Genomic DNA, 57,005 nt, shown 5'->3' with positions numbered 1-57,005 from the left:
CAGTACCGTCAAACTCGCGAGCTCCGAGGGTTTCGCGCGCGATTTCCTGCCGACGGCTATCACCGCATTTCGGGAAAAGCATCCGGGGGTGCGGTTCCGGCTGGACGTCACCGGCCCGGCGGCGGCGACGCGGCAGGTGGCGGACGGCACGGTGGACCTGGCCGTCACCTATAGCCTCGGACCGGAAGGGGGAATCAAGGTCGAGTATTCGCAGCAGCAGCAGATCTACGCGCTGACGCCCGACGATCACCCCCTGGCGCACCGGGAGTACGTCGAGCTCGCGGACCTGCTGGAGTACCCGCTCGCCCTGATGGACGAGGGGACCACGATCCGGCAGCTCTTCGACGTCTGCGTGGCGCTGGAAGGGCTGAGCTTCGAGCCCGCGCTCGTCAGCAACTACTCGGGTGCGCTCCAGAGTTTCGCGCAGCTACGCGGTGGGGTCACCCTGGTCGGTCCGCTGACGGTGCGGCGGCGGCTCGCCGCCGACCGCCTGGCGATCGTTCCCATCCGCAACCCGGAACTGAGCCGCCGGAGCATGCAGATCCAGTCGATGGCGCGGCGCGCGCTGCCCGCGGCGGTGCGGGCCTTCCTCGCGCACCTGATCGAGCACATCGGTGATGACCTTCCCGCGTAGTCCCCTGACGACGGCGACGCGCCCTCGCGGAGAGAACGCCGTCGCGGATGTCGCCGGTGGCGGTGCGTGGTCGCCCGCATTCATTCCGGTCACCGCGCGTCCGCCGATCCGGGCAATTGATGGCGAATTCTTCGCCCGCTAAGCGGACACATTGCCCCATCGGGTCGTGATTCGCCACACAGTGCAGGAGGCCGCCACCACAGATATCTCCACAAGACGCACGCCACCATGACCCGCGGCGTCTGCCGCCCAGGTCAGATGCGGTGTGTGATGGGAGCTCACGTGTGAATATAGTGTCAATCGAATGGCTCGGCAGGCGAACTCATTGTGTGGACTTGGCGCGGTAATAGGCTGGTTCGCGCAATGAGTTGGATGATTGTCGCACCTGCCGCGTATCCCGTTGGTTCCGGATTCTCTCGATGATTGAGGATGCTGATGGTTCGTACTACGTCGTCACCCGGAGGCCCCTCGACCGGCCTTGCCGCGGCGTGGTCGGCTCCCGCTGGCCTGATGGCCGTGGCCACGGCAGTCATCGCGACGATCGCGCCGGCGGGCGGGAGGGCACCGGCCATCTGGTGCGGAGTCATCGCCACGGCGATCGTCGCGCTCGTCTCGGTCGAGGCGGCCCGCCGCGGCCGGGAAGCCGCCGCGCTGCGGGCCGAGCACGCCACGCGGGAAGCAGCCCTGCTCCAGGACTTGCGGCGGCAGGAGGCCGCGACGATCCGGCTGGCCGAGCAGCATCTGCCGGCGGCTGTCGCCCGGCTCCAGGAAGGTGAGTTCGCCGAGGACGTCCTGCTGTCCGTCTCCGCCCAGGACGAGGGGCTCAGCCCGCAGTCCCAGGCGGCGCACCAGGCACTGCTGCGGTCCGTCGTCGAGGCCGTGCAGGCGGAGGAGAGCATGCGTGACTCGGCGCAGCGCGGTGTGGTGAACATCGCGCGCCGGGTCCAGGCCATCGTGCACCAACAGGCGACGGACCTGCGGGAGATGGAAGACCGGCACGGTCAGGAACCGGCGTTCTTCGCCGACCTGCTCCGCCTCGACCACGGCACCGCCCTGATCGGCCGGCTGGCCGACAGCATCGCCGTGCTCGGCGGGGCGCGGCCGGGCCGCCAGTGGAGCAAGGCGGTGCCCCTCTACAGCGTGCTGCGTGGCGCCATGTCCCGGATCCTCGACTACCAGCGGGTGGAGCTGCACACCGTCGCCGAGGTCGCCGTCGTCGGTACCGCCGTCGAACCGCTCATCCACGCACTGGCGGAACTGCTGGACAACGCCAGCCGGTACTCGCCGCCCAAGACCCGCGTCCATCTGACGGCGGTGGAGGTGCACATGGGCATCGCCATCGAGGTCGAGGACGGCGGTGTCGGTCTCAGCGAGGAGGCGCGGTCGCGGGCCGAGAGGATGCTCAAGGAGGCACGGGCCGGCATCGACCTGAACGACCTGGGGGAGTCGCCGCGGTTGGGGCTCGCCGTGGTCGGCCGCCTCGCGCAGGCCTACGACTTCAAGGTGGCGCTCCCGCCGTCCGCCTACGGAGGCGTGCGCGCGGTGCTGACCGTGCCGAAGAGCCTGCTCACCACCGCACCCGCGACGGGGCGGGCGCACGGTATCGGCGCCTCGTCCGGGCCCCGGCCGGCGGACCGGCCGGCCGCCGCACAGGGCGCGCCCTCCCGGGCGGCCACCGAGGATTTCGCACCGCGCACCGCGTCCCCGGACGCGTACCCGGACGCCGGTACGGCAGTGGACCCGCACGAGGCCACGGACGCGGACCGGTCCGCCCCGGTGCGCGCGGACGACCGTACCGGGGAAGAGACGCCGGCCGAGGCCGAGCGGACGGCCAGCGGGCTGCCCCAGCGGCGCCGCCGTCGTCCGGCGACCGGGCGCGGTACGCGGACCACACCCCTGCCGGGACCGGCGCAGACGGCGCACGAGGAACCCGCGCCCGGCGTCTGGATGGCCGAATTGCAGAGCGGTCTCTCAGCCGACAAGCCCAGGGCAGCACCTTCCCGGGCCAACAGCGACACGTCAGACAAGGGTGAGTAACCGATGCAGCAGCGCGCGGACATGGACTGGATGCTCAAGGATCTCGCGGAGAGCGTCCCCCAGACTCGCCACATCGTGGTCCTGTCGTCGGATGGCCTGTGCATGGCCCGGTACGACACGGACATGGACACCGCGGACCGCATCGCCGCGGTCGGTTCGGGCCTCCAGAGCCTGTCCGTGGCCGTCGCCGCCGAGTTCCCGCACAGCGACGGGCGGATGCGGATGGTCGTCATCGAGATCAGCGGTGGCTTCATGTACCTGATGGCCGCGGGCGCCGGTGCCCATCTGGCGGTGCTCGCCGACGAGGGGGTGGACGCCGGACTGGTCGGCCAGTGCATGCGTGACCTCGTCGCCCGGATCGGCGCGCATCTCACCAGCCCGCCGCGGAGCGACGGGCACGTGCGGTGAGCGCATCCGACCGGGACTGGGACGAGGGCGGTCCCGAGCGGCTCTACGTCATCACCGGCGGCCGGGCGGAATCAACGGAGCAGGCCGACCTCGACCTGGTCACCCTGATCGTGTCCCGGGAGGAGCCGAAGGCGGGCATCCAGCCGGAGCTCGCCGCCATCCTCCGGGTGTGCCGGTCACCGGTGTCCGTCGCGGAAATCTCCGCTCATCTGACCCTGCCCACCAGTGTGATCAGCGTGCTCCTCGCTGATCTGCTGGCCGACGGACGGGTCGAGGCCCGCGCGCCCGCCTCGTCCTCGCGTCCCGACATCGCACTGATAGAGGCGGTTATCGATGGTCTCCAGAATCTCTGACACGGTCACGGAGCCCCGGCGCGAGGACCGGCTGCCGTCGTCGGCCTCCTCCGCGGTCAAGATCGTCATCGTGGGCGGTTTCGGCGTCGGAAAGACCACCTTCGTCCGCTCGGTGAGCGAGATCAGGCCGCTGACCACCGAGGAGACGATGACGCAGGCCGGCGCCGGGGTCGACGACATCGCCGGTGTGGAGCGCAAGACCGTGACCACCGTGGCGATGGACTTCGGCCGGATCACGCTCAACGACGAGCTGGTGCTGTATCTCTTCGGCACACCCGGCCAGCAGCGCTTCTGGTTCCTGTGGAACGGACTGTTCGAGGGTGCGCTGGGGGCCATCGTGCTCGTCGACACCCGGCGTCTGGAAGTCAGCTTCGACGTGATCGGGCGTCTGGAAGAGGCCGAGGTGCCCTTCGTGATCGCCGTCAATTCCTTCCCCGACGCGACCTCCTATCTCACCGAGGAGGTGCGCGGCGCACTCGACCTTCCGGAGAGCGTGCCGATCGTGGTGTGCGACGCACGCGAGCGACCGTCGAGCCGGGACGTGCTGCTTTCCCTGATGCGCTATCTGCGAACCTTCGCGACGACCTCGGAGTCCACGTGACCGCCAACACCCCCGAGCCCACGACCGACCGCCCGGCGACCCCGCCGCCCGGCTGCCCGGCCCACGGCATGACTCCGGACGCACTGCACCGCCTGTACGGCGCCGAGGCCCAGGCCGACCCGATGGGTGTGTACGAGAAGCTGCGGGCCGCGCACGGTCCCGTCGCCCCCGTACTCGTCCACGGCGACCTGCCCGCCTGGCTGGTCCTCGGGCATCGCGAGAACCTCGATGTGCTGCGCACCCCCACCGTCTTCTCCCGTGATTCACGGTACTGGCGGGACATGGCCGAGGGGCGGGTGACGGCCGACCATCCGCTGGCACCCATCACGGCCTGGCAGCCGCTGTGCGTCTTCGTCGACGGCGAGGAGCACGAGCGGCTGCGCGGCGCGGTCACCGACAGCCTGGGCCGCTTCGAGTCGCGCGGTATCCGGCGCCATGTCACCCGTTTCACCCACCAGCTCGTCGACGGGTTCGAGCACAGCGGACGGGCCGACCTGGTGAGCCAGTTCGCCGCCCAGCTTCCGCTGCGGGTCATGACACAGCTCTTCGGCATGCCGGACGAGTACGGTCCTGCCCTGGCCGCCGCCGTCCAGGACGCGCTCACCGGTACGGACACCGCGGCGGCGAGCAACGACTACATCACCCGGACCCTGCAACAACTAGTCGAGCGCAAGCGCGCCGACCCCCGTCACGACTTCCCCTCCAAGCTGATCGAGCACCCCTCCGGCCTCAGCGACGACGAGATCCGCGAACATCTGCGGCTCATCCTCACCGCCGCCAACGAGACCACCGTCAACCTGATCGCGAACGCCCTGCGGACGCTGCTCACCGACGACCGCTTCCGCGCGAACCTGGCCGGCGGGCACATGACGCTGCCGGACGCGATGGAGCAGGTGATGTGGGACGAGCCACCGATGATGACGCTCCTGGGGCGGTGGGCCACCAGCGACACCGTGCTCGCCGAACAGCCCATTGCGGCAGGGGACATGCTCCTGCTCGGTCTCGGCGCCGCGAACGTCGACCCGGCGATCCGCCCCGATCTGAACGCCTCCGTGCACGGCAACCGCTCCCATCTCGCCTTCAGCGGCGGCCCGCACGAATGCCCCGGCCAGCACATCGGCCGGGCCATCGCCGACACGGCCATCGACATCCTCCTCACCCGCTTGCCCGATCTCCGGCTGTCCGTCCCGAACGACGACCTGGAGTGGACCTCCTCGCTGATGTACCGCCACCTCAAGGGGCTGCCGGTCGAGTTCACTCCCAGCCACCAGGCGCCGCGGGCACCCGGTCTGACACCGCCGGCGGCGTTGCGTACCGAGCTCCCCACGGCAGCGCCCGAGACCAAGCCCGCCTTCTCGACCGCCCCTGCTCCCGCCGACCGGTCCTGGCTGTCCTGGTGGCGCGGCGTGAAGCGGTGGACGAAGGGCTGAGGCCCGGTCCGGGCTGTGGCCTTCGGCACGTCAAAGTTGTGTCTTCAACTGATGCTGTTGTGGGTAAGGATGCTCAGGAAGGCAGAAGGGCGTGTGTGGCGGGAATCCTCACCGGCCCCCGTACGGGAGGGTGTCGAGTTCCTTGACGGACCAACAGCACCCGGAGCACGTTTCCCACCGATTCAGGGCACGCAGTGCCGGTTCGGGTGAAGGGTTACGCCCGGCAGGGTGACGCACATCGGCGACGTTCCGGCATACCGGCTCCGCCGATGGACTGCTGGACCGCGCTGATTTCCCTCTGACGTCTGCCGTCTGACGTCTGCCGACTTCTCCGAACCACCGGCCCCGACCCGCAGGCCCCACGCGGCCGCCGGTCGGCTTCCCCTCGTGCCCTGACGCACCCCCATGCCTCGGGCCGGCCCTCTGTGGAGCAAAACCATGCACACGAACACGCCCACCGGCGAGAGCCGACAGAGCTCCGTTTCCGTCCCCCCACGGAGCGCCTCGCTTCCCGGTCTGCTGGCCCGGCAGACAGTGCGCGGACCCGACGCTCCGGCGGTCCAGGACGGCGGCAGAACGTATGCGTATCAGGAGCTCGACGACTGGTCACGGTCCCTGTCCCAGGCTCTCCTGAGCCGGGCCGTACGCCCCGGGGACGCCGTCGCGGTCCTCGGCACGCGCTCCTGGGAGGCGACGGTCGCCATGGTCGGCATCCTGCGGGCCGGCGCGGTGTGCGTCCCGGTGGACGCGCAGTACCCGTCGGCCCAAGCCGCGGAGATGCTCACCGACGCCGGTGTACGACTGGCCATCGCACTTCCCGGCCACGAGCCGGTGGCGGCGGCGGGCGACGAGCCGGTGGGCTGGGAGGAGTTCGACGCACTGGTGCGGACACGGCCCACCGGTACCCACGACCCGGACGTCCCGTCCCTCACGGAACGTTCGGCCGAGAACTGCGCCTACGTGCTCTTCACCTCCGGCACCACCGGACGCCCCAAGCCGGTGCTCTTCCCGCACCGCGCCGTGACCCGGCTGGCGGAGGGCGGCGCTCCCTGGTGCCCCGGCTCCGGGAAGCGCGTCCTCCAGACCTTCGGCCTCTCCTTCGACGGCTCCCTCTTCGAGATGTGGGCCACCCTGCTCAACGGCGGCTGCCTCGTCGTGGCGGGCAGGGACGTACTCCTGGACACGGAGGCGCTGGGCTCGCTGCTCCGCGCCGAACGCATCACGCACGCCTTCATGACCACCAGCCTGTTCCACCACTCGGTGCGGACCAACGCCGGGATCTTCGGCGCCCTGGACATGGTGCTGGTCGGCGGTGAGGCCATGGACCCGGGGCTGGTGGCGGCGGTGTGCGCGACGGGACGGCCGCGGCATCTGATCAACGGATACGGCCCGACCGAAGGCGGCATCATGGTGAGTGCCTACGACGTCGGCCACGTGGCGCCCGATGCCTCCTCGGTCCCGATCGGATGGCAGGTGGCCGCCAGCAGCTGCCACCTCCTGCGGGCCGACGGCAGCCCGGCAGGCCCCGGCGAGGAGGGCGAGATCTGCATCGGCGGGGAGGGGCTGGCCCTGGGCTACCTCAACCGGCCCGAGGAGACCGCCCGGGCCTTCGTCACGCTGCGTAACGACACCGGCGAGAGCGAGCGTCTCTACCGCAGCGGTGACCTGGGCCGCCGGGGCAGTGACGGGCTCCTGGAATTCCGCGGCCGGGTGGACCGGCAGGTCAAGGTCCGCGGCTTCCGCGTCGAACTCGACGCCGTGGAGGCCCTGTTGCGTACGCACCCCGGCGTGGCCGACGCCGCGGTGGTCGTCCGGGGGAACGACGGCATCGGCAAGGGGCTCACCGCGTTCGTCACGTCCGCGGACGCCACCCGGCCGGTGGGACCTGCGGAACTCCGTGCGCACCTGGCGAGCCGGCTGCCCACGCACGCGATACCCGCCCCCCTTCACCTGCTGGAACGTATGCCGCTCACCGGGAACGGCAAGACCGACTACGCGGTGCTGCGCGCCCGGGCCGCCGCCCCGGACCACGGCTCGGAGCCGCCGCGCGCCGGCCGGCCGGGCGACCCCGTCGCGGAGATCTGGACGGAGGTGCTCGGCACACCGGTGTCCGACAGCACGGACTTCTTCGCCGAGGGCGGCAACTCCCTCCTCGCGGCCCAGGCCGTCACCCGCACCATCGCCGCCCTCGGCCTGACCGCCGAGCACTTCGCGCCGCTGCTCCAGCGCCTGCTGGCGGCCCCGTCCCTGGCCGCGTACCGTGCGGCGACCGGCACCCTGCCGCCCGGGCCGGACGACCGGACACAGCCCGACTACGAAGCCGAGGCCCGCATCGAGCTGAACGTCGGCGCCGGTCCGGCCGCTGCCCCGCAGCCCACCCGGGCCCGTCACGTTCTGCTCACCGGGGCCACCGGATTCGTCGGCGCGTTCCTGCTCGAACGGCTGCTCCGGGACACCGACGCGACCATCCACTGCCCGGTGCGCGCCGCCGACGGCCCGCAGGCGATGCGGCGGATCCACGCCACGATGCAGCGGTTCGGTCTCCGTCTCGGCGAACCCGGGCGGGTCCGCCCGCTGCCGGCCGAACTCGGCCGCCCCGGGCTGGGCATGGCACCCGGTGTCCTCGACGGCCTGGCGGACGACGTCGACCTGATCGTGCACGCCGCCGCCCACGTCAACTTCCTCTACCCCTACCAGCAGTTGAGGGAGGCGAACGTGGAAGCCGTCCGCTCCCTGATCGACCTGGCAGCGGGGCGACGGATTCCCGTCCACTACGTCTCGACCACCGCGGTGCTCTCCGGAAGTGGCGCCGGGGGCGTCCGGCATGTCGACGAGAGCACCCCGCTCAGCCATCCCGAGCTCATCAGCATGGGGTACGCCGAGACCAAGTGGGTGGCCGAGCGCATGCTCGGCCACGCGGCGGAGGCGGGGCTGCCGGTCACCATCCACCGGCCCTACGAAATCACCGGCCACAGCCGCACCGGCGCCTGGAACACCTCCACCGCCATCTGCGCGGTCTTCGACGCCATCGCGCACATGGGGTCGGCCCCCGCGGTCCCGCTCCCCCTCGACCTCGTGCCCGTCGACACCGTCACCGACGCGATCGTCGGCATCGCCACCCGGCTCCCGCATCTCGGGGGAGTGGTCCACCTGACCAACCCCCGGCCGGCGCGGCTCGGCGACATGGTCGACCGCATGCGCGCCGCGGGATACGCCATCGAGGACGTCAGCTACCCGGAGTGGACCGCCGCTCTCGTCGATCATGTGCGCCGCAACCCCGAGGCTCCCATCGCGCCGTTCGTGCCCCTCTTCGTCACGGCGGCGAACGAGGCCGACCACAGCGTCAAGGAGCTGTACTTCGACACCGTCTTCCCCGACATCGCGCGCACCCGCACCGACCAGATCTGGCCGGCGTGGCGGGACTCGTGCCCGCCCGTGGACGCCACGCTGCTCGACGGCTACCTCTCCTCCCTCCGGCGCAGCGGTCTCCTCGTGGACTCCCGTCAGGCCGCTCCGCCGGAGCAGCGGGCCGGGAAGTCCCGCGCGTGGTCCCGGGCCCTCCGGGGACGGGGCGGCGCTTGACGCGTTCGTGGTGGGAGGCGCTCAGTCCGCGGGGTTCAGGCGGTACCTCGCTCCGGGCTCCGTGTCGAAAACGATCAGCCCCGGCTCCGGGCGCCGTGCCCGGACCCGATGGCCGTGGACGGCCACCTTCAGATCCGTGGCGGACCGCACGATCGCCTGGTTGCCGGAGCGGGAACGCAGCGTGCCCGTCAGCCACGCGCCCTGGCGCCACGTCAGGTCGACCTCGAAGCCGCCGCGTGCCAGCAGACCGCGCACCCGGCCGTCGAGCAGTGCCGGGGGCAGCGCGGGCAGCAGACGCACCTCATCCGTGTGGGACTGGAGCAGCCACTCCGAAACGCCCGATGTCGCACCGAAGTTGCCGTCGATCTGGAACGGCGGGTGCAGGTCGAAGAGATTCGGCGCGGTGCGCTCGGGGGTGAGCAGATCGGTCAGCAACGTGTAGCACCGCGCGCCGTCCTCCAGCCCGGCCCAGAAGTTGATCTTCCAGGCGGGGGACCAGCCGGTGCCCGCGTCACCGCGCTGCTCCAGGGTCTTGCGCGCTGCGGCGAACAGCTCGGGGGTGTCCCGCCGGGTGATCTGGTTGCCTGGGTGCAGACCGTACAGATGTGAGACGTGCCGGTGCTTCTGCTCGGGAGCGATCGCGTCCCAGTCCTCCTGCCACTCCTGCCCCATCGCTGCCACCACGAGCAGCCGATGTGCGCAAGCGGAGAAGCGAGGAGCCTGAGAACGCGGTGCCGCCCGTCCGACATCTCCTCCTCCACGCCACATGATGGTGATACGGCTTGTCCTCACCCGGTGGCGTCGGATGGAGCGGCATGCTGAGGAGGTACAGCGGCGTTCGGAGATCGTATGAACTGGATCATCACCATGGTTGGTGCGGCAACCGTGATGTTCATCCTCCGCGATGTGTTCCACACCTTGTGGCACCCCACTCGGCACGGGGGACTGAGCAGGATGGTCATGACCGGCCTGTGGCGGCTCGCATCGCGGCTCAGCCCCAGTCGGCGGGCCGCAGGTCTGGCGGGGCCGCTCGGCATGGTGGCGGTGGTGGCCATGTGGGCCTGCGGAGTGGCTGTGGGATGGGCGCTGGTCTATTGGCCGCACATGCCGTACGGCTTCTCCTTCGCCAGAGGCCTGGACCCGACGGAGCACTCGACACCGGTGGACGCTCTGTACATCTCCCTGGTCACCCTGGCCACTCTCGGCCTCGGCGACATCGCCCCGACTGCCGGATGGCTGCGCATCGTCGCTCCGCTGGAAGCCCTTGTCGGCTTCGCTCTGCTGACCGCCACCGTCTCCTGGGTCCTCGGCATTTACCCGGCACTCACACGGCGGCGGGCCCTCGCGCTGCGCCTGTCACATCTGCGCCGCGCCCACCTCACCGAGGAATCTCTGGACACCGCCTCCGCCGTTGCCCTCATCGACGGGCTGGCCGCCGACATCGCACGCGTGCACGTGGACTTTCTCCAGTACGCCGAGTCGTACTACTTCCACGACGGGCTCGGCAACACCTCCCTGGCCCACACCATCGACTACGCCGCTGAACTGGGCCAGTCCGTCCGTGCCACCGGGCACGCCGCTGCCCGGAACTCCGCAGCCGTCCTGACCATCGCACTCGAAGATCTGGCCGCCGTCCTCGACCAGCGCTTCCTGCATACGGGCGGCAGCATGCAGGAGATCTTCCGAGCCTACGCCAGGGACCACAACAGCCGCGGCCCAGCATGACTTCTGGCCCGAAGGCTCGTCTCCGCTTTCCGGTGACGCCGCCTCAACTCCCGGCTGCGTGGTCACCCGGCTGTACAACCGCGCACTCGGCCAGCACCCGGGCGACGCACGGGAGCCCGGTCCGGTGTGGGGTCTGCACCCCGGCTGGGTGCCCGCCGGTGCCTCGTCAGTCGTGGGGTACGACGGCGACGGGGCACGTGGCGTGGTGGAGGAGGGCATGGGTGAGGTGGCCGAGGCGGGGGCCCGCGACGGGCCGGTGGGTGGGGCGCGGCCGACGACCACCAGCCCGGCCCGCGCCGCCGCCAGCAGGACATCCGCGGTATGGGGGTGTTCGACCCGCTCGGTCACCGGGACGTCGGGGTACTTCTCCCGCCACAGCTCCACCGCTTCCGCCAGCCGCCTCCGCTCCTCGTCTCCGGTGGGCGCGGCGCGGTCGGGGCCCGACCGGGACCGCGGACCACGGGCGAGCGCGGTCCCGGGCCATGATGTCCTCCTGGCGTCCGGTTACGGCACACCCGGGTCCGTGCGGACGTACGACCCCGCTCCTCAGGGCCAGACGCCCGAGAAGTCGATCTCGTGGGCCCACTCGGGGTGGTCTATCAGCGGATTCCGATTGCCCTGGATCTCCGCGATGGCGGCGTTGCGGTGCAGTTCGTACTCGGTGACCGCCTGGTTCTCGTGCCATGTCAGCAGGACGGGCAGCCGGTCCTCGGGGAACTCGCGTGCGACGTCGCCGACCTGTCCCGGATAGCGGAGCAGGAAGTACAGGGTGGCACGGGCCACCGCGCCCTTGCCTTCCGTCGGCTCGAACCCCACGCTCTCGCGCATGCCGCAGGCGTCCCGGAGCGCCTCGTCGAAGTCGGGGAAGTCGAAGTACGGGAAGTTGCCGCGGAAGCTGTTGCAGCCGGCCTCGCACGCGAACAGATGGTGCAGGTCGCCCCGCATCGGCTCCTGTTTGCCGAACCACGACTGCGGCACCACGTGCTCGCAGTTGAACGGCATCGACGCCTCCAGCGCGTCGAACTCCGCCTCGAACTCGGCCGGCCCCGCCGTGCTCTCCTGCCGCAGCAGTTCCTCCACACGGGCCAGCCGCGCCTCGGCCACGGACGCGTCGGCCCGTACGAGCTCCTCGACGGAGAAGCCCTTGGCCGAGTAAATGCCGTACAGCCGACCGTCCTTGTGAAGGTCCACCCAGGGGTAGACCAGCCGCATCGGCTTGTACCTGGGCTGGGGCGCGTGGGTCTCCTCCAGCAGCGCGGTGAGCGCGCGGCGCAGCGCGTCACCGCCGCTGGTGCGAAGGTTCGCGTAGTACGCGTCGCGTGCGGCGATGTCGGCGGTCCGGTCATAGTAGGAACGTTTTTGCGCGAGCTGATGGTTGATCAGGGCTGAATCGACGTCCTGCTCGACCGCCGACACGACGTCCGTCCGCGCGGCCGAGGGCGGCTGCGGCGCGGCCTTCGGCGTCGGTTCGAGCGTGGGCAGCGGGGCGAGGGAGGCGGCGGTCTGTGGGGACGCTGGTGTGTCGAATCCGACGGCGATCCGCAGCGGGAGGACGAGCTGCGCGGCACCATCGGTCGCGGGCGCCGGTGCCTGGACCTGTGACCCATCGGCCGCCGACAGGGCGGACTTCCCGTTCGACGAGGGAATCGGCGGAGCGCTTTCGACGGGGGACGGGGTGATCCCGGCGGTGAACATCTCGTCCCGCAGCTGGGCCGCCGCACCGGTCAGGGTCACCTCGTGCAGGGCGCGCAGCACCCGGCTGATCCGCACACCCTCGTTGGCCCGCCACGCCAGTTGCTGCTCGCCCATCTCAGGCCGCCACACCGTGCCGTCGACGCTCAGTGGCCGGCCCTCGGCGTCGGTCTTCGGGACGGCCGAGTGGTGCAGGGCGACGACCTCCCACTGGTCGTTGAAGACCGGAGAACCCGACGAGCCCTCACGGGTGTCGGACTCGTAGTGCACGAACCGTTCCAGCACGTCGACGAGCTGGTTGTCGCGCAGCGCGATCTGCTTGGGCTCGCCCCTGGGGTGCTGGATGATGTTGACGAACTCCCCGATGACGACCTTTCCCTGCGTTTCCGTGAGCATCAGCCAGCCGAACGACGACAGGGCCTCGCCCTGCGTGCCGTGCGGGGCCACCGCGACGAGGCTGTAGTCCAGTGCCCGGTCGGTGACGAAGAAGCGGTGCGGCTCCAGGGGGAAGACCGCCGGTGTCAGCGGGCCCCCTTCGACGCCGTCCTGGAACGCGAACGCGACCTTGCTGCGGCCCGCCTCCTCGGCGGAGCGCAGCACATGGTTGTTGGTGAGGAGCAGGGAGGGGGACACCATGAAGCCCGTGCCGTGTCCGCCACCCGGTCCGCTGATGGTGATGCGGCCGACCGAGCGGGAGACCTGAACGCCTTCCTCCAGGAACGCGACCGGGGCGAGGTTGTTGCGCCCGATGAGGCGCTCCAGCCCCAGCGCGTCTCCGGTAAAGGTCTCCGGGGGCAGTTGAAGCGTGCTTCCCCCGCTGCTGGCGGGTTCCGTCGGTGTGCGCTCGATCGCCCGCGCCATGGCCCAGTCGGCACCGAGACGTGCCAGCCGCTTCTCGACCCGCTCGGGAGCATCGGCGTACAGCACCCCCTGCGTCTGGAGAACCGCTTGGTTTCTCTCGCGCTGCGCGGTTCGGCTGGTGTAGCGTGCCGCGGCCATCGTCAGCTGCGCCAGATAGTCCGGCTTTCGTTCGGAAGTGCGTTCCGCCGTGGCCATGATCCGCCTCCTGGCCTGCTGATTGTGGCGGTGGTGGGCGATGTACCGCCTGCCGCTTTCCGTACAGACTCTCTGGCACCAATGCTTCCAGATGACGTAATTGCACGCAAAAAGGGATGAAGGGTGCTATTCAGGTATGCTCGGGAGCGGTCGCGGGGGCGGAGGAGCCGTCGGAGCCGCCAGGGGAGTCGGTGATGGGCGGGGTGTCGGCGGCGGAGGCCCGCACGACGCGGGGGCCGTCCGGCCCGTACACCGCGCGCGGTTCGGGAAACGCGGCCAGCAGGCCGAGGTAGCTCACGGCCGCGAGGGCGAGGCCGACCGGCAGGGAGATGTCGGCCCCGTTCGCGAGGTCGCCCAGCGGGCCGACGAACTGGCCCGGCAGGTTCACGAAGAGCAGCGCCACGACGGCGGACACCAGCCAGGCGGACATCCCGCGCCAGTTCCAGCCGTGGGTGAACCAGTAACGGCCGCCGCGCTGACGGCGGTTGAAGACCTGGAGTGCCTCCGCGTCGTACCAGCCACGGCGGGTGACATAGCCCAGAACCATCACGATCATCCAGGGCGCGGTGCAGGTGACGATCAGCGTCGCGAAGGTGGAGATGGACTGGGTGAGGTTCAGGGCGAACCGGCCGAGGAAGACGAACACGATCGACAGTGTCCCGATGAGGAAGGTCGCCCGGACCCGGCTGAAGCGCGGAAAGACGCTGGAGAAGTCGAGGCCGGTGCCGTAGAGCGCCGTGGTGCCGGTGGACAGGCCGCCGATCAGCGCGATCAGGCACAGCGGCAGGAAGTACCAGCCGGGCGAGATCGCCAGCAGCCCGCCGACGTAGTTGGGGGCGGCCGGGTCGATGTACGTGGCGGCCTTCGTGGCGATGATCGAGGCGGTGGCCAGGCCGAAGACGAACGGCAGCAGGGTGGCGAGCTGGGCGAGGAACGCGGCGCCCATCACCCGGCGGCGCGGTGTCGCGGCCGGGATGTAGCGGGACCAGTCACCGAGGAAGGCGCCGAAGGAGACCGGGTTGGACAGCACGATCAGTGCGGCGCCGATGAACGACGGCCAGAACAGCGGGTCGGCGGTCGAATCGAAGGTACCCGCGTAGCCGGGGTCGAAATCGTCGCCGAAGGCGACGGCGCCCAGCACGAAGAGCGCCGAAGCGGCCGTCACGGCAACCTTGTTGACCAGCAGCATGAAGCGGAAGCCGTAGATGCAGACGACGAGGACGAGGACCGCGAACACCGCGTAGGCGGCGCCGTACGAAACCTCCGACTCCGGTACGTCGGCGAGCCGGTGGGCCCCGCCGATCAGCGCGTCACCCGAGGACCACACCGAGATCGAGAAGAACGCGATCGCGGTGAGCAGCGAGAGGAACGAGCCGACGATCCGGCCGTGCACTCCCAGGTGTGCCGAGGACGAGACCGCGTTGTTCGTGCCGTTCGCCGGGCCGAACAGCGCCATGGGGGCGAGCAGCAGCGCCCCGGCGAGCAGGCCGAGGACGGTCGCCGCGAGACCTTGCAGGAAGGACAGCCCCAACAGGACGGGAAAGGCGCCGAGTACGCACGTCGCGAAGGTGTTGGCGCCGCCGAAAGCCAGCCGGAAGAGGTCGATCGGGCGGGCCGACCGGTCCTCGTCCGGTATGCGTTCGACGCCATGGGTCTCGATCTCGGTGATCGACGTGGTCACGGGCTTCACCCTCCGGTCCGGCTGTGGCCTTGCCCCGTGGTCAGGGACGGGGCCACAGTCTGCGTCCCGCCCCTGACCAGCGGCAACCGTCGGTGGGGCGGTGGATGGGGGAGCGAATCCGCTGCCGCCGACCCCTTGACGGCGCAGTTGCGTAAAAACTACGTTTCGCTGCACGGAATAAGGGCCTGGGGCCGGTTATCAATCGGTCGGCTGCCACCATGCCAGGCGTCCGCGAGTCATGGTTGGCGGACGAACACACGGGCAGACTCTCCACCCTTGTCCGGCGATACGACTCGGGATATAGACCAATGACGGAGGCAGAAGGCATCACAGCATGGCGCTCCCGTGCGATCCACCGACTGGCTGAGGCCCGAAGGAACGGCAACCAGGCCAAGGCGAAGGAGATCGTCGCCGAGCTGATGGACGTGCATGTCGCCCTGGGCGAGCGGCGCACCGGCACGAGCGAGGAACAGCGCACCTACCTGCTCGCGCGCAGCACCAGAACGCCTCTGCCGGAACTGGCAGACGTGGGCATCGACACGAACGAGTGGCCGCTGCCCCCGCACTCTTTGCCTGCGCTCGCCAAGCCGCTACCGGCCTCCCCCGCCACCGAGGAACGCATCTCCAGCATGTTCGCCGCCGCCGGGCCACTCACAGGCCGACGCCCACCTGGTCCGCGGTGGGAAGCCCGCTACCGGCCGCAGGATCGCCAGGTGTGGCGTGGGAAGCCACTGCCGTGGGCCATCTGGGACACCGAACTCAATCAGGCGGTCACGTACCACCCGGACCAGGAACTCGCTGAGTATCAGGCCAGCCAGGCGTCCGACACCCTCGCGAAGCGAAGGGAACCGACCTGACTATCAGTCATCGACACGGCGCGCCCGTCAAGATGTGACCCACCCGGGGGACGAGAAGGTCTAGTCTGTCCACACGATTACCGTCAGCGATCATGTTCGTCTTCCCAGACGGGAAGCGGCCGGCGGTAGCAACCACCACAGCCACACAACCGAAAAGCCCCGCCGCTCGGCTGCAAATTGGCGTCCAACCTTCGCAGCAGAGCACCCGGCGGGGCTCATTCGGGAGACCTAGCTAGAGGACTGGTCTCGATGACGACCAATGTACCCGCCCGCAGGCGGGAACACGCAAAGAGTAGGCCCACCGGGCGGCGCGTCGTGCGCCGGCGTCCGGTGGGCCTGAGTGCGTTCGTTGGTCGGTGTGGTCTGTCCCTCTCGACGGAGGTCTGCCTTACGCGTTCGGCGATCGTGGCACCCGTTTCGTCCGTCTCTCCCCCTCCGGAGGTCGTCATGACCTAGTTCCTGCCGGAGGCTCGCAGGCTCCGGTCCCGTTGTGGCGACGGGTCCAGTCCCAGCCAGTCCTCCAGGCCGACCACTCGATGTGGCGTCGAGCTGCCGGCCGCTTCGTTACTCGGACCTTGCACGAGGCCCGTTAGGCCCGCACAAACGTGCGGTTTTCACTCACCAACCCCCTGCTGAGGGTCTTTTTATGCCCTCGGGAGGACCGAGAGCACGGAGTCATGATGCCGCACGTCCTCGCGCGTGGCCAGTCCATCCCGGCGACGCGCCGACAATTCAATCGGGATCGTTTCGGCGCCGCATCGCAATCGCGTCGTCGCCCCATCGCGCCGCGGACCGCCGCGTCCATCACCAAGGGCTTGTCCGCGGCCAGCGCGCGGCTGCTGCTCGAAGGGGACGTGGACGGCCGGTACCCGGGGCGCAACGACAGCGAGGAGGGCTACCGGCTGACCATGGCCCTGGCCGCCGGAGCCTCGCAGCCGGGCCGTGAGTGGATGCCCGCAGACTTCTACCGGGCGCTGCTGTACACCCCTACTCCGGGCGGTGAGTGGGCCCGTCGGCTGATGCGGCGCAAAGGTCAGCAGTATGCCGAGAGCAAGCTCGCCTGGATGCTGACGAAGGCCCGCAGCTTCGTGCGGCAGGAGGAGCCCATCACCTGCCGCCAGAGCGCCTGGGAGGCCGTTGAGCGGGTGCGCAGGGCCGTCGAAGGCGGAGTGTGGCTGTCGCGGAACGGGGGTGAGACGGACTTGAAGAACCTGGCGGTCCGCCTGGACTTGTGCGAGCGCGGCGGTGGCCTGGACCACGAACTGTCTGCGCGTCGGCAGTCGGAGCTGATGGGGTGCGCCTTGCGCACCGCGGTGAAGAGCAACCGGCGCTTGAAGAAGGCCGGGTGGCTGCTGCTGGAGAAGTCCGGTGCCAGGTCGGAGCAGGGGTCTCGGTGGAAGCTGGCCATCCCGGCTGAGGAGAACCCGCGTGATGCAGGAGTGACACACCCCCCAGCCACGGAAGGTGCTGGGGGGGCAGGCCCCCGTGTGTCAGTCGCGCACACCGACACCCGGGCCCTCGTTCGCCTCGCTGGTCACGACGCCTTTTCCGCTTTATGGAAAGTCCGGGCGTGCGCCACCTACTCCCCTCTGGAGCGCCGTATGACTGCTGTACATGACCGATCGCGCGTGGATGCCGAGGGCGCTGTCAGCTCCGGGCTGTACACGTACGATCTCGCCCCGACCAAGAAGGAGGGGCGCCGTTGGGGCGCCTATAACGTCTTCACGCTCTGGGCCAACGATGTACACAGTCTCGGAAATTACGCCTTCGCCATCGGCCTCTTCGCGCTCGGGCTCAACGTATGGGGCATTCTGGCGGCCTTCGCGCTCGCCTCCGTCCTGCTCTTTCTCCTGCTGACGCTGTCCGGCTTCATGGGGCACAAGACGGGCGTCCCCTTTCCCGTCATGGGCCGTATGGCGTTCGGTATCAAGGGGGCGAAGATCCCGGCCGTCGTCCGTGGCGCCGTCGCCATCGCCTGGTTCGGCATCCAGACCTACCTCGCCTCTTCGGTCCTGAGCGCCCTTCTCGTCGCGATGTTTCCCGGACTTCGCTCCATGGACGCGAACTCCCTGCTCGGTCAGTCGACGCTCGGCTGGATCACCTTCCTGGCCCTGTGGACCCTCCAAATCCTCGTCGTGAGCTACGGGATGCAGATGATCCGGCGGTACATGGCCTTCGCGGCGCCCACGACCCTGATCACCATGTGCGCCCTCGCGGTCTGGATGTTCGTGCGCGCGGACGGTTCGATCGCGCTGTCCGTCGACGAGCCGCTCATCGGCGCCGAGATGTGGCTCCAGATCCTTCAGGGCGCCGCGCTGTGGGTGGTGATCTACGGAACGTTCGTGCTCAACTTCTGCGACTTCACCCGGTCCGCGAAGAGCCGCGGCTCCATCGTCCGCGGAAACGTGATCGGTATCCCGGTGAACATGCTCTTCTTCGCCGTCATCGTCGTGGTGCTCAGCGGGGCGCAGTTCAAGCTCGACGGGCACGTCATCACCAGTCCCACGGACATCGTCCGGACGATCCCGAACGAGCTCCTGCTGGCCGCGGCCTCGCTCGCGCTCATCACCCTGACGATCGCGGTGAACCTGCTGGCCAACTTCGTGGCACCGATCTACGCGCTGATCGACCTCTTCCCCCGCCGGCTGAACTTCCGCCGGGCCGGTCTGGTGAGCGCGGTCATCGGCCTGGTGATCCTGCCGTGGAACCTCTACAACAACCCGGTCGTGGTGAACTACTTCCTCGGCGGGCTCGGCGCCCTGCTCGGACCGCTGTTCGGCGTGATCATGGCGGACTACTGGCTCCTGCGGAAGTCCCGCGTGAACGTGCCCCACCTCTACACCGACGACGCGCAGGGTGAGTACCACTACCGCCGCGGCTACAACCCCCGGGCCATCTGGGCCTTCGTCCCCACCGCCGCGATCGCGGTCATGATGGCCCTGGCACCCTTGTTCCACGCCGTGGCCGGGTTCTCCTGGTTCATCGGCGCCATCCTCGCCGCTGCGCTGTACGCGGTCATCGCGGACCGCACGGTGCCGCTGCGGGACGTGGACGGCGAAGCCATCGCCGTCGCCGCCGAATGAACCACTCAGGAGAAGGCTGAACGATGCGCATCCTCGTTGTGAACGTCAACACCACACAGTCCATCACCGACTCGATCGGCGAGCAGGCGGCCGGTGTGGCATCGCCCGGTACCGAGATCATTCCGCTGACGCCCGCCTTCGGGGCGGAGTCGGTCGAGGGCAATTACGAGAGCTATCTCGCCGCCATCGCCGTGATGGAGACCGTCCGCGCCCACCCGGAGCCGTTCGACGCCGTGATCCAGGCCGGATATGGCGAACACGGCCGGGAAGGGCTACAGGAACTGCTCGACGTCCCGGTGGTCGACATCACCGAGGCGGCCGCGAGCACCGCCCAGTTCCTCGGCCGCCGCTACTCCGTCGTGACGACCCTCGACCGCACGGTCCCGTTGATCGAGGAGCGCCTCCACTCCGCCGGTCTGAGCGCCCGGTGCGCCTCCGTGCGGGCCAGCGGACTCGCCGTACTCGATCTGGAACGGGACGAGACCGCCGCCGTCGACGCCATCGTCGAGCAGGCCGCCCGTGCGGTGGAGGAAGACCGGGCGGAGGTGATCTGCCTGGGCTGCGGCGGCATGTCCGGCCTCACCGAACGCGTCGTCGACCGTACCGGGGTCCCCGTCGTCGACGGGGTGACGGCGGCCGTGACGATCGCCGAGTCCCTCGTCCGCCTCGGCCTGTCCACCTCCAAGGTGCGCACCTACGCACCCCCGCGGCCCAAGAAGATCGTCAATTGGCCCCCACGGGCGTGATGGCACGGGCGACCGCGCATCGGGGAAGAACGCGTAACGAAGAACACGTAACGAAGAACACGCAAGGAAGAACACGTAAGAAGGAGCGTCCGTTGCCCGACATACAGCTGGTCCTGCGCTCGACACGCGTTGTCACCCCTGAGGGCATGCGCCCCGCGTCCGTGACCGTCGCCGACGGCCGGATCGTGGACGTGCTGCCCTACGACGCCGAGGTGCCGGCGGGGGCGCGGCTGGAGGACGTCGGTGATGACGCCGTGCTGCCCGGCCTCGTCGACACCCACGTCCATGTGAACGACCCCGGGCGCAGCGACTGGGAGGGCTTCTGGACCGCCACCCGGGCGGCAGCCGCCGGCGGCATCACCACCCTCATCGACATGCCGCTCAACTCGCTGCCTCCCACCACCACCCTCGACAACTTGCGCGTCAAGCAGGAGGTGGCCCGCTCCAAGGCACACATCGACACCGGCTTCTGGGGTGGTGCGATCCCCGGCAACGTGAGCGACCTGCGGCAGCTGCACGAAGCGGGCGTCTTCGGCTTCAAGTGCTTCCTCTCGCCCTCTGGCGTCGAGGAGTTCCCGGAGCTCGACCCGGCCCAACTGACCGCCGCCATAGCGGAGATCGCCTCCTGCGACGGGCTGCTGATCGTGCACGCGGAGGACCCGGGCCACCTGGCCGCCGCTCCGCAGCGGGGCGGCGCCGCCTACGCCGACTTCCTGGCTTCCCGACCCCGGGCGGCCGAGAACGACGCCATCGCCCTCTTGATCAAACTTGCCCGTGCGTACGAGGCCCGCGTGCATGTACTGCACCTGTCCTCCAGCGACGCCCTGCCGCTGCTCGCCGACGCGCGGCGCGAAGGCGTCCGCGTCACGGCGGAGACGTGCCCCCACTTCCTCACCCTCACCGCCGAGGACGTCCCGGACGGCGCCACCGAGTTCAAGTGCTGTCCGCCCATCCGCGAGCGCGAGAACCAGGACGCCCTCTGGCAGGGCCTGGCCGACGGCACCCTCGACTGCGTCGTCTCCGACCACTCGCCCTGCACCACCGACCTCAAGACCCCCGACTTCGGCACGGCCTGGGGCGGAATCTCCTCACTCCAGCTCGGGCTCCCCGTCGTCTGGACCGCCGCCCGCGAGCGGGGCCACGGCCTGGAGGACATCGCCCGCTGGATGTCCCACGGCCCCGCACAGGTGGCCGGTCTGCCCCACAAGGGTGCCATCGCCCCCGGCCATGACGCCGACTTCGCGGTCGTCGCCCCCGAGGAGACCTTCACCGTGGACCCTGGCCGCCTCCACCACCGCAACCAGATCACCGCCTACGCGGGCAAGACCTTGCACGGCGTCGTCCGCGGAACCTGGTTGCGCGGTGAACGGATCGCCGAGGGCGGGCGCGTCACCCAGCGGGCCGGCCGGCTGATCGAGCGGCACACCGCATGACCGCGGCGGCTCTGAACGGCTCGCCGTTCAGAGCACCGGAGCGGCGGGCACCGTAGCCGTCCCGGCCGCCTGGCGCAGCGCCTCGACCATGCTGCCGGGCTCCGCCGTGCCCGTTCCGGCGATGTTGACGGCGTCGATCAGGCCGATGTGCGTGGTGAACGTGGATGACCTTCACCTTCTCGGTGGAGAGCATCATCGAGACCTCCTCGGTCCCGGTCAGGTGGGCGAGGAGTTCGGTGTGGCCGGGGTAGATGTGGCCCGCGGCGTGCAGGGCCCCCTTGTTGAGCGGCGCGGTGCAGATGGGGTGCACCTCTCTGCCACGGCGAGTTCGGCGGCGCGCTCGGCGTACGCGTACGCGGCGCCGCCCGCGACCGCCGACCTGCCCCAGGGCAGGTCGGCGGGGAGCAGACCGAGGTCGACCACGGTGACGCGGCCGGGAGTGAACTCGGCGTCCCGCGGGTGGTCGACGGCGGCGATCTCGCAGTCCAGGCCGAGGAGGCGGGCGGCCTCGCGCAGCCGCCGCGCGTCGCCGATGACGACGGGACGGCAGCGGGTCAGGACGGCCTCGTCGAGCAGCGGCGACGACGACCTCGGGGCCGATCCCGGCGCCGTCGCCCATGGTGACGGCGATGAGGGGGAGGGGGTGGCATGCGAACAACTCCTGGGCGGTGAGGGGACGGTGGCGGGCTGCCGGGGCGGCCCCGCCGAGCACGGCGGGATGCGCGATCCGCGCAACCGCGCAACCGCGCAACCGCGCAACCGCGCAACCGCGCAACCGCGCCGCCGGGCTCCGCGGTCCGCACGACGAAGGGCAACGGGATGCGGTCCCGGGCGGGCACGGTGCGCCGCGCCGCGCGCGGCACCGCCCGTGTGGCGCGTGCCGTGTCGGCGGGTGGCAGGCGACGGGTGCCCAGGTTCACGACGAGGTCGCGCGCGGCAGTGACCGCGGTCACATCGACGGCGCCCGTGTCGGACGGGTCGCCCGCGAGCGCGGCAGCGTACGGCAGTACGGGCGGCGAGACGGATGGGCGTACGGGTGGGGCGGGGGAGCCGCGGAACGGAACCTCCTCGGGCGTGCCCGGCGGCGGGCGGCCCGGTGAGGATCATGGCATAATCTGCGTGAAATGCGCGAGAACTCTTGCGTGTTTTACGCAATCGTGCGAGCGTTCCCGTGGCGCCGAGGCCGTCACCCACGGACCGCGTCGCCGTGCGGACGCGATGCGTACGGGCCTACACAGCACGTTGCGCCGCGCTCGTCCGCAGCTCAGTAAACCGCCGGGAACCACCGCAGCAACCGGTCGAGGCCCCGTAGCCGCACGACACCTCCAGATGCGCACATCACGCATGAGATCGCGCACGAGCACGAAACCGCACCACCCGCACCGCCCGCCTCGGAAGGAACCGCCGTGACCGTCGGCCTCGAACTCCCGCAGGTCCCCGTCCCGTTGTCGCGTCTCGTCCTCGGCACGATGACCTTCGGCGACACCACCGACCGCGCGACGGCCGCAGCCATGCTGGACGCCGCGCTCGACGCGGGCATCACCGGTGTGGACACCGCCAACGGCTACGCGGACGGCGAGAGCGAGCGCATTCTCGCCGAGCTGCTGCCCGGCCGCCGCGACCAGGTGGTTCTCGCCACCAAGGCCGGCATCCCGCACCCCGACCAGGGCGCGCACGCGCCGCTGTCCCCCGAGGGCCTGCGCGCCGCGCTCGACGGGAGCCTCAAGCGCCTGGGCACCGACCCCGTCGACGTCTTCTACCTGCACCAGCCGGACCGCGGGACGCCGCTCACCGACCCGCTGCCCGCGGACGTCCTGGCCGCCTGCGACGAGGCCGGCGCCCGGCTGCGCGGCCCGATGCCCGCCTACCACCGCTGATCCAGCTGACCTCGCCGCCCACCTCGCAAGGGAGACAGACACCCATGGCCACCGGCCGCACTTCCGCCGAGTTCATCGCCGCGCTGCGCAATCGTGAGCAGCTCATCGGCTACTGGTCGCTGCTCGACGCGCCGATCGCCGCCGAACGCCTTGCCCGCGTCGGCTACGACTACCTGGCGTTCGACGCCCAGCACGGTCTCTTCGGCTACCAGGGCATGCTGAACAACCTCCTCGCCACCGACACCAAGGGCAGCACCGCCGTCGGCATGGTGCGCGTGGAGGCCAACGACCTCACCTACATCGGCAAGGCGCTCGACGCGGGGGCGAGCGCCGTCATCGTGCCGCTGATCGACAACGCCCGGGACGCCGCCGATGCCGTCGCCGCCGTCCGCTACCCGCCGGTGGGTCGCCGTTCGTACGGCCCGATGCGCGCTCAGCTGCGGATCGGCCCGAACCCGGCGGACACCCACGAACAGACCGCGGTCCTCGCGATGATCGAGACGGCGGACGGCCTGGCCAACGTCGAGGAGATCTGCGCGACCCCCGGCCTGGACGGTGTCTACGTCGGCCCGTCCGACCTGCGCCTGGCCGTCGGCGGCGCGACCTCCACCGACCCGTCCGTAGAGGATGAGTTCGAACAGGCCCTCACCCGCGTCCGCAAGGCGGCCGAGGCGGCGGGCATCGCGGCCGGCATCCACAACGCCGACGGCGCGAGCGCCGCCCGTCGCCTCGCCGAGGGCTTCACGTTCGCGTCCGTCGCGGCCGATGTCGTGCACCTCCAGCAGATCGCGACGTCCCACCTGGAGGCGGCACGCGGAGGGGCGCGCTGATGCCGACCACGCTCATCACGACGCGACCTTCGCCCGGCATTCGGCGCGCCCCTGGCAGATCCTGGTCGAGGCCGGAGCGGGTCCCCTGCGCCCCTACGAGGACGTGGCGCTCCCCACCGCCGAACTCCTCGAGCACGCGGCCGGAGCGGATGCGCTGATCGTCGGCCTGGCCCTCGCCGCGCCCTGCCGTTCACCGCCTTCGGGTACGGCACCGAGCAGCTCGCGAGCGGAATGAGCTTCCAGATCCCCGCGGGCACGGTCGGCATCGCCCTCGCCATGTTCGGCATCACGGGTGTCGGCGCCGACGAGATGACGACGTACACGTACTGGTGCCTGGAGAAGGGCTACGCCCGCTGGACCGGCCCCGACGACGGCACCGATCGCTCGCCTTCGGACAACCCAAACGATTGGGTAGCGGAAACGGTGGACCCAAACGATTGGGCCGAACGTTTGGGTGCTACCCAAGACCCCGCGGGAGGCCATGTCAACAGCCACGGCAAAGAATCTTGTACGACGCGAACGGCGGCACGACGGCCGGGCGGCGGCGCTGTGCTACGCCGCCGCCCGGCCGTGTGACCGCCTGAAACCCGGCTCAGGGCTCCAGCCCCGACCGCAGCAGACGTCCCACCGGGCGGCGCGTGGCGAGCAGGGCCAGGCCGATGCCGATGCCGCACACGGCGGTGACGGTGAAGTACGAGGCGTTGTCGATCGCGGTGAAGAGCTGCCCCAGCAGGCCCGCGAGGGAGGAACCCAGGGCGAGTGTGAGGAAGTTGAGCCCGACCATCTGGGACCGGAACGTCTCCGGACCGATGCGCGTGGCCAGGGACAGCCCGATCGGGCCGACGAAGACCTCCGAGGAGCCCGCCATCATCATGAACAACAGGACGAGGGCCAAGGGAATGTCGGCCTTCCCGGTGGCCTCGGAGATGATGAGCAGGAACAGATATGCGCAGCCGATCTGGATCAGCCCGATGGCGACCTTGACCACCGGGCCGGGCTGGCGGTCTCCCAGGGTCTTCCACATCCTGGCGATGAGCGGGGTGACGAGGACGGCCGCCAGCGGGCTGACGGTCGTGACCCAGGCGACCGGGAAGGTCCAGTCGCCGATGTGCAGGTCGATGCGTTCGGTGATGAGGACCGAGATCGCCGTGAACTTCTGGAACAGGAAGCCGAAGTACACCCCGGAGGCGAGGAAGAGGGGAAGGTAGCCGAGGATGCGCCGGCGCTCGTCGCGGCTGACCGCCGACGACGTGGTCATGGTGAGGAAGTAGACGGCGGCGGCCACCAGCGCGGCGATGGTCACCACGGTGGACAGGTTCTCCGCCCGCAGCAGGTCGGTGACGATGGCGCCACCGATGGCCGCGAGGGCGGCGAGGGCCGCCAGGGCGACGAGCGGACGGCGGCCCGCGGGGAGCGGGTTGTTGACGGTCCGGGCGCGCTCGGGGAGTTTCTTCATCGAGACGATGTACTGGACGAGCGCCGCGCCCATGCCGGTCGCCGCGAGGCCGAATCCGAGGTGGAAACCGACCTCGTTCTGGGCGAGGCCGGTGGTGAGCGGGCCGACCACGGCACCGATGTTGATGGCCATGTAGAAGTACGAGAACCCGGCGTCCCGGTAGCGCTCGTCCTGGTGCTGGTCCAGGACGAAGCCGACGATCGAGGTGATGTTCGTCTTCAGCGCGCCGGTGCCGAGGACGATGCACACCAGACCGACGCCGAGGCCGGTCAGGCCGGGTGCGAAGGCGAGCACGAGGTGTCCGGCGGTGATGACGACGGCGCCGTACAGCACCATGTTCTGCGGGCTGACGAGCCGGTCGCCAAGCCAGGCGCCGAGGATCTGGGAGAGGTAGACGGCGCCGCCGTAGGCGCCGACGATGCCCGTCGCGACGGCCGGGGCCAGGGCCAGGCCGCCGTCGTGGAGCGCGTAGAGCAGGTAGAACGAGAGGATGCCCTGGAGGCCGTAGAAGGAGTAGCGCTCCCAGAGTTCGGTGAAGGCCATGCTCACCAGGCCGCGCCGGAGGCGGTGTCCGGGCACCTCGGCCGGTGTCCTGCCGGTCTCACGGTCGACCGTGGTGGTGGTGTGGTGCGGTGTGTTCTTCATTCGCTGAGTCCTGCCAGTCGCGATCCGAAACGGGCGATGAGGGAGGTGTCCTGGGAGTGGCGGCTCTCCTCCCACCGGTCGGCGAAGCCGAAGAGCCGGTACATGGCGTGGACGCCGATCCAGCGCAGCGGTTCGGGTTCCCAGCGGCCCGAGTCGTGGTCGTTCCAGGGCAGCCGGGTCAGCGCGGTGTCCCGCCCGGCCGCCCGGTCCAGCAGGGTCCGTGCGGCGAGCTGGGTCGCGGTCACCCCGTGTCCGGCGAAACCGCGCGCGACCCCGATCCCGGTGGCGGGGTCGAAGGTGATGCCGGCGCACCAGTCGCGGGTCACGCCGATGGCGCCCCGCCAGGCGTGCTCGACGGTGAACCGCACGTCGGGGAAGAACAGGTGGAGGCGTTCCCGCAGGGTGCGCACCGTACGGGCGTCCACGCCGCCCTGCCCCGGAGTACCGGAGTTGAAGGCGTACGGCGTGCCGCGGCCGCCGATGGCGATGCGGTCGTCGGCGGTGCGCTGGGCGTAGACGAAGGTGTGTGCGGCGTCGCCCAGGCATTCCCGGTTCTGCCAGCCGATCCGCTCCCAGACGCTCGCGGGGAGCTGATGGGTGACGACCATCGAGGAGTTGACGGGGATGAGGTCACGGCTGCCGAGGCCGCGGGCGTCGCTTTCGACCGTGCCGGAGTACGCCTCCAGGCAGGTCAGGATGGTCCTGGCACGCACGGTTCCGCGCTCGGTGGTGACGGCGCCGGGCGCGATGCGCGTGGCGCGGGTGCCTTCGAGGATGCGTACGCCCTTGGCTTCCGCCACCGCCGCGAGGCCGTGGACGAGCTTGGCGGGGTCGACCCGGGCGGTGGTGCGGGTGAGCATGCCGCCCAGCGCGGGGCGGATGGCGATCCGCTTCCGTACGGCCTCGGCGTCGAGGAGTTCGATGTCCTCCGCGCGGTATCCGGCCGCGAGGTCGGCGGCGTGGGTGAGTTCGAGGCGCTTCATCGCGGCCGGAGTGGTGGCCACGCGCAGGTGCCCGCCCCGGTGCTGGTCCGCCTGGATGCCCTCCTCGTCGAGGATGCGGAGGGTGTCGTCGACGGCCCCGTTCATCTCCCGCTGGAAGGCGGCGATGGCCGCGGCCCCGTCCTCGCCGCGCCTGCGCGCGGCCTTGGCGTACACCGCCCGGTTGCCCGGGATGAGGGGTGAGAGCCAGCCGCCGTTGCGCCCGGAGGCGCCGTAGCCGACCTCTTCGGCCTCCAGGACGGTGATCTTCGCGCCGGGGGAGTCCACGGCGGCGAGGTAGGCGGCCCAGAGCCCGGTCAGACCGCCGCCGACGATGACGAGGTCCTGTTCCTCCTCGGGCAGGCCCGCGGCCCGGCGTCGGCGCTGCGGCAGGTCGGCGGTCGGCCCGTCCGCGGTACGGGAGGCCGCCATCCAGTGCGATATCTCGCCGTTTCGATACGCGGTCATGAGTGTCTCCAACGGTGGGCGACCAGCGGTGTTCCGGTGGCGCGGAGGGTCAGTAGGTGGGCGGCGCGATCGCCCACAGCACCCGGGCCTCTTCCGTGCCCGTGACCTCGACGACCCGGTGGGGGTCGCTGCTGAGGTAGTGGATCGAGTCGAAGGCGGAGAGCCTGTGGGACTGTTCGCGGACCCACACCTCCACCTCGCCGGACAGCACCAGGAGCAGTTCTTCGGAGCTGCCGTGGGTGTAGGGCTCCACACCGGTCGACCCCCCCGGCGCGAAGTGGCCGAGGAGCACTTCCAGATGGTCGAAGGCCCCCGGGGTGAGCTTGATCTTCGTGGCGCCCTCGCCGAAGGACATGCCGTGGGTGTCGCGGAACCGCAGGACCGGGCTGGCCGCGGAGCCATCCTGGTCGAAGAGGTCGCCGACGCTCAGCTTGAGTACCTCGCACAGCCGCTGGAGGGTGCGCACGCTCGCGTTGACCTGGTCGCGCTCGACCTGGGAGAGATGCCCCTCGGTGAGGCCGGTCCGGTCGGCCACGTCCTTGAGCGTTAACCGGAGGGCCCGCCTGCGGCGCCGCAGACGGTTACCGACGCCGGTGGGGGAGTCCGGTTGCGTGTTCGTCATGGGCGGGAACGTAACAAGGCTGCGGCCTGATCACAAGAGGTATTGCCCTCATCAAAGTTTTCTTAGATGAGGGCATGAGGGTGCCGGGACTCGCCGTGCGACGTGGTGGGCCTGTCAGCGCGTCGCAGGTCCCGGCCATACGGCGGAGGCGTCGTCCCGGTCGGGATCCGGCAGCCGGACGGGGCGGACGGGGAGGGTGCGGGTGCGTCCCTCCGCCCGTCCTTCCGTCACCGCCGTCCAGGGGGCGGGGCGGCCCGCGTAGCACAGGGTGGTCAGGACGAAGACGCCGTCGGCGTAGACCTCGACGTACTCGCCGACGGTGAGGATCCGCAGGGTCGCGGCGGGTTCGGTCAGGACGGTCTCGCCCAGCGGTACGCCGACGGGGCCGGTGACCCAGAGGTTCTTGCCGTCGCACCCGACGACCAGGGCGGGGCCGTCCTCGCCGGTGCGCAGGGTGATCTCCACGCGCCCGGAGACCTCCACATCACCGACGGCGTGCGGCACCGGTTCCGTCGTCTCCTCCAGCAGCCAGGCGTCCAGTCCGGCCCACCACTCCAGGCGGGGTGCCGAACCGTCCGGTGTGACAAGGGACTTGGGCTGGGCCAGCATGCCGCGGCAGCGTTCGCCGGAGTCGGTGAGGCCGACCCGGCGGGGGGTCGTGTGCAGGACGACGCGGGAGCCGTCGGGGGCGGCGATGACGCGCGGGGCGTAGGAGCCGGTCGGGCCGAGCGGACCACGGTGGGTCCACGGTCCCCGCAGCCGTGGCGCGGTCCACGCCTCGAACCCGCGGGTCGCGCCGATCGAGCCGATCAGCAGCCAGCTGCCGTCGTCGAGACGTTCGAGGACCGGGCACTCCAACTCGTCCACGTCGCCGGGCGAGATGAGCGGCGGGTGGACCGTCCAGTGCTCCAGGTCGTCCGACGTCGCCCAGGCGACACAGCCGCTGACCTCGACGGGCAGGGACGCGTCGGCGGCGCAGACGACCATGACCCAGCCGTCCGACGCGTCGTCACGTACGACGAACGGGTCGCGCCATCCCATGCGTTCACCGGTGCGGTACCAGCGGGCGTCCGCCTCGACGACCGGCCCGGTGCCGTGGCGGCGCCAGCCGGTGCCGTCGGTGCGGTCGGAGTACGCGAGCCCGACGGACTGGAGCGGCCAGCCGCCTGCCGTCAGTCCGCTCACGCCCGTGTAGAACATCGCCATTCCGCCGCCGTGCGGGACGAGATGCATGGTCCACACCGCCTGCTGGTCGAAGCGTCCGGGCAGGCCGTTGCCGAAGACGGTGCCCTCGGGCCGCCAGCCGACCAGGTCGGTGGAGGTGGCCCGGCCGTACGAGGTCTCCATCCGCAGGTGGTCGAACTCGCTCGTCCACGGGCCCTGGAGGTGCAGCACCGCGTAGGTGCCGTCCTCGTCGCGGAGCAGGGCGAAGTCGTTCACGCAGAGGCCGGGCGGGGCGTATCGCATGCACAGTTCCTGTCGGCTCGCAGCGCTCAAACGCGTGCGCTGACTATGGACCTCAAAGATCTCTTTTGGGAATCGGCCCAAGTAAAACTCAACGCAAACGCTTGCGCAACAACGAGGCCGGGCTTACGGTCTCGTCACCCCCAGATCACACCGATGTGAAACAGACGGGAGAAACGCGCTGTGAGCGTCAGCATCACCGATGTCGCCCGCGCCGCCGGAGTCTCGGCGTCCACCGTGTCCCGAGCGCTGCGCGGCCGGCCGGGCGTCTCCGGCGAGGTCGCGGCGCAGATCACGGAAGTCGCCGCACGGCTCGGCTATACGGCGTCCCGTTCGGCGTCCAGCCTGGCCAGCGGGCGCACCTTCACCATCGGGGTGGTGGTGCCGTACGTGGGCCGCTGGTTCTTCGGCACCGTGCTGGACGCCGCCGAGCACGTGTTCAGCGCCGCCGGGTACGACGTTCTGCTGTACAACCTGGGCTCGCCGGAGACCCGCAAGCGGTTCTTCACCAAGATGCCGGTCCGCAAGCGGGTGGACGCCGTGTTCTCGCTGCTCATCCCCGACGAGGAGGAGTCGGCCGCGCTGCGTTCGCTCGGGGTGCCGCTGGCCACCACGGTCGGCGGCGCCCGGCCCGGCTTCACCGTGGTCGGCATCGACGACCGGGCCGGGACGGAGAGCGCCGTACGGCATCTGGTGAACCTCGGCCACCGCCGGATCGGCATGATCAGCGGGTCGAGCGGGCCGCAGCACTGGACCACACCCATCACGCGCCGTCAGGCGTACCTGGACGTGCTGGCCGACGCCGGGATCGCGCACGACCCGGCGCTGGAGGCGGACGGCGACTACACCGTCGAGGGCGGCGAGCGGGCCATGACCGAACTGCTCGCCGCCTCCCGGCCGCCGACCGCCGTGTTCGCGCAGTCCGACGAGATGGCGATGGGCGCCCTGCGCGCCCTGCGGCGGCACCGGCTGACGGTGCCGGACGACGTGTCCGTCGTCGGCTTCGACGACCACGAACTCGCCGACGTGGTCGGGCTGACGACCGTCGCCCAGCCGGTCGCCGGGCAGGGCGCCGAGGCCGCCCGGCTGCTGCTGCGGCAGCTCGACGAGCCGGACGCCGGGCAGCCCGGGCATGTGCATATGCCCATCCGTCTCGTCCTGCGCGAGACCACCGCCCCACCGCGCCCGCGCGGACCCCAGTAAACCTCCCCGGCTACGCCGCCGGGCCCCCGACGTCCCACGACCCCAACGCCGGAAAGCACCCGAGTACCACGGACCCTCGCACCGCACGGAGGCACGAACCATGAGCTCGACCAACAGAAGGTACCGCCGCACCGCCTGTACGGGCCTGGCCCTCGTCCTGCCCCTCGCGGCACTGGCCGCCTGCGGCGGCGGCAGCGGCGCCGACGTATCCGCTGAGGCGGGCAGCGGGAAGGGCACCATCAGCGTCTGGGCCCACCAGGGGCAGAAGAACGAGAGCACCGCCCTGCGGAAGGCGGTGAAGTCCTTCAACTCCTCCCAGCACAAGATCAAGGTCGAGCTGAAGCTCATCCCCACCAACGACTACACCAAGACCATCACCGCCACCGACGCCTCCAAGCTGCCGGACGTGATGGAGTTCGACGGCCCGACCATGGCGAACTTCGTCTACAACAAGAAGCTCGCCCCCATGGACTCCTACGTCTCCGCGAAGACGATGTCCAACGCCACCGACGCCGGCAAGGCACAGGGCGAGATCGACGGCAAGCACTACGGCCTGGGCATGTACGACGCCGGGCTCGGCGTCTACGGCAACAAGAAGCTGTTGGACGCGGCCGGGGTCAAATACCCGACGAACCTGTCCGACGACTGGACCGCCACCGAGTTCACGGCCGCGCTCAAGGCGCTCAAGGCCAAGGACTCCGACGGCAAGGTCGTCGACCTCCAGGAGAACAGCGGCTACGCCAATGAGTGGGGCACCTTCGGCTTCGCACCGGTCCTCTGGTCGGCGGGCGGCTCCCTGCTGAAGGACGGCAAGGCGGAGGGCGCCCTGGACACGTCCGCCGCGGTGTCGGCGATGAAGACCCTCCAGTCCTGGAAGCCGTACACCGACCCCAACACCGACGGCAACGCCTTCGCCAAGGGCCGCGTCGCGCTGAGCTGGGTCGGCCACTGGATGTACCCCGCCTACAGCAAGGCCCTCGGCGACGACCTCGTCGTGCTGCCGCTGCCCGACTTCGGCAACGGCCCCAAGACCGGCCAGGGCTCGTGGGCCTGGGGCATCGGCGCGAACTCCAAGAACGCCAAGGCGGCCGGGACCTTCCTCGACACCCTGCTGAACGACACCAACGTCACCGCGATGACGACGGCCAACGGGGCCCCGCCCGCCACCAAGTCCGCGTTGGCCAAGAGCGAGCTGTACCAGCGGGGCGGCCCGCTCCAGCTCTTCGCCGACCAGCTCGCCAAGCCCTGCGGCGACAGCGACGTCACCAAGACTTGCGTCGCCGTGACCCGCCCGGTCACCGCCGGATACCCCACGGTCACCGCCAAGTTCAGCGACGCCCTGAACGCGATATACGGCGGTGCCGACCCCAAGAGCGCCCTGGAGAAGGCCGCCCGCGCCATCGACCGGGACTTCTCCGACAACGCCGGTTACAAGATCCCGTAATCCCGTATCCCGCAATCCCGTAGGACGCTTCGGCCGGGACGGGACCGCTCACGACGCGCATCACGTGTCACGGCGGCACGCCCGTCCCGGCCGGGAACAGGACTCCCCGTGAAGACCGTGGAACCCGCGCCCGCCGCGCCAGCCGAAACGGAGCAAGGCCCGCCCGTGAGCTCCGTGAAACGCTCGCGGCCGGTGCGCAAGAACCGGGACTGGGCGCACGGACTGCTCATGTCCACGCCCGCCGTCGCCGGACTCATCGCCTTCGTCGGCATCCCGTTCGGCTACGCCGTCGTCCTCTCCTTCTACAACGTGCGCCTCGGCTCCCCGCTGGAGCCCACCTTCTTCGGGATCGAGCAGTACCGGCGCCTGTTCACCGACCCGGACCTGTCCGGCCCGTTCCTGCGGGCCCTGCTCAACAACCTCACCTTCGCCGCGGTCGTCGTACCGCTCCAGACGGCCCTGGCGCTGGCCCTGGCCATCCTGCTCAACCGCAAGCTGAAGGCGATCGGGCTGTTCCGGTCGCTGTTCTTCATGCCGGTCGTCTTCCCCATGACGCTGGTCGCCGTGATCTGGCGGCTCATCCTCGCCCGCAGCGACCAGGGTCTGCTCAACTCCGCGCTGCACACGGTGAGCTTCGGCAACTGGGGCGCCTTCGACTGGCTCGGCGACGGCGCCACCGCGATGGCCTCGATCATCGTCTTGTCGGTGTGGCAGGGCGTCGGCTTCCAGATGGTCATCCTGCTCGCCGGGCTCCAGCAGATCCCCGGCGAGCTCTACGAGGCCGCCGAACTCGACCGGGCCACCCGGTGGCAGCAGTTCCGCCACGTCACCCTGCCCGGCATCCGCGGCACCCTCGTCTTCGTCGCCATGCTGACCTCCGTGCTGTCCTTCCGGGTCTTCGACCAGGTCTACGTCCTCATCCACGGCGGAGGTCTCGACGAGGACGCCACCCGCACGGTCATGTACCAGGCCGTCACCACCGCCTTCGACCAGAACAACATCGGCCAGGCGTCCGCGATCACGGTCGTCTTCTTCCTGATCGTCGTCGCCCTGACCCTCATCCAGCGCCGCCTCGTCCGGCCCGACAACGAGGACTGACCCACGATGGCCACGCCCCGCGCGTCCCGCGCGCCCCTGCGCCGTTTCGCCGACTACGCCGTCCTCGGTGTCCTGGCGTTCATCTTCGTGCTGCCCGTCCTGTACCTGCTCCTGGGCAGCCTCAAGCCCTCGGACGAGGTGCTGAACGGCCTGACCGGCTTCCTCCCCACCCACCTGTCCTTCGACAACTACGCGACCGTCCTGGACGCCCTCAACTCCGACAGCACCGGCTACTTCTGGCGCTTCATGGGTGTCTCACTGCTCGTCGCGTTCGTGGTCGTGACCGGCGGCCTCTTCGTCAACTCGATGGCCGCGTACGGCATGTCACGGCTGAAGTGGCGCGGCCGGGAAACCGTCTTCACGCTCGTGCTGTTGCTGATGCTGGTCCCGTTCGAGTCGGTGGCCGTGCCGCTCTTCTACATGTTCAACGACCAGCGCGACACCGTCTTCATCCAGGCGGTCCCGTTCATCGCCAACGCCTTCTCGATCTACCAGTTCCACACCTTTTTCCGCTCGATCCCGCCGAGCATCGAGGAGGCGGCCCGGCTGGACGGCGCCGGCCCCTGGCGCACGTTCTTCGCGGTCATCGTGCCGATGTCGAAGCCGGTGTTCGCCTCGGTCGCCATCCTCACCTTCCTCATGCAGTGGGGTTCGTTCCTCTGGCCGGTCCTGATGGTCTCCGACCCCTCCGTCCGCCCCCTGCCCCTGGAAATGAGCGTCTTCCAGGGCCAGGAGCCCCCGGACTGGGGCCAGATCCTCGCCTTCGGCGTCCTCCTCGTCCTGCCCGTCCTGATCGTCTTCGCCTTCTTCCAGCGCTGGTTCGTCCAGGGCGTGGCCAGCTCCGCCGTCAAGGGCTGAGTCCCCGCGTCCGCACCGGCGACTGCTGCCGTCCTTCGTGTCGCCGCCGGGGGGCGGGAGCATGGCGACCGGGAAGTCAGGGATAACGTCCCTCTCACACCGGACAAGTGAGGGGGACGTCGTGAGGTTTCAGGTACGTGGGCGGGTTGGCCGCCGGCGGATCACGTTCGTGGTGATCGCGTTCGGGGCGCTGTTCTTGGTCATCGGGCTGATCCTCGCGGGGGTGTCGGCGTCGTTCCTGGCGGATGCGAAACGTGCCCGGGGGACCGTGGTGTCCTTGGAGTGGCGGAACGACGACGTCGCATCCCGCAGGACGCAGGCGGACGACAAGCCCGCGGCGTACCCGGTGGTCGAGTTCACGTCGGCGGACGGCGCGCCGAGGAAGTTCGAGGACTCCACGGGATCCAACCCACCGTCGTACGAGGTGGGTGAGCGGGTCGAGGTGCTCTACCACCCGGGTTCCCCCGAGGACGCGCGGATCAATGGCTTCCTCTCGCTGTGGCTGCTGCCGCTGATCTTCGGTGGGATCGGGCTCGTGATCGCAGGGATCGGGACGGGCGTTGCGTTGGCGACGCGAGGGCGTTCCTAGGCCGCGTACCCTCGGCTCCGTGCCCCGCCATCCGAGGAAGCCCCGCCGCTTGGTCGCCGACGGGCGCGCCTACCTGTGGACGCTCCGCCACAGCCACCGCGTGCTGGAGAGCGGCCGGGCCGCGGACTGCCGCGAGACCCTCACGCTGTACCCGCAGCCGGCCGACACCGGCGGCCCGCTGCGCATCGTGTTCGCCGAAGGGCCGGGCCGGTACGTCCCCGGCGGGTTTCCCCTGGGCTCGGGGGACGTGGGATACGTCCGGGGCGGCTCCCTGAACCTGCACGAACCCGGCGCCGTCCGGGCCCTGCTCGACGCGGCGTCGGTCCGAGGGTGGCAGCCGGGGGAACGGCGGGCCGTGGAGGTCGACGGGTGGCCCCTGCTGGAGGCGGCGGCCGCCGCGCGGGGTTGAGGCAGGGGCCGGGCCGAAGAGGCCGCCCCCCGCCCGGGAACCGGTCAGGTCCCTGTTTCGTGTTGGAAGGTCTCCATCCGATCCACCATGGCTCTGGCCACTCTCAGCTCTTCCGGATGCACCACGTCGTACTCCCCCTTGCCTGCCGTGTTCTTCGACCTCTCTTCCAACTCGCGCAGGTAATCCGCGTGGTGCTTGTGCAGGACAGCCAGGAGAGAGTCGCCGCGTTGGGGGGCTTCGGAGGGCTTTGTGGCTTCCTCGCGGATGCCGAAGATCGTTGATCTGCCTGCTGCCAGTTCGGTCAGGCGGTAGCAGAGCACCAGGTCGGGGTCCTCGATGCCGATGCCCGAGGGGATCAGGAACACCAGGGGGAGCAGGTCGGGGTCGAGGGCGCGGAGGCGCCGCTCGTCCGGCTCGTACGTGTCGGCTCGGGGCGCCGGGCCACCTCGGTCCAGGGTTACGGCCAGTTGCCACGGCTGGTTGGCCCACTTCGCCAGCAGGCCCAGCGTGTACGGGTTGGCCGCCGCGATGACGAAGACCTCTCGGGGGAAGCCGACGCCGTAGCACTCGCGCAGGACCTGCTCCGGGGGCACCGCGGCCTCGTGCAGCGCTCGTGCCAGGCGGGCCATCGGGCCGTACTCGCGGCTCGATGCCTCGATCCTCAGCTGTTCGAACTCGTCGGCCATCTGGCGAACTCCTATCTCGCACCCTGTCCGGGGCCTTGCCCGCGGCTGTGCTCGCGCTCGATCCTCCGCAGCTCTCGGCTGAGTTCTGCCCATGTCTGCCTGAGTTTCTTCGACGTCAGCGCGGCGATGATGTCACGTGCGACCTCGTGCGCCGTCGTCAAGGCCTTCCCGAGATCCTTGTTCGCCTGCGTATCGGTCGCTCCCGCCTCCTTCTTCACCGCCTCGGCCATCTCCCGCAGGATTTGCCGGATCCGGGGATTACGAGTAGTCATCCCTGGATTCTCGGACATCAGGATGACGACTCTTTCGACATGGCTGAAGACCACCGCCTGTATTCTTCCAGGCGCACCGATCTTGGTATTCGCCATGAATACCGCGCTGGCCAGCTGCCGTGCGCTTGCCGTTGTCTGGGCCTGAAGGGTCAGAGCGTACGCCGGTTTACCCTTGTTCCTGATGGCTCGCAGTATGTCCTCTACGCGTAGCACGAACCCGCGCTCCGGGCGCTCCGGCTTCGGGTCGGTGCTGACGGATGCGCGCGGGTCGTAGAGCACCGAGAAGTTGCCTTCCAGCAGCTCTTGCAGCCACTTCTTGAAATGGTGTCCCTCCAGCGGGCCCACGCCGAAGGGAAGAACCTCTCGGACTGCTTTGATTCCCATGTGATCCATACGCTCGAAGATGTCGAACCCGGTGTTCTCGTCCCACACCTTCACCAGTGTGCTCGGCTCGGACGGGTACAGCAGGTCGGGATGCCGTTTGCTGATGGCGACCCGGATGGCGCGGTCGATCCTGTTGGCGAGCACCGTCAACTGAACCGTGAGCGGATCGGTCGTCTTCCAGTCGAACCGTTCGAAGTCGTAGCCGCCGATGATCATTGTCGGGTCGCTCTTGATGGTCCGCAGGATCTCGTCGTATGCGGCGAGTACACCGCGCCCCTTCGGGGCGGTCGCGGTGCTGTCCGGATCCTGGGTCAAAACGTGCACCTGCTTGTTGGCCTTGCTGAGAATGCCCTTCGCGTCCTGGGTGTAGGTGGACTTCAACACCTTCCCCCGGAAGAGACCGATGGGCAGTTGTGCGTTGCGCAGTCCTTCCTCTTCCTTGCGCTGAGCTTCCTTCTTGCCCTCGGCGTCCAGGTTCTTGTACGCCTCGCGCAACGTCTCGATCTCCACCGGCTTCCTGCCCCGCTTGGTTTTCACCCACCTGGGCGTCCAGGTGAAGCCGAACGCCGCCATGAGCAGTTCCGGCGGGCCCTTGATGGTGCGCACCGCGGCGATGACCGCCTGCTTGCCCTTGCCGTCCTTCGGAACCAGTAGCTCGACGGAATTGACACCGATGATGACCGCGGTCCGGAGCGGCGCCACATCTTTCTCCGTCGAACCCGCCCATGCCTCGGTGAGGTATCGAGAGGCGACCGCCGGGTTGTTCCGTATCTCCTCCGGAATGGCCACCATGTTGATGACGAAGGCCGCCGGGTGCTTCTCCTCCACGGGATTCTCGATCGGGTGCAGGTTGCTTTCCACTTGGCTGACGTCCTGCATGATGAGCGCCTGCGTCGGGCCGAGAAGCTCGTAGGGGAAACCCAGGTCCTCCTTCTTCGATTCGCCCACCGGGTTGATGGACAGCTTGATGACGTAAAGCTCCCCGGTCTCCACCAGCCGTATCGACTTCAGGCGGTGTCGGCGCTTGATGCCCGGCAGGCCCTTGCGGACCGACTTGACCGTGGCGTCCTCGGCGCCGATGAGCCGGTTCGCGTCGCGGATGGCGGCGTCCAGGGCGCGCCGCTTGTCCTGCTCCGTGCGGCGGTCCTTGCGTTTGCGGTTCTTCGGCCGGTCCGGCTTCTTCGCCTTGCGCGGTCGCTTCGGTTTCGTCGGTCTGCGCGGCCTTCTCGGTCTCGTGGGCCTGCGGCGATGTTGCGGGCGCTTGGGCCGCTTCCGTTTGGGCTTGAGCTTGGCCGCCAGTTTCCTGAGCAGGCCGGTGATCTTGTCGATGACCCAGTCGATGGCGCGGTTCACCGGTCGGGCGAGGGCCTGGAATATCTGCTTGACCTTGCCCGCGATCCCCCCGATGCCGAGGATCGCGGCCAGGGCCCCGATGAGGACGGGGATCGACCGCGCCAGCGCGCGTTCCACCAGTGCCGGAACGCCGCCGGTGCCGCCGCGGGCGATGGCGATCACCGCGTCCAGGACCGTGTTGACGAACTCGATGATCTGTCGGCCCTGCGTGACGATGAACCGGACGATGTCGATGATCATCTTGCAGGCGCGGATGAACGCCGACGCCGGGTTGAACAGCGACACGATCCATGTCACGCCCGCGATGATGATCGTCGGCAGCAGGTAGGACACCAGCTTGCTGATCAGGTCCTTCTTCAGGTCCCCGACCCGCGACTTCAGGTCCGACCACAGGCCCGCGACGCCGCGTCTCTTGGCCTCCACGACGATCGGGATCGCGTCCTTGCCGGTTTCCGCCGCCGCCATGGTCTTCGGATTGACCTTGCGGGCCAGGCGGGCGCGGATGTTCGGCCACGACAGCCCGAGCAGACCAGCGATCATCACCAGGATGCCGAGGACGTCGAAGCTCGTCGGCAGTATCAGGCCCGCCGTGACGCCGGAGCCCAGCAGCCAGGCCAGCACACCCTGTTGGAGGTGGCGGCCCGCGTTCTTCATGAACAGCTTGAGCCCGCCGCCGACACCGGTGATGAGCCGGCCGAGGAAGCCGACCGGGTCCTTCAGGATCAGGCCGACCGCCGATGCGGCCTTCCGCAGGACGCCCATCAACAGGCGGCCGAGTTCCTTGATCGTGTCGATGACGCCGCCGATGGCGTCGGCGGCCTTGGAGACCAGGCCCTTGTTCTTCTCCTTCTCCGCCGCGATCTCGGCGTCGACCGACTTGACCGCTTCGGTGTACTTGGTGGCCAGGGTGTCGACCAGTTCGGTGCTCTTGTCGTTGACCGTGTCCGTCAGCTCGTCGAACTTGCCCTGGAAGTCCGCGGCCGCTTCCCTGCCGATGGCGCGGAGGTCCTTGGGCAGGGTGTCGACCGCGTGCTGGAGGTCCTTGCGGCCCTTGGCGATACGGTCCTTGGCATGGCGTAGCTCGCCTTCGACCGTGTCGGCGACGTCGGAGATGACCTGGCGCATGGCGGTCAGGTAGTTGTCCCGCGCGCGTTCGTAGATCCGGTTGGCCTCTTCCGGGAGGTCGGCGAACAGGTCCTTGACCCAGCGGGCCTTGCCCCGCAGCCCGGAGTAGCGGCGGGACTTGTACTCGTCCATGCCCCGGGTGTGCTCGTCGGTGAACCGGTCCCTCGCCCGCTTCTCGCCGCTGGTGAACTGGGAGTCGACCTTCTTGTCCAGGCCGGACAGGATCTCCTCGACGTCGCCCTTGGTGTCGTCGAACACCTTCTGGAGCAGGGCGGTGACCTTCGTCCGCTTGTCCTCGTCGCGGCCCTTCGCGCCCTGCTTGCCGGTGGTGACCCGCTGCCCGGTGGCGACCCGCGTGGCGTGGAGGGCACCCATCGCGGCCGCGCCGCTCGTGGCGGCCGTCGCCTTGACCTTCTTCAGCTCGGCGGCCTCGTCGGCGCGCAGTTCCTTCGGGGCGGCCGCCGAGTGGGCCTCCATCGTCTTCTTGTCCCGCACCGCCTTGTCGAACGCGGGCTCGCGCGAGTTCTTCATCGACAGCTGCTGCTCGGTGACCTGCGCCGACGCCATCTGCTGGTTGACCTGGTCCGGCCCGGCCGACATGTCCGTGGCCGACTTCGGCAACGCGTCCGGGGCGGCCTGGTTCGGATTCGGGGCCCCCGGTCTGCCCGGCACCGAGTCCGCCGCCAGCGGCACGACCTCCTTGGCGTCCGGGGCGGGCTCCGGCGTGGCGGCGGTGGTGTCGGCGATCTCCTGGCCCGCGGCGTCCTTGCCCTCACCGACCTTGCCCTGGACCTCGGTCTTGACCTCCTCCGCCTTGCCCGACTCCCCGAACTTGTCGGCCTCGTCCAGGTTCTTCGGGGCCCGGTCCTTGATGGCCTTCTCCACCGCGGCGATGAACGACTGCTTGTCGAACTCCTTCGGCTGAGCGGCGTCCATGTCCTCCGCGTGCGCCGCCTTGCCGCGGGCCTCCTGGTCGTCGGCCGGTGGCACCGCGGCTCCCTGCGCGGCACGGGCCTCCGCGGCGGGCGGCGGGTGGCTCGACGCCATCCGCTGCTTCTTGGCCGCGACGTCCTTCTTCAACGCCTGGAACTTCGGGTCCGCGCCCGGAGACCGCGGGCCCGTCGCTTCCTTGTTCTTCGCACCCTTCTCGGGCCGGCCCTCGGCGTTCTTCGCGTCCTTTTGGTCCTTCTGGGCCGGGCGAGGTGCGGGCGGGGCCTTCGCCTTCCGGACGGGCTTCGGCTCCGGCTTCTTCGCGTCCGGTTTTTGCGTCAACTGCTGTTGTGCCGGGAGCCGTTGCTCTGCCGAGGGGGACTGCTGAGTTGCGGGCAGCGCACCCGCCTGAGCCGCGACGGCCTGGTTACCGATCAGATCCTGCCCGCCCGGCACCATCTGCCCGCCCCACCAGGACGGGCCCGGCCCGGCACCCGGTGGCGCCCCACCCATGGCCGCCGCCACCGCCGCGTTCCCGGCCGACGGGCCGGGACCCACGGCCGAGCCCGACGCACGCGCGGTCGGCCCTCGCAGGTCCGACCCCTCCGCTCCGCTCCGCATGCGTGGATCGCGCACCGGGGACACCGCCGGTGTCGTCGGGCGCGGAGTGCGGACCTTCATGTGCACAGGCATGGTGGCCGCAGGTTCGCACCCGCCCCGTCGCAGCCGTGCCTTCGCGGCGTCACGGGTGCGTCGCACTTGAACGAGACCCATGCCGGCGGGGGCGTTCTGTGTGGCGGCGACCGCTGTGGGCGGCAACCGGGGCAATGTGGCGAAAGCCGACCGCGACATGCATCCGATCCCAACGATTGTTACTAGGGTTCACCGCAGCGTGCCACTGATTTCCGGTAGGGCAGGTCCCTCAGTCGAGGCATAATGTGAAATGGACATAGTGTCCGCAAATTAACCAATAACTCCTCGATGGTCATGACGGGGGCAAGATCTAAGCCATATGCCAGGGCTTAACAGGTCTGAATAGGCCATTGTTTTCCGCTAGTTCACGGGGCATGGCGCTGCTCGACACCGTGGCGGGCGCCGCCCACCCCGCGGTGATCGCCTTGCCGGTGGATCTGGCCGCCGCACGCACCCATCCGCATCAGCCCGTGGTGCTGCGCGCACTGACGCGGGTCCGGCACCGGCCGCGGGCAGCGGCCGCCGAAGAGCTCGTCGGTACGGGCCGCGGCCTCGACGGTCTGGCCGGACTGGACGAAGCAGCGCAGCGGCGCCTGCTGCTGGCCGATCTGGCCGGAGACCCGGAGAGCGGTGAGGACACCGCCGACTTCGCCGCCGAGGTCCGTCTCGCACCGGACATCGTCGCTACGGTCCCCGCACCGGACATCGTCGCCACGGAGAACGTTCGGACCATCGCCGAGCCCCGGCACGTCCTGCTGACCGGCGCCACCGGATTCCTCGGCTCCTTCCTGCTGCGGGATCTGCTGCGGACCACCTCCGCACGGATCCACTGCCTGATCCGTGGCGTGGACGAGGCCGACGCGCGCGCCCGCCTCGGGGCCGCGGCGCCGTGGTACCAGACCGGGGACGGCCCCCTGGTGAGAGTGGAAAGGAAGGAATGAGATCGGAGAGAGTGCGGACTTAGTCCGCCCCTCAATACTCGTGTACACGCGCTCCGGCGGCCATGGACTGACGGTGGAAGAACAGGTGCCCGAGACGGAGGGAAGCCTTTCATGAGTGTGCGGCCTAACGTTGTTCTGCGGGGTGGTTCCGGCGTTCCTGAGGGAGAGAGGGTCCGTTACGTCGAGAACACGACGGACACGTTCAAGCTCTTCATCGAGAACCGCTACGAGCACTGCAAGTCGACCGGCGCCACGTGGACGCATCGTGATGGCGATGATCTCCTGGTATTCGAGTGGGTGTACCGCACCTACGTGGCCGAATGACGGCTCGATCACGGCGCCGCCGATGAGCGTGGTGCCGGGGCGTGGTCGTCACGGCGGCGGTACGCGCCGGCCGGCCGTGGCGCTGTCGCGCAGGAAGCCCGCGAAGGCCTGGGCTGCGGGGGTGAGGGCGTGGTCGGCCATGCGGACGAGGAGGATGCGGCGCACCGGGGCGGGGGGTTGCAGCGGCAGGACGCTGACGCCGCCGCGGATGCCTTCCAGGGCCAGGGTGGGGGCGAGGGCGACGCCGATTCCGGCGGCGACCATGGCCTGGGCCTCCTGGTAGTCGTGGGCCTCGTAGGCGATCTGCGGCTCGAAACCGGCCGTGTGGCAACTGCGGGCGAGGGCCTCGGCCACCGGGTGGTGGTCGGCGCGGGTGATCCAGGGGTCGTTCGCGAAGTCGGCGAGGGCGGCCACGGGGCGGTCGGCGAGGGGGTGGTCCTTGCTGACGAGGAGGGCCGGGGGGTCGTCGGCGAGTGAGGTGACGACGATGTCCTCGCGGTCGATGCGGTTCCAGTCGTAGTCCCACATCAGGGACATCTCGACTTCCCGGTTCTCCAGCATCGCCCACAGGCCCGCGATGCGGGCGCTGCGCACGGTCAGCCGTACGTCGGGGTGTGCTTCCCGGAAGGCGATCACGGCCCGGGGGAGGAGGGAGGCCCCGACGGTGGGGAAGGTGCCGATGCGGAGGGTGCCCGCGCGGAGTCCCGCGAAGTCGGCGAGCTCGTTCTCCGCGGCCGTCAGTTCCCGCTCGATCCGCTCCCCGCGCAGCGCGAGCGCGCGTCCCGCGTCGGTGAGCGTGACGCCCCGCGCATGGCGCTCCAGCAGTGGTTGCCCCGCCTCCGCCTCCAGTCGGCTGACCTGCTGGGACACCGCTGACGGCGTGTAGTTGAGCGCCCGCGCGGTGGCGGTGACCGAGCCCCGGCGGGCGACCTCGGTGAAGAGCAGGATGCGCCGCACGTCCAGCACCGTGCCACCTCCAGCATTAACCTCAACTTAATACCCGTGCAGATTTCCGAGATTGTACTTCACGCTCTCTGCGCCCACCGTGGATCACACCCCGCACGGAAGTGCCGTCGGAGTTTCCACGAGGAGTCTGTTGTGTTGCGTCTCCAGGGCGAGATGATCCGCGGAGGAACCAGCAAGTGCTGGATCTTCGACCACCACGAGGTGGTGGCGACCGGCGTGGACGCCGACACCCTGTTGCTCGCCGCCTACAACGCCGCCGACCCCCGCCAGATCGACGGCGTCGGCGGTGCCTCCTCCACCACCTCCAAGGCGGCGATCGTCCGGACATCCGCAGAGCCGGGCATTGACGTCGAGTACGCCTTCGCGCAGGTCGGCATCGGTGACGAGAGCGTGGAGTGGACCAGCAACTGCGGCAACTGCGCCACCGCCGTCGCCCTGTACGCCGTCCACAACGGCCTGGTGCCGATCACGGCGGACGCCGCCACGGTGCGGATGCTCAACGTCAACACCGGGGCCCGCCTCACGGGCACCATCCCCACCCCCGGCGGCACGGTCCCCGACGAGGGCACGGCCGCGGTGCCGGGCACCGCCGCGCTCGGCGTGCCGGTCCTGCTCGGCTTCGAGGACCCCGCGGGTACGAGCACGGGCCGCGCCCTGCCGACCGGCCGCGCCCTGGACACCCTGACCGCGCCCGCCAGTCCGGTCGAGGTGTCCCTGGTCGACGCCGGAGCCCCGGCCGCGCTGTTCGAGGCCAAGGCGTTCGGCCTCGACGGCACCGAGTCCCTGGCCGAGTTCGCCACGGCGGTGCCCGCGCTCACCGCGCTGCGCCGTCAGGCCGCCCTGACCATGGGCCTGGCCGACGAGTGCGACCCGGTCAGCCACGCCGTGCCGAAGGTCGGCGTCGTCGCCCGCTCTGCCTCATATCGCACTACTCATGGCACCCTGATCAGTCAAGACGAGTACGACCTGGCCGTACGCATGGTCTCCATGCACGCGCCCCACCCGGCGATCGGTCTCACCTCGGCCGTCGCGCTGGCCACCGCAGCCGCCATCCCCGGCACCCTCGCCCACCGCGTCACCCGGCAGACCGCCGACGGGACGCTGCGCCTGGGCACCCCGGCAGGGGTCATCACCGCCCGAACCGTCCCCGCGCCGGACGGCGCGTCCCCCACGGTGCTGCTGCACCGTGCCGCCCGCCGCATCGCCCGAGCCGAACTTCTCGTTCCCGTCCTGGAAGGACGCCCCGCATGAGCCGCAACGACGCCGCCCCGGGTACCGCCACCGCTCCACCGCGCCGCATCCGCCGGCTGCTGTCCCTGCTCTACGTCCAATGCCTGATCGGCGTCGTCGCCGGGGCTGCCGTCGGCTGGCTGTGGCCGTCCTTCGGGGCCGATCTGAAGCCCCTCGGCGACGGCTTCATCGCGCTGGTGCGCATGATGATCGCGCCGATCATCTTCTGCACCGTCGTCCACGGCATCGCCTCCATGGGCAACGCGCGCGCCGTCGGCCGGGTCAGCCTCAAGGCGCTGTTCTACTTCGAGGTGCTCACCACCGTCGCCATGGTGATCGGTCTGGTCGTCGTCAACATCGTCCAGCCCGGCAGCGGACTGCACGTCGACACCTCCACCCTCTCCACCGAGGGCCTGCCGCCGGAGGCGACCGCGAGCCACGAGAGCTTCGCCGGCTTCGTCCTCGCCATGATTCCGGACACCCTGCTCAGCGCGCTGACCGGCCACGAGATCCTGCCGGTGCTGTTGATCTCGGTGCTGGTCGGCTTCGGCCTGCACGCCAGTGGCGAGGCGGGACTGGGGGTCGCCCAGAGCATCGAGAAGCTGTCCAAGGTCCTGTTCACGCTCATCCGCTGGATCATGCGGCTGGCCCCGTTGGGTGCCTTCGGCTCCATGGCCTTCACCATCGGCAACTACGGCCTGGACACGCTGAGCCACCTCTTTCTGCTGGTCGGCTCCTTCTGGCTCACCGCGCTGTTCTTCGTCGTGGTCGTCCTGGGCACGGTCATGCGTATCAACGGCCTGCGCCTGCTGCCCTTCCTCCGCTACATCAGGGAGGAGCTGCTGATCGTCCTGGGCACCTCGTCCACCGAGCCGGTGCTGCCGCGCATGATGGGCAAGCTGCAACACGTGGGCGCCTCCAAGCCGGTGGTCGGCATCACGCTGCCCGCCGGGTACTCCTTCAACCTGGACGGCACCGCGATCTACCTGACCATGGGCTCGGTCTTCCTCGCCCAGGCTCTCGGCATCGACCTCAGCCTCACCCAGCAGCTGTCCATGCTCGCCGTCATGCTGCTCACCTCCAAGGGCGCCGCCGGGGTCACCGGTTCCGGCTTCGTCGCCCTGGCCGCTACCCTCAGCGCCGTTCCGCACGTACCTGTCGCCGCCCTGGCGCTCATCTTCGGCATCGACCGCTTCATGTCCGAGGCCCGCGCCCTGACCAGCCTGGTCGGCAACGGCGTCGCCACCCTGGCGGTGGCCAAATGGGAGGGGCAGCTCGACGAGGACCGTGCCAAGGCCGTCCTCCGCGGCGACATCCCGTACCCCTCCGGTCCCGAGGCCGGGCCCGCCTCCGGTGAGAAGCCCGCGGGCGACGGCCCGGAGGCAACGGCCGGAACGGACCGCGACCCCGTGGCGGCCGTCGGCTAAGGGGCGCCGTCGGGGCCGAGGACCAGGTCGAGCAGCCCGGGGAAGCGCGCGTCGAACTCCTCGCGGCGCAGCCGGTTGACCCGCCTCGGCCCCTGGTCGCGCTGTTCCACCAGACCGGCGCCGCGCAGGACCGAGAAGTGGTGGCTGAGCGCGGCCTTGCCGACGGACACGTCGAAACTGCCGCAGCTGCGCGTCCATGCGGCGGAGCCCGCCAGCTCGCGGACCAGCTGGGCGCCGGTGTCCTCCTGCTCGGCGGGGGCGGCGTCCCCCTCGACCCCGGTGGCCTGGCCCTGGCCGCGGTGGCGGCGGGCTGTTGGGGCGGCTACATCCTGGTCTCCGCCCGCACGGTGCGACGCCTCAGCGGCGGCCAGGGCCTGGCGCTGGCGGTGCTGTGGGCGGCGCTGCTGAGCACCCCGTTCGGCGTCGCCCGCGCCGGGAGCGCCCTGCTGGACCCCATGTGCTGTGGGTGGCCGCCGTGGTGGCGGTGGCATCCAGCGTGCTGCCGTACTCGGTCAACCTGGAGGCGCTGCGCCGGATCCCACCGCGTGTGTTCGGCGTGCTGACGAGCCTGGAACCCGCCGCCGGTGCCCTGTTCGGACTCCTCATCCGCGGCCAGCGGCTCGCGTGGCCGCAGTGGCTCGGCATCGCCGCGGTCGCCTGTGCCTCCGTCATCGCGACGTTCCTGGGAGCCGGGGGACGGCGGAACTCCCGAGGCGCCGGTGACGACGCACACGAAGACGACCGGCCCGGCTTCCTCGTTGACGTAGGCGGAATCGGTGAACGGGGGCTCGTCAGTCGACCAGGCGTTCCGCCAGTAGGAACACACCGATGGCGATCATCATCGCACCGGAGACCCGGGTGACGGCCCGGGCCGCCGAGGGCCGGGTCTTCAGGACCGTGCGGGCGAGGACGCCGACGCCGAGGTAGACCAGGGCGCAGGCCGTCATGTGGAGCGTGCCCAGCAGACCGGTCTGCGCGGCGACCGGCCAAACACCCGCGGGGTTGATGAACTGCGGAAACAGCGAGAAGTACAGCAGCAGCGCCTTGGGGTTCAGGCCGCTGATCCCGATCCCCTTGAGCATGATCTGCAAGCGGGAGGACCCCATGGCCTCATCGGACGCCGTCAGCGTCGCGGGCTGCCGCAGTACGCCGCAGCCCAGCCACACCAGATAGCCCGCCCCGGCGACGGTCAGCACGGTGAGCACGGTCGCCGAACTCGCCACGAGCACCACCAGGCCCGCGACGGCGAGCAGCGTGTACCCGACGTATCCCGCTATCAGCCCGGCGACCGCCGGAACCACCGACCGGTCCCGCAGCCCGGCCGAGATCGCGTACGCCCAGTCGGCACCCGGGGTGAACACCAGCAGCAGATCCACTGCCAGGAAGGCCGCCAGCGTCGTCATGTCCATCGATCGATCCCCCTCGCATTTCTTGCTCTGCGAGGGAAGGCTAGGCGGAAATTCCCCAAAGGTGTTTGCGTTGTTACCCCGCAATGGCTGCTGTCGAGGGAGAAGTTTTTTCTAGGGTGCCATGTGCCGGAAGATTCTTGCTGAGTGCTCAGTTGAAGGAGCCGAGCTGCCCCGCGCCTCGATCACTCCGCGGACACCTTGTGCACGGTGGTGTCGCCGGGATGCAGCCGTCGCCCGTCCGCGGACAGCACTTCCAGGGCGCGGAGGGGGTGTCCCTCCCGGCGGTCGACCAGCTCCGAGTGCGGTTCGCCGGGGTCGAAGAAGTTCTGTTCGCCCCACTGCCGCAGGGCCACGATGACGGGGAAGAGCGCCTCGCCCTTCGGGGTCAGCACGTACTCGCGGTAGGCGCTGCCGTCCGAGGCGGGGACGGATTCGAGGACACCACCGGCGACGAGGGTGCGCAGCCGCGCGGCGAGGATGTTCTTCGCCACGCCGAGGCTGCGCTGGAACTCCCCGAAGCGGCGGCTTCCGTCGAAGGCGTCCCGCACGATCAGCAGGGACCACCAGTCGCCGATCGCGTCCACCGACCGGGCGACGGGGCATGCGCTGTCGTCGAAGCGTGTCCTGGTCACCATGGCGCGTTCCTCACTCTCACGATGGTTGCAACATGCTACCAAGCGGGATACCGTCCACCGCTGGTAGCAAGATGAAACCATCAGTGGGGGAGTGTTCCGTGTTCGTCCTGTCCCGTGGCGTCGTCATCCTGTTCGCGGTCGCCTGCGGGGCGGCGGTGGCCAACGTCTACTTCTCCCAGCCGCTGCTGGTGACGATGGGTCACGACCTCGCCATGAGCCCGGCGCTGGTCGGCAGCGTGGTCACCCTCACGCATGTCGGATACGGGCTGGGGCTCTTCTTCCTCGTGCCGCTGGGCGACGTGGCCGACCGCAGACGGCTCATCGTGGGCCAGTTGCTGCTGCTGGTGGTGGCGCTGGCCGTGGTGGCCACCGCCCATACGGCTGCGATCCTGCTCGCGGGCATGGCCGCGACGGGGCTTCTCGCGGTCGTCACGCAGACGCTGGTGGCCTTCGCGGCATCACTGGCCCCTCCCGCCGAGCGCGGACGGGTCGTCGGTCTGGTCACCAGCGGCGTGGTCATCGGCATCCTGCTCGCCCGTACCGCATCCGGCCTCATGGCCGATCTCGCGGGCTGGCGCTCCGTCTACCTCGCCTCGGCGTCGCTCTCCGCTGTGCTCGCCCTGGTCCTGTACCGGGTGCTGCCCCGCCACGGTGGCGCTCCGCCGGCACCCCTGCGCTACGGACAGCTCCTGCGCTCCACGGTCAGCCTGTTCGCACGGGAGCGACTGCTGCGGCTCCGGGCCCTGTTCGGCCTGCTGATCTTCGCCGCCTTCAGCACCCTGTGGAGCAGCGTCGCGCTGCCGCTCAGCGAGGCCCCGTACTTCCTGACGCACGGCGCGATCGGGGCGCTGGGGCTGATCGGTGTCGCCGGTGCCCTGGCCGCGACCGTGGCGGGCCGCCTGAACGACCGCGGGCTCTCCCGGCGGACCACCGGCATCGCCCTGGCGCTGCTCGCCGTCTCGTGGCTGCCCCTGGCCTTCACCCGCAGCTCGCTCTGGGCCCTGGCCGTCGGGGTGATCCTGCTCGACCTCGCCGTACAGGCGGTCCATGTCACCAACCAGACCCTGATCTACGCACTGCATCCGGAGGCGGGCAGTCGGTTGATCGGCGGATACATGGTCTTCTACTCGATCGGCAGCGCCACCGGCGCCCTCGCCGCGACCTCCCTCTACGCGGTGGCGGGCTGGGGCGCCGTCTGTGCGCTGGGCGCCGCGTTCAGCTGCCTGGGGCTCGCGCTGTGGGCGTGTGAACGTGCGCGGGGACGCCGGGTCCCGGTCAGCCCCCACGCACCGTGCGGAAGTGTCACCTGAGCCACCGCGCCATCGCCCACATCGACGGCGGCACCAACCCGGGGGCGCAGGACCGTCGCACCGGATACCGCGAGGCGATGACCGACCACGGCCTGGCCCGCGAGATCCGCGTCGTGGCCGGTGGCTACACCGGGACATTCCCGCGATGGCCGAACTCGCGGTCCAGGCCGCGGTCGAGCGGATCGAGCGGCCGGAGACGGAGCCGCGGAGCGTCGCCCTGCCGCCTCAACTCGTCGTGCGTCACACGACGAAGACGCCCAAGGAGGTCGCGTAGGGGCGGAACGCGTCAGCCGACGTGGACGTGGGGACGGCGGGCGCGGTCGGGTTCGGCTTCGCGGAGGACTTCGCGGGTGGCGGGGGCGACCTCTCCCTGGCCGAACAGGAAGAAGCGCAGCAACTGGGCGAAGGGGCGCCCTCGGTCCACTCGAAGTAGATGTGCGGCCGGTACCCGGTCTCGTCGCGTACGTGCAACAGCAGGGCGGCCAGGGAGTTGGGGATGCTGGAGCCGTCGAGGGTCAGGACGCGGTAGCGGCCGTGCAGCACCTCGCCCCGTACCCGCACCGCGGATTCGAAGTCTGAGGGGTCGCGGACGGTGACCTCGACGAAGACGAGGTCCTCTTCCGCCGGGATGTCGTTGTCGGCCCGTATCTGCTGGGTCTTGTCGCGGTACTCGGCCGGGTCGCGGTTGTCGGGCTCGTTGGCGATGAACCGTATTCGGCGGGTGGCGGTGTCCCGGACGAAGCGCTCGGCCATCGCGTCCAGCTCCATGTCGGTGACGCGCAGTTCGAAGGCGCGGGCCAGCCGGGACAGCAGGGACACCGCGATGATGCCCGCGATGAAACACGCGCCCCAAACGCGGCGTCCTGGCGGCGCTCGAACCGGTGGCATGGCAGGACCTCGTCGCCCACAGCCACAACCCCATCGAAGGCGCCCTCACTCAACTGCTGGACGCCGGGAAGGCGGCCGGTTCCCTCCGCACGGACGTGGACGCCCACGGGGTCCTGCTGCTCATCGCCTACCTCGGCCGACTGGACCGGGATGAGTGGGAATCCACGGCACGGCCCCTGATGAACGTCATCCTCGACGGCCTGCGCCGACCGGACGCGGACCTGCTCTCCTGAGGCTGACGTTTTTTGCGGTGAACGTGTTCCGTCAAAGGATGTACGTGCGTTTCCTCCGCGAGGACGACGGTCATGACGTGGTGGCAGGTGAGGCTGGAGAGCGTCTGCGGTGCCCAGCCGAGAGCCGAGAGCCTGGAGAACCATGTCCGAACTTCGCCACCGAGCATCCGCGTCCGACCGGAGCGGGGCCGTGGCCCGGGCCCTGGGCGGTGGCCTCGTCATGGCCGTGGCGCTCGGTGTCGGCACCGGACTCGGCCCTGCCCTCGCCGACGCCTGCGGAGTGGGCGGCTTACCGGCTCGGCTGATCCCCGCAGCGCTCGTCAGCGCTGTGGCCGTACCCCTGATCCTTCGTGCCGCGCGCCCCGGTTCACTCGGTTTCGGAAACGCGGGCCTGCGTCTGCACGCTTTCCTCACCGGGGTCGGCGTCACGGTCGCCGCGGCGGCGCTCGTGCTGGGCGCGGGCACGACCGCCGGGATGCTGGACTGGGCGCGACCCGACCCCGCGGCCCTCGGCGGCTTCGTCCTCTCCAACGCGCTTGTCGCGCTGCTCCTCGAAGCGCTGCCCGAGGAGACCACGCTGCGCGGCTACGCCTGGACGTCACTGCGCGAGCGGTTCGGGGCGACGGTCTCGGCCCTGGGCACCACGGCTGTCTTCCTGCTGGTGCCTGGTGTCTCCACGGTGGTGGAGGCCGGGGTGGCGCGGCTGGTCGGCGAGGAGCCCCCGCCGATCGGGCCGGCTCCGGCCGGGCAGCATCCGGCCGACTATCTCGTCCTGCTGACCGTCTTCGGCCTGATGCTCGTAGCCGCCAGGACGGCCGTGGCCGGGGCTCCGCTGTGGGCCACGATCGGCGCGCACCTCGCCTTTCTGACCGTCAACCGGGTGCTGGAAGGCGACGAGCGTGATGCGGGGTGGTCCGCGGACCGGACGACACCGGACGCGGTGCTGCTCGTCCCCACGTATCTGCTGGTCGCCACCCTCGGGTTCCTCGCGTATGGCCGCATCGCACGTCGTCAGCGACGCGCATGCCGGTCGCGCTCCTGACGGATTTACCACGCGTCGTATCTCCGGGGACAGCAGGCCGGTCGCGCAGGGTGTTGACGAAGTCCAGGCACACCCGCCCGCGTGCCCACGAGCACGACCTCGCGGACGTTCCTCGCCTGAAGCGTGTGGATTCAGGCGTTCGAACCGGTCGCGGTGCGGCGGAACTCGCTCGGGTTGGCGCCTCGTACCCGTTTGAACGCCGCGCTGAACCCGAACGGATCGGCGTACCCCACGGTGCGGGCGACGTCCGCGATGGTCGCGGCCTGCTGCTCGACCAGGAGGTCGGCCGCGAGCGTCATGCGCCAGCGGGTGAGGTAGGTCAGCGGCGGTTCGCCGACCAGGTCGGCGAACCGCTTGGCCAGCGTCGAACGCGACACCCCGGCGCGGTCGGCCAGCGCGGCGACCGTCCAGGGCGCCGCCGGTTCGGCGTGCAGCAGGCGCAGCGCGCCGCCGACCACCGGGTCCCGCTGGGCGGCCCACCAGGCCGGGGGCTCGCCGCCGGGCCGGTCGAACCACTCGCGCAGCGTGCAGACCAGCATCCAGTCCAGCAGCCGGTCGAGGACGACCTGTTGGCCCGGGGTGTCGACGGCGACCTCGGCGGCGACGTGGTCCAGCACGGCGTCGGCCGTGCCCCCGGCGTCCACGCGCAGGACGACGGGCAGCGCGTCCAGCAGTCGGCGGCTGATCTCGCCGCGCGCCGGATAGGCGCCGACGATCAGGGTCGTCGCACCGCGGCCGTCACCGGCGTCGTCCTCGCCGCAGTCGTTCCAGCCCAGCCGGTGCCGGGTTCCGCCCTGCTCGGGCGTCGCGCAGTGCTCGCCGCATGCGAGCGGTTCGGCCGGGGTGCCGACCTCGTCGACGAAGGTGAACGTCGCGGGGCCGCGTACGACGAGCGTCTCGCGGGCGCGAAGCGGCTCGGGCGGACGATCCTCCGGCACGATCCAGCCCGCCCCGGTGAGGACGGTGCACAGGGTCAGCGGCGCGCCGTCCACGAAGTGCAGGGCCCAGGGCGGGGTCAGGGTCGAGCTGCCGAACAACGAGCCGTGGGCTCGCACCCCGCGGATCAGATCACTGAACGCGTCCACCTCGGCGAGTTTAGACGCATACCGCTGGACGCATACACAGGCGATCCGGCTTCTCGCCCATGGGATCGTCCGACTCGGCCATGTTCAATCGGCGTCATGAGCAACGGCAACGACACCACTCTCATCCTCGGCGCAACCGGCAAGACGGGGCGGCGGATCGCCGCCCGGTTGCGGCTGCGCGGCACGCCGGTGCGGGCCGCCTCCCGATCGAGCGGGACCCGGTTCGACTGGTCCGACCCCGGCAGCTGGGACGCGGCCCTGCGCGGTATCGCCGCCGTCTACGTGGTCGCCCCGAGCGTGCCGGGCCCGGTGCACGAGTTCGTGGCCCGGGCCGAGGCCGCCGGAGTGCGGCGGCTGGTCCTGCTCTCCGGGCACGGCGCCGACACCTGGGGCGACTCCACGTTCGGGCTGGACATGCGGTCGGCCGAGGACGCCGTGCGCGGCTCGGCGCTGGAGTGGACCGTCCTGCGGCCGTCGAACTTCGCCCAGAACTTCGACGAGGACGTCTTCCACGCCCCGCTGGTCGCCGGGGAACTGGCGCTCCCGGCCGGTGCGGTTCCCGAACCGTTCATCGACGTAGAAGACGTCGCCGACGCCGCGGCCGCGGTGCTGACCGAGCCCGGTCGGCACGCCGGGCGGATCTACGAGCTGACCGGGCCGCGTGCGCTCACCTTCGGTGAGGCCGTCGAGCTGATCGCCCGGGCGTCCGGGCGGCCGCTCACGTACCGTCAGATCTCGCCCGCCGAGTACGTTGCGGCACTGGTCGAGGAGGGGTTGAGCGAGGACGACGCCCATCACGTCGCCGAGATGTTCGTGATGATGGAGCGCGGGCTGATCGCCGAGACGACGGACGACCTCGCTACCCTGCTGGGACGGCCGCCCCGGACCTTCGAGGACTACGTGGTGCGGGCCGCGGCGGCGGGGGCCTGGGGGAGGTGATCGCCCGCCTCGACGCCCGTCCGAGGAAGTAGGCCACCTGGCCGCCCGGCGGGGGCGCGCCTCGGCCGACCACCCAGGCGTGAGGGGTGTCGCAGGCCGGACAGCGGGTGGCGACCAGGACGTCGGGCTCGTCCCGGAGCAGATGGGGGAGGGCGAACGAGTCCCAGGCGCAGCCGCCCCACCACAGCGCGCGCCCCCATGACGGAGAAGCCGAGCGGTACGGAAGCGAAGGGGTGGGCCATGACCACCCGGTCCTGGTCCCGCGGGTCCAGGACCACGTCACGGCTGTCATGGAGGGCGCGCAGTTCCGTCCCGTGAGGGGGCGTCGGTGCGGCCGAGATGGTGCCGGTCATTCCTGTGTTTCCTTCGCTGAGTGAGGCGATGGTGTCCAGGATGCGCCGCGCGGAGGCCGGGAGGCTTGAACGCTCGTGCGACACGGATCGGGGCGCATCACCCCAGGTGATGCGGTGAAAGGCGACGGACCCTATCGCGTTACGGTGTGGGACCGAAAGCGACGGCTGAGGGCCTCCTCATGTCACCCACCGAGCGGTCGGGCGTTCGTCTGCGGCGGACCTCGACGTGCGACACGATTCCAGAGAGAACCCGATGAGAAAGATCATCCTCGACTGCGACCCCGGGCACGACGACGCGATCGCGATGCTCCTGGCGCACGGCAACCCCGACGTCGAACTGGTCGCCGTCACCACCGTCGTCGGCAACCAGACCCTGGAGAAGGTCACCCGCAACGCCCTCTCGGTCGCCCGCATCGCGAACATCACCGGCGTCCCCTTCGCCGCGGGCTGCGCCCGCCCCCTGGTGCGCACCGTCGAGACGGCCCACGGGATCCACGGCGAGAGCGGCATCGACGGCCCCGCGATGCCCGAGCCCACCCTGGCCCTGGACCCCCGGCACGCCGTCGACCTCATCATCGACACGGTGATGGCCCACGAGCCCGGCGAGATCACCCTCGTCCCCACCGCGGGCCTGACCAACATCGCCCTGGCCGTACGCAAGGAGCCCCGCATCGCCCAGCGCGTGCGCGAGGTCGTCCTGATGGGCGGCGGCTACCACACGGGCAACTGGAGCCCGGTCGCCGAGTTCAACATCAAGATCGACCCCGAGGCCGCCCACATCGTCTTCAACGAGAGTTGGCCGGTCACGATGGTCGGCCTCGACCTCACCCACCAGGCCCTCGCCACCCCGGAGGTCGTCGACCGCATCACCCGCGTCGACACCGCCCCCGCCACGTTCGTCAACGAACTCCTGGAATTCTTCGGCGCCATGTACCTCGTGGAGCAGGGCTTCGAGCACCCCCCGGTGCACGACCCGTGTGCCGTCGCGTACGTCATCGACCCCACCGTCATGACCGTGCGCAAGGCCCCGGTGGACGTCGAACTCACCGGCACCCTCACCCTCGGCATGACCGTCACCGACCTCCGCGCGCCCGCCCCCGACGACTGCCGTACCCAGGTCGCGGTCGACCTGGACCACCAGCGCTTCTGGGACCTGATCGTGGACGCCCTCGAGCGGATCGGTGACGTACGCGCATGAACTCCTCCTCCCACTCCTCCACCGAACCGGTCCGCGCCCCGGCCGACATACCGGGCGGCACCCGCCCCGTCCGGATCTGGGTGCTGGTAACAGCGCTCCTGACGGCCTGCTTCGCCTTCCAGCTCAACGCGAGCATGCTCAGCCCCGCGCTGAAGAGCATCGAGAACTCCCTCGGGGCGACCTCGGCCGAAGTCGGCCTGACCCAGACCGCGTTCTTCACCTCGGCGGCCCTCTTCTCGCTCTTCCTGCCCCGCCTGGGCGACCTCGTCGGCCGACGCAGGGTCCTGGCCGGAATGCTGGCGCTGATGGCCGTCGGCTGTGTGATGGCGGCGCTCGCCGGGAGCATCCCCGTGCTGTTCGCGGGCCGCGTCATCCAGGGCGTATCCGGACCCACCGTGCCGCTCTGCCTGATCATGCTGCGCAACGAGGTCCACGAGCCGAGGAAGTACGGCACCCTCCTCGGCGTCATCACCGCCGTCAACGGAGGCGTCGCCGGCGTCGACTCCCTCGCGGGCGGATACCTCGCCGACCACCACGGCTTCTCGTCCATCTTCTGGGCCATGGCCGCCGTCGCCGCGCTCGCCACCGTCCTGGTCGCCACCCTCACCCCGGAGTCGGTCGCCACCCAGGGCGCAGCGGCTGAAAGCCGCATGGACTGGCCCGGGGTCGCCCTCCTCGTCGTCTCGGTCGGAGCGGCCCTGATCGCCCTGAACGAGGCCGGGAAGCTCACCGCCGCCAACTGGCCGCTGGTCGCCGCCCTGTTCGTCATCACCGCCATCGCCTTCGTCCTCTTCTGGCGCACCGAGGACCGCAGCAGCCACCCCCTGGTGGCCACCCGCCACCTCAGGCAGCGCTCCACCTGGGCGCTGCTGCTGACCACCGTGCTCACCATGACCGGCGTGTTCGCCGTCATGAACGGCCTGATCCCCGCCTTCGCCCAGGACGCCCGGGCAGGTTTCGGCATGACCGCCGAACAGTCCGCCTGGTGGACCCTGATCCCGTACGCGCTCGCCGGCCTGGCCATGGGCCCGCTCGCCGGTCGCCTCGCCGCCACCCACGGCTACGGTCGCATCCTGCGCCTCGGCCTCATCGGCGCGGCCGCCACCCTCGCCCTGATGCTCCTCACCCTGCGCGCCGACTCCCGCCTGCTGCTCCTGGCGGCGTCGATCCTCATCGGCATCACCTACGCGGGCGTGGGCAACATCGTGCTCAACGGGCTCGGCATCGTCCTGTCCCCGAAGGAGAACCCCGGCTTCCTGCCCGGCCTGAACGCGGGCGCCTTCAACCTCGGCGCGGGCCTCAGCTTCGCCCTCGTCTACGCGGCGCAGACCGCCGCCGAGCCCGCGGACAAGACGTCCACCACCGGCTACGGTGCGGGCATCATCACGGGAGCCGCACTCATCGCCGCCGCCTTCGTGACGTCCTTCCTCATCCCCAAGCCGGTGGAGGCGGAAGCGACGTCGTGATGCCGGTCTCCGCGCGGAAGCGCCGGGTGAGGGCCCGCTGGCCGACGTCCGGTGCGGCCAGGTACTCCCGGCACCGTTCCGCCAGGTCGGCGGAGGGCGGAATCGCGAGGTGGAAGGGGAGCGGGGTCCGCCCGGCGATCCCGTGCACCAGGAGCGCGGCAACGCACCCCGTCGGCGGCGGGTTCGCCGCGGTCCCCGTCGTGGTGTGGGCGGACGCCGCGCTCGGCCCGGACGCGATGCGGGTGGCGACGGCCACCTCGGCCGCGGTGATGGTGGTCAACGCGGGATGCGCCACGGCCGTCACACCCCGGCCCGTGCTCGGCGCCCTCCGCGGGAGCACAGCGCTGCTCCTCCTGCTGGCGGTCGCTGCCTCGGCCGGTGCGCTCGCCACCCGCCTCGCGCCACCGGCGCTGATCCTCTGGCTGTACGTCGCGTACGTGGCCATCACCATCGACGACCTGCTGCTGCGGCCCGGAATCCTGCGCCCCCGCGCGCACATCGATCACCCGGCCGAGCACCCGGCGGCGGGACCGCGGCCGTTGTCGGCCGTCCTCGGCGCGGTCGCGGCCTTCCTCGGCGTCGGGGGCAGCGTCATGGCCGTCCCCGCCATGCGGCGCGCCGGGCACGCCATGCACGTGGCGAGCCCCCTGGCCAACCCCCTCACCCTGGCCACCGCGGCCCCGGCCACCGCGGTCTCGCTCGGCGGCAGTTGTCGGGCGGCTCACGGTGACCGTGGCGACGTGTGTCTGGCAGGGGCGGCAGTGTGCTCGCTCAGGACATCGGAATGGGGTGTCTCAAGACATCGGCATGACCTCGGGGGCAGGGTCTGGCGATGTCGAAGAGGCGTCTGGTGAT

50 protein-coding genes and 2 pseudogenes (1 of these 52 running past the window's edge) are annotated in these 57,005 nt (G+C 70.3%); 34 read left to right on the top strand and 18 right to left on the bottom strand.

All coding sequences use genetic code 11. The features are described 5' to 3' along the window. From LCH29_RS14495 to LCH29_RS14465, 7 genes are all read left to right on the top strand, one after another. Positions 1 to 634 carry the 3' portion of a LysR family transcriptional regulator gene (locus LCH29_RS14495; protein WP_446462134.1) on the top strand. 296 nt of this gene lie to the left of the window's left edge, so only the last 634 of its 930 coding nucleotides appear in the window; the start codon falls outside the window, past its left edge; it ends in the stop codon at positions 632 to 634. A gap of 510 nt (positions 635 to 1,144) precedes the next feature. After that, a complete protein-coding gene (locus tag LCH29_RS14490) occupies positions 1,145 to 2,671 on the top strand; it encodes an ATP-binding protein (protein ID WP_446462133.1) in 1,527 nt (508 codons plus the stop codon). Between the two features lie 3 nt (positions 2,672 to 2,674). After that, positions 2,675 to 3,079 (top strand): roadblock/LC7 domain-containing protein, encoded by a 405-nt coding sequence (locus LCH29_RS14485; RefSeq protein ID WP_446462132.1) that lies wholly within the window; start codon positions 2,675 to 2,677, stop codon positions 3,077 to 3,079. Continuing rightward, a complete protein-coding gene (locus LCH29_RS14480; RefSeq protein ID WP_446462131.1) occupies positions 3,076 to 3,432 on the top strand; it encodes a DUF742 domain-containing protein in 357 nt (118 codons plus the stop codon). The genes LCH29_RS14485 and LCH29_RS14480 overlap by 4 nt, the downstream gene beginning before the upstream one ends. Beyond that, complete coding sequence (locus LCH29_RS14475; protein WP_446462130.1) at positions 3,413 to 4,033, top strand: GTP-binding protein; 621 nt, start codon at positions 3,413 to 3,415, stop codon at positions 4,031 to 4,033. The genes LCH29_RS14480 and LCH29_RS14475 overlap by 20 nt, the downstream gene beginning before the upstream one ends. Then, positions 4,030 to 5,463: a cytochrome P450 gene (locus LCH29_RS14470; protein WP_446462129.1), complete on the top strand. Its 1,434-nt coding sequence runs from the start codon at positions 4,030 to 4,032 to the stop codon at positions 5,461 to 5,463. The genes LCH29_RS14475 and LCH29_RS14470 overlap by 4 nt, the downstream gene beginning before the upstream one ends. A 438-nt stretch (positions 5,464 to 5,901) precedes the next feature. Next, complete coding sequence (locus LCH29_RS14465) at positions 5,902 to 9,045, top strand: non-ribosomal peptide synthetase (RefSeq protein ID WP_446462128.1); 3,144 nt, start codon at positions 5,902 to 5,904, stop codon at positions 9,043 to 9,045. A 21-nt stretch (positions 9,046 to 9,066) separates the two neighbouring features. Here LCH29_RS14465 and LCH29_RS14460 read toward each other — a convergent pair whose 3' ends face one another. Continuing rightward, positions 9,067 to 9,717 carry a glycosyl hydrolase family 95 catalytic domain-containing protein gene (locus LCH29_RS14460; RefSeq protein WP_446462223.1) on the bottom strand — a complete coding sequence of 217 codons (651 nt, stop codon included), beginning with the start codon at positions 9,715 to 9,717 and terminating at the stop codon, positions 9,067 to 9,069. A gap of 177 nt (positions 9,718 to 9,894) precedes the next feature. Between LCH29_RS14460 and LCH29_RS14455 the strand changes: the two genes are divergently transcribed. Beyond that, entirely contained in the window at positions 9,895 to 10,770 is an 876-nt protein-coding gene (locus LCH29_RS14455) for a potassium channel family protein (protein WP_446462127.1), read from the top strand. Between the two features lie 546 nt (positions 10,771 to 11,316). Here the strand turns inward: LCH29_RS14455 and LCH29_RS14450 are convergent. Next, on the bottom strand, positions 11,317 to 13,518 hold the full coding sequence (locus LCH29_RS14450; protein WP_446462126.1) for an endonuclease: 2,202 nt from the start codon (positions 13,516 to 13,518) through the stop codon (positions 11,317 to 11,319). 130 nt (positions 13,519 to 13,648) lie between these two features. Further along, positions 13,649 to 15,199: a purine-cytosine permease family protein gene (locus LCH29_RS14445; protein WP_446462125.1), complete on the bottom strand. Its 1,551-nt coding sequence runs from the start codon at positions 15,197 to 15,199 to the stop codon at positions 13,649 to 13,651. A gap of 308 nt (positions 15,200 to 15,507) precedes the next feature. Here LCH29_RS14445 and LCH29_RS14440 point away from each other — a divergent pair, with 308 nt between their 5' ends. The 4 genes from LCH29_RS14440 (at position 15,508) to allB (ending at position 21,318) form a co-directional block, all read left to right on the top strand. Beyond that, positions 15,508 to 16,056 (top strand): hypothetical protein, encoded by a 549-nt coding sequence (locus LCH29_RS14440; protein ID WP_446462124.1) that lies wholly within the window; start codon positions 15,508 to 15,510, stop codon positions 16,054 to 16,056. 1,601 nt (positions 16,057 to 17,657) lie between these two features. Next, complete coding sequence (locus tag LCH29_RS14435) at positions 17,658 to 19,139, top strand: NCS1 family nucleobase:cation symporter-1 (protein WP_446462222.1); 1,482 nt, start codon at positions 17,658 to 17,660, stop codon at positions 19,137 to 19,139. Between the two features lie 23 nt (positions 19,140 to 19,162). Further along, the gene (locus tag LCH29_RS14430) at positions 19,163 to 19,885 is read left to right on the top strand and encodes an aspartate/glutamate racemase family protein (protein WP_446462123.1); all 723 of its coding nucleotides are present in this window, start codon (positions 19,163 to 19,165) and stop codon (positions 19,883 to 19,885) included. Between the two features lie 92 nt (positions 19,886 to 19,977). Further along, on the top strand, positions 19,978 to 21,318 hold the full coding sequence (allB, locus tag LCH29_RS14425) for an allantoinase AllB (protein ID WP_446462122.1): 1,341 nt from the start codon (positions 19,978 to 19,980) through the stop codon (positions 21,316 to 21,318). On the opposite strand, the gene LCH29_RS14420 is transcribed toward allB, so the two are convergent. Both LCH29_RS14420 and LCH29_RS14415 read right to left on the bottom strand, forming a co-directional pair. After that, entirely contained in the window at positions 21,275 to 21,628 is a 354-nt protein-coding gene (locus LCH29_RS14420) for a 4-hydroxythreonine-4-phosphate dehydrogenase PdxA (protein ID WP_446462121.1), read from the bottom strand. The two genes, allB and LCH29_RS14420, sit on opposite strands and share 44 nt — an antisense overlap. Next, positions 21,535 to 22,053: a hypothetical protein gene (locus tag LCH29_RS14415; protein ID WP_446462231.1), complete on the bottom strand. Its 519-nt coding sequence runs from the start codon at positions 22,051 to 22,053 to the stop codon at positions 21,535 to 21,537. Before LCH29_RS14415 ends, LCH29_RS14420 begins: the two co-directional genes overlap by 94 nt. A gap of 671 nt (positions 22,054 to 22,724) precedes the next feature. Between LCH29_RS14415 and LCH29_RS14410 the strand changes: the two genes are divergently transcribed. The 3 genes from LCH29_RS14410 to LCH29_RS14400 all read left to right on the top strand — a co-directional run bounded on the left by LCH29_RS14410 (position 22,725) and on the right by LCH29_RS14400 (position 24,601). Continuing rightward, positions 22,725 to 23,195, top strand: a complete 471-nt coding sequence (locus LCH29_RS14410; protein ID WP_446462120.1) for an aldo/keto reductase — start codon at positions 22,725 to 22,727, stop codon at positions 23,193 to 23,195. 44 nt (positions 23,196 to 23,239) lie between these two features. Then, positions 23,240 to 24,025: an HpcH/HpaI aldolase family protein gene (locus LCH29_RS14405; RefSeq protein WP_446462119.1), complete on the top strand. Its 786-nt coding sequence runs from the start codon at positions 23,240 to 23,242 to the stop codon at positions 24,023 to 24,025. A gap of 231 nt (positions 24,026 to 24,256) precedes the next feature. Continuing rightward, positions 24,257 to 24,601 (top strand): hypothetical protein, encoded by a 345-nt coding sequence (locus LCH29_RS14400; RefSeq protein ID WP_446462118.1) that lies wholly within the window; start codon positions 24,257 to 24,259, stop codon positions 24,599 to 24,601. Between the two features lie 16 nt (positions 24,602 to 24,617). On the opposite strand, the gene LCH29_RS14395 is transcribed toward LCH29_RS14400, so the two are convergent. From LCH29_RS14395 to LCH29_RS14380, 4 genes are all read right to left on the bottom strand, one after another. Further along, positions 24,618 to 26,126, bottom strand: a complete 1,509-nt coding sequence (locus LCH29_RS14395; protein ID WP_446462117.1) for a peptide MFS transporter — start codon at positions 26,124 to 26,126, stop codon at positions 24,618 to 24,620. Continuing rightward, complete coding sequence (locus LCH29_RS14390) at positions 26,123 to 27,574, bottom strand: NAD(P)/FAD-dependent oxidoreductase (RefSeq protein ID WP_446462116.1); 1,452 nt, start codon at positions 27,572 to 27,574, stop codon at positions 26,123 to 26,125. The genes LCH29_RS14395 and LCH29_RS14390 overlap by 4 nt, the downstream gene beginning before the upstream one ends. A gap of 49 nt (positions 27,575 to 27,623) precedes the next feature. Next, complete coding sequence (locus tag LCH29_RS14385) at positions 27,624 to 28,196, bottom strand: XRE family transcriptional regulator (protein ID WP_446462115.1); 573 nt, start codon at positions 28,194 to 28,196, stop codon at positions 27,624 to 27,626. A 114-nt stretch (positions 28,197 to 28,310) separates the two neighbouring features. After that, positions 28,311 to 29,663, bottom strand: coding sequence for a mucin-1 (locus LCH29_RS14380; protein WP_446462114.1), 1,353 nt, complete (start codon positions 29,661 to 29,663; stop codon positions 28,311 to 28,313). Positions 29,664 to 29,843: 180 nt separating this feature from the next. Between LCH29_RS14380 and LCH29_RS14375 the strand changes: the two genes are divergently transcribed. The 6 genes from LCH29_RS14375 (at position 29,844) to LCH29_RS14350 (ending at position 35,261) form a co-directional block, all read left to right on the top strand. After that, entirely contained in the window at positions 29,844 to 30,863 is a 1,020-nt protein-coding gene (locus LCH29_RS14375; RefSeq protein WP_446462113.1) for a LacI family DNA-binding transcriptional regulator, read from the top strand. Between the two features lie 100 nt (positions 30,864 to 30,963). Continuing rightward, positions 30,964 to 32,307, top strand: coding sequence for an ABC transporter substrate-binding protein (locus LCH29_RS14370; protein WP_446462112.1), 1,344 nt, complete (start codon positions 30,964 to 30,966; stop codon positions 32,305 to 32,307). A 165-nt stretch (positions 32,308 to 32,472) separates the two neighbouring features. After that, positions 32,473 to 33,405 carry a carbohydrate ABC transporter permease gene (locus tag LCH29_RS14365; RefSeq protein ID WP_446462111.1) on the top strand — a complete coding sequence of 311 codons (933 nt, stop codon included), beginning with the start codon at positions 32,473 to 32,475 and terminating at the stop codon, positions 33,403 to 33,405. Between the two features lie 6 nt (positions 33,406 to 33,411). Then, positions 33,412 to 34,263, top strand: a complete 852-nt coding sequence (locus LCH29_RS14360) for a carbohydrate ABC transporter permease (protein ID WP_446462110.1) — start codon at positions 33,412 to 33,414, stop codon at positions 34,261 to 34,263. A gap of 61 nt (positions 34,264 to 34,324) precedes the next feature. Then, on the top strand, positions 34,325 to 34,852 hold the full coding sequence (locus LCH29_RS14355) for a DUF3592 domain-containing protein (protein WP_446462109.1): 528 nt from the start codon (positions 34,325 to 34,327) through the stop codon (positions 34,850 to 34,852). A 19-nt stretch (positions 34,853 to 34,871) separates the two neighbouring features. Next, a complete protein-coding gene (locus LCH29_RS14350; protein ID WP_446462108.1) occupies positions 34,872 to 35,261 on the top strand; it encodes a hypothetical protein in 390 nt (129 codons plus the stop codon). Between the two features lie 44 nt (positions 35,262 to 35,305). Here the strand turns inward: LCH29_RS14350 and LCH29_RS14345 are convergent, their stop codons facing one another. Together LCH29_RS14345 and LCH29_RS14340 are read right to left on the bottom strand one after the other, a co-directional pair. After that, positions 35,306 to 35,947 (bottom strand): hypothetical protein, encoded by a 642-nt coding sequence (locus tag LCH29_RS14345; RefSeq protein WP_446462107.1) that lies wholly within the window; start codon positions 35,945 to 35,947, stop codon positions 35,306 to 35,308. 11 nt (positions 35,948 to 35,958) lie between these two features. Next, complete coding sequence (locus tag LCH29_RS14340) at positions 35,959 to 40,632, bottom strand: phage tail protein (RefSeq protein WP_446462106.1); 4,674 nt, start codon at positions 40,630 to 40,632, stop codon at positions 35,959 to 35,961. A 446-nt stretch (positions 40,633 to 41,078) separates the two neighbouring features. On the opposite strand from LCH29_RS14340, the gene LCH29_RS14335 reads away from it, so the two are divergent. Together LCH29_RS14335 and LCH29_RS14330 are read left to right on the top strand one after the other, a co-directional pair. Beyond that, positions 41,079 to 41,645, top strand: a complete 567-nt coding sequence (locus LCH29_RS14335; RefSeq protein WP_446462105.1) for an SDR family oxidoreductase — start codon at positions 41,079 to 41,081, stop codon at positions 41,643 to 41,645. Between the two features lie 111 nt (positions 41,646 to 41,756). Beyond that, entirely contained in the window at positions 41,757 to 41,969 is a 213-nt protein-coding gene (locus tag LCH29_RS14330) for a DUF5988 family protein (protein ID WP_446462104.1), read from the top strand. Between the two features lie 48 nt (positions 41,970 to 42,017). Here the strand turns inward: LCH29_RS14330 and LCH29_RS14325 are convergent, their stop codons facing one another. Next, complete coding sequence (locus tag LCH29_RS14325; protein WP_446462103.1) at positions 42,018 to 42,935, bottom strand: LysR family transcriptional regulator; 918 nt, start codon at positions 42,933 to 42,935, stop codon at positions 42,018 to 42,020. A 132-nt stretch (positions 42,936 to 43,067) separates the two neighbouring features. Here LCH29_RS14325 and LCH29_RS14320 point away from each other — a divergent pair, with 132 nt between their 5' ends. Further along, positions 43,068 to 44,186, top strand: a complete 1,119-nt coding sequence (locus tag LCH29_RS14320; protein WP_446462102.1) for a PrpF domain-containing protein — start codon at positions 43,068 to 43,070, stop codon at positions 44,184 to 44,186. Continuing rightward, positions 44,183 to 45,592 carry a C4-dicarboxylate transporter DctA gene (dctA, locus tag LCH29_RS14315; protein ID WP_446462101.1) on the top strand — a complete coding sequence of 470 codons (1,410 nt, stop codon included), beginning with the start codon at positions 44,183 to 44,185 and terminating at the stop codon, positions 45,590 to 45,592. Before LCH29_RS14320 ends, dctA begins: the two co-directional genes overlap by 4 nt. On the opposite strand, the pseudogene LCH29_RS14310 reads toward dctA, so the two are convergent. After that, positions 45,589 to 45,819 (bottom strand): annotated as a pseudogene (locus tag LCH29_RS14310) (ArsR/SmtB family transcription factor); the annotation flags it as partial. The gene dctA and the pseudogene LCH29_RS14310 overlap by 4 nt on opposite strands. Here LCH29_RS14310 and LCH29_RS14305 point away from each other — a divergent pair. Next, entirely contained in the window at positions 45,789 to 46,454 is a 666-nt protein-coding gene (locus LCH29_RS14305; protein ID WP_446462221.1) for an EamA family transporter, read from the top strand. The pseudogene LCH29_RS14310 and the gene LCH29_RS14305 overlap by 31 nt on opposite strands. On the opposite strand, the gene LCH29_RS14300 is transcribed toward LCH29_RS14305, so the two are convergent. Beyond that, complete coding sequence (locus LCH29_RS14300) at positions 46,384 to 47,001, bottom strand: LysE family translocator (RefSeq protein ID WP_446462100.1); 618 nt, start codon at positions 46,999 to 47,001, stop codon at positions 46,384 to 46,386. The genes LCH29_RS14305 and LCH29_RS14300 overlap by 71 nt on opposite strands. Positions 47,002 to 47,183: 182 nt before the next feature. Next, the gene (locus LCH29_RS14295; protein WP_446462099.1) at positions 47,184 to 47,636 is read right to left on the bottom strand and encodes a winged helix-turn-helix transcriptional regulator; all 453 of its coding nucleotides are present in this window, start codon (positions 47,634 to 47,636) and stop codon (positions 47,184 to 47,186) included. 71 nt (positions 47,637 to 47,707) lie between these two features. On the opposite strand from LCH29_RS14295, the gene LCH29_RS14290 reads away from it, so the two are divergent. Further along, complete coding sequence (locus LCH29_RS14290; RefSeq protein WP_446462098.1) at positions 47,708 to 48,946, top strand: MFS transporter; 1,239 nt, start codon at positions 47,708 to 47,710, stop codon at positions 48,944 to 48,946. A 145-nt stretch (positions 48,947 to 49,091) separates the two neighbouring features. After that, the gene (locus LCH29_RS14285; protein WP_446462097.1) at positions 49,092 to 49,220 is read left to right on the top strand and encodes a hypothetical protein; all 129 of its coding nucleotides are present in this window, start codon (positions 49,092 to 49,094) and stop codon (positions 49,218 to 49,220) included. 12 nt (positions 49,221 to 49,232) lie between these two features. Here the strand turns inward: LCH29_RS14285 and LCH29_RS14280 are convergent. Beyond that, positions 49,233 to 49,795, bottom strand: a pseudogene (locus tag LCH29_RS14280) (amino acid transporter); the annotation flags it as partial. Positions 49,796 to 49,827: 32 nt separating this feature from the next. Between LCH29_RS14280 and LCH29_RS14275 the strand changes: the two are divergent. After that, positions 49,828 to 50,067, top strand: a complete 240-nt coding sequence (locus LCH29_RS14275; RefSeq protein WP_446462096.1) for an SbtR family transcriptional regulator — start codon at positions 49,828 to 49,830, stop codon at positions 50,065 to 50,067. Between the two features lie 142 nt (positions 50,068 to 50,209). Then, positions 50,210 to 51,109, top strand: coding sequence for a CPBP family glutamic-type intramembrane protease (locus LCH29_RS14270; protein ID WP_446462095.1), 900 nt, complete (start codon positions 50,210 to 50,212; stop codon positions 51,107 to 51,109). A 131-nt stretch (positions 51,110 to 51,240) separates the two neighbouring features. Here LCH29_RS14270 and LCH29_RS14265 read toward each other — a convergent pair whose 3' ends face one another. Next, the gene (locus LCH29_RS14265; protein ID WP_446462094.1) at positions 51,241 to 52,194 is read right to left on the bottom strand and encodes an AraC family transcriptional regulator; all 954 of its coding nucleotides are present in this window, start codon (positions 52,192 to 52,194) and stop codon (positions 51,241 to 51,243) included. A 96-nt stretch (positions 52,195 to 52,290) separates the two neighbouring features. Between LCH29_RS14265 and LCH29_RS14260 the strand changes: the two genes are divergently transcribed. The 3 genes from LCH29_RS14260 to uriT all read left to right on the top strand — a co-directional run bounded on the left by LCH29_RS14260 (position 52,291) and on the right by uriT (position 56,150). After that, positions 52,291 to 53,133 carry an NAD(P)H-binding protein gene (locus tag LCH29_RS14260; RefSeq protein WP_446462093.1) on the top strand — a complete coding sequence of 281 codons (843 nt, stop codon included), beginning with the start codon at positions 52,291 to 52,293 and terminating at the stop codon, positions 53,131 to 53,133. 606 nt (positions 53,134 to 53,739) lie between these two features. After that, positions 53,740 to 54,684: a uridine-preferring nucleoside hydrolase UriH gene (gene uriH, locus LCH29_RS14255; protein ID WP_446462092.1), complete on the top strand. Its 945-nt coding sequence runs from the start codon at positions 53,740 to 53,742 to the stop codon at positions 54,682 to 54,684. Beyond that, the gene (gene uriT, locus LCH29_RS14250) at positions 54,681 to 56,150 is read left to right on the top strand and encodes a uridine transporter UriT (RefSeq protein ID WP_446462091.1); all 1,470 of its coding nucleotides are present in this window, start codon (positions 54,681 to 54,683) and stop codon (positions 56,148 to 56,150) included. The genes uriH and uriT overlap by 4 nt, the downstream gene beginning before the upstream one ends. On the opposite strand, the gene LCH29_RS14245 is transcribed toward uriT, so the two are convergent. Continuing rightward, positions 56,113 to 56,430: a hypothetical protein gene (locus tag LCH29_RS14245; RefSeq protein ID WP_446462230.1), complete on the bottom strand. Its 318-nt coding sequence runs from the start codon at positions 56,428 to 56,430 to the stop codon at positions 56,113 to 56,115. The genes uriT and LCH29_RS14245 overlap by 38 nt on opposite strands. Between LCH29_RS14245 and LCH29_RS14240 the strand changes: the two genes are divergently transcribed. Beyond that, positions 56,351 to 57,004 carry a TSUP family transporter gene (locus LCH29_RS14240; RefSeq protein WP_446462090.1) on the top strand — a complete coding sequence of 218 codons (654 nt, stop codon included), beginning with the start codon at positions 56,351 to 56,353 and terminating at the stop codon, positions 57,002 to 57,004. The two genes, LCH29_RS14245 and LCH29_RS14240, sit on opposite strands and share 80 nt — an antisense overlap. Position 57,005: the final 1 nt, after the last annotated feature.

This window comes from Streptomyces sp. BRA346 (genome assembly GCF_052851135.1).
Note: the sequence above shows the minus strand (reverse complement) of the source record. Positions and strands in the feature narration are given on the sequence as shown.

Coding starts and splice junctions, on each gene's coding strand:
- LCH29_RS14395 (WP_446462117.1), bottom strand. CDS start 26,126: ATGAAGAACACACCGCACCACACCACCACCACGGTCGACCGTGAGACC.
- LCH29_RS14430 (WP_446462123.1), top strand. CDS start 19,163: ATGCGCATCCTCGTTGTGAACGTCAACACCACACAGTCCATCACCGAC.
- LCH29_RS14300 (WP_446462100.1), bottom strand. CDS start 47,001: ATGGACATGACGACGCTGGCGGCCTTCCTGGCAGTGGATCTGCTGCTG.
- uriH (WP_446462092.1), top strand. CDS start 53,740: ATGAGAAAGATCATCCTCGACTGCGACCCCGGGCACGACGACGCGATC.
- LCH29_RS14440 (WP_446462124.1), top strand. CDS start 15,508: ATGACGGAGGCAGAAGGCATCACAGCATGGCGCTCCCGTGCGATCCAC.
- LCH29_RS14290 (WP_446462098.1), top strand. CDS start 47,708: ATGAAACCATCAGTGGGGGAGTGTTCCGTGTTCGTCCTGTCCCGTGGC.
- LCH29_RS14380 (WP_446462114.1), bottom strand. CDS start 29,663: ATGCGATACGCCCCGCCCGGCCTCTGCGTGAACGACTTCGCCCTGCTC.
- dctA (WP_446462101.1), top strand. CDS start 44,183: ATGAGCCGCAACGACGCCGCCCCGGGTACCGCCACCGCTCCACCGCGC.
- uriT (WP_446462091.1), top strand. CDS start 54,681: ATGAACTCCTCCTCCCACTCCTCCACCGAACCGGTCCGCGCCCCGGCC.
- LCH29_RS14460 (WP_446462223.1), bottom strand. CDS start 9,717: ATGGGGCAGGAGTGGCAGGAGGACTGGGACGCGATCGCTCCCGAGCAG.
- LCH29_RS14370 (WP_446462112.1), top strand. CDS start 30,964: ATGAGCTCGACCAACAGAAGGTACCGCCGCACCGCCTGTACGGGCCTG.
- LCH29_RS14335 (WP_446462105.1), top strand. CDS start 41,079: ATGGCGCTGCTCGACACCGTGGCGGGCGCCGCCCACCCCGCGGTGATC.
- LCH29_RS14285 (WP_446462097.1), top strand. CDS start 49,092: ATGGCCGAACTCGCGGTCCAGGCCGCGGTCGAGCGGATCGAGCGGCCG.
- LCH29_RS14345 (WP_446462107.1), bottom strand. CDS start 35,947: ATGGCCGACGAGTTCGAACAGCTGAGGATCGAGGCATCGAGCCGCGAG.
- LCH29_RS14305 (WP_446462221.1), top strand. CDS start 45,789: ATGCGGCGGAGCCCGCCAGCTCGCGGACCAGCTGGGCGCCGGTGTCCT.
- LCH29_RS14450 (WP_446462126.1), bottom strand. CDS start 13,518: ATGGCCACGGCGGAACGCACTTCCGAACGAAAGCCGGACTATCTGGCG.
- LCH29_RS14485 (WP_446462132.1), top strand. CDS start 2,675: ATGCAGCAGCGCGCGGACATGGACTGGATGCTCAAGGATCTCGCGGAG.
- LCH29_RS14405 (WP_446462119.1), top strand. CDS start 23,240: ATGGCCACCGGCCGCACTTCCGCCGAGTTCATCGCCGCGCTGCGCAAT.
- LCH29_RS14270 (WP_446462095.1), top strand. CDS start 50,210: ATGTCCGAACTTCGCCACCGAGCATCCGCGTCCGACCGGAGCGGGGCC.
- LCH29_RS14385 (WP_446462115.1), bottom strand. CDS start 28,196: ATGACGAACACGCAACCGGACTCCCCCACCGGCGTCGGTAACCGTCTG.
- LCH29_RS14340 (WP_446462106.1), bottom strand. CDS start 40,632: ATGCGGAGCGGAGCGGAGGGGTCGGACCTGCGAGGGCCGACCGCGCGT.
- LCH29_RS14260 (WP_446462093.1), top strand. CDS start 52,291: ATGAGCAACGGCAACGACACCACTCTCATCCTCGGCGCAACCGGCAAG.
- LCH29_RS14465 (WP_446462128.1), top strand. CDS start 5,902: ATGCACACGAACACGCCCACCGGCGAGAGCCGACAGAGCTCCGTTTCC.
- LCH29_RS14390 (WP_446462116.1), bottom strand. CDS start 27,574: ATGACCGCGTATCGAAACGGCGAGATATCGCACTGGATGGCGGCCTCC.
- LCH29_RS14360 (WP_446462110.1), top strand. CDS start 33,412: ATGGCCACGCCCCGCGCGTCCCGCGCGCCCCTGCGCCGTTTCGCCGAC.
- LCH29_RS14295 (WP_446462099.1), bottom strand. CDS start 47,636: ATGGTGACCAGGACACGCTTCGACGACAGCGCATGCCCCGTCGCCCGG.
- LCH29_RS14330 (WP_446462104.1), top strand. CDS start 41,757: ATGAGTGTGCGGCCTAACGTTGTTCTGCGGGGTGGTTCCGGCGTTCCT.
- LCH29_RS14490 (WP_446462133.1), top strand. CDS start 1,145: ATGGCCGTGGCCACGGCAGTCATCGCGACGATCGCGCCGGCGGGCGGG.
- LCH29_RS14455 (WP_446462127.1), top strand. CDS start 9,895: ATGAACTGGATCATCACCATGGTTGGTGCGGCAACCGTGATGTTCATC.
- LCH29_RS14355 (WP_446462109.1), top strand. CDS start 34,325: ATGGCGACCGGGAAGTCAGGGATAACGTCCCTCTCACACCGGACAAGT.
- LCH29_RS14400 (WP_446462118.1), top strand. CDS start 24,257: ATGAGCTTCCAGATCCCCGCGGGCACGGTCGGCATCGCCCTCGCCATG.
- LCH29_RS14475 (WP_446462130.1), top strand. CDS start 3,413: ATGGTCTCCAGAATCTCTGACACGGTCACGGAGCCCCGGCGCGAGGAC.
- LCH29_RS14435 (WP_446462222.1), top strand. CDS start 17,658: ATGACTGCTGTACATGACCGATCGCGCGTGGATGCCGAGGGCGCTGTC.